Here is a 55,195-nt window from a genome sequence, read left to right as displayed (position 1 = left end):
GTCCGCGTTGTGTGAAGTCTCCTTGGCCCGAGGCGGTCCCGTAGGCCAGGATCAGACCTCATGGACCTGCTGAACACGCTGGTGGACAAGGGGCTTCGGCGCGAGCTGCCGACCCGCGAGGAAGCGCTCGCCGTGCTGGCCACCGCCGATGACGACCTGCTCGACGTGGTGGCCGCGGCCGGAAGGGTGCGCAGGCACTGGTTCGGCCGCCGGGTCAAACTCAACTACCTGGTCAACCTCAAGTCCGGTCTGTGCCCCGAGGACTGCTCCTACTGCTCCCAGCGGCTCGGCTCCAAGGCCGACATCCTGAAGTACACCTGGCTCAAGCCGGAGGAGGCGTCCGAGGCCGCCGCCGCGGGCCTCGCGGGCGGCGCCAAGCGGGTCTGCCTGGTGGCCAGCGGACGCGGTCCGACGGACCGGGACGTGGACCGGGTCTCGCAGACCATCAAGGCGATCAAGGACCAGAACGAGGGCGTCGAGGTGTGCGCCTGCCTCGGCCTGCTCTCCGACGGCCAGGCCGAGCGGCTGCGCGCGGCCGGGGCCGACGCCTACAACCACAACCTCAACACCTCCGAGTCCACCTACGGGGACATCACCACCACCCACACGTACGCCGACCGGGTGGACACGGTGCACAAGGCGCACGCGGCGGGCCTGTCCGCCTGCTCGGGTCTCATCGCGGGCATGGGCGAGACCGACGAGGACCTCGTCGACGTGGTGTTCTCGCTGCGCGAGCTGGACCCCGACTCGGTGCCGGTGAACTTCCTCATCCCGTTCGAGGGCACCCCGCTGGCCAAGGAGTGGAACCTCTCCCCGCAGCGCTGCCTGCGGATCCTGGCGATGGTCCGGTTCGTCTGCCCGGACGTGGAGGTCCGCATCGCGGGCGGCCGCGAGGTCCATCTGCGCTCGATGCAGCCGCTGGCGCTGCACCTGGCCAACTCCATCTTCCTCGGCGACTACCTGACCAGTGAGGGCCAGGCGGGCCGGGCCGACCTGGAGATGATCGCCGACGCGGGCTTCGAGGTGGAGGGCACGGAGCAGGTCACGCTGCCGGAGCACCGGGCGGCCGGGGGCGGCTGCGGCTCGCACGCGGAGGCGGGCTGCGGCTCACAGGCGGAGGCGGGCTGCGGCTCGCACGCCGGGACCGGGTGCGGCTCGCACGAGGGCGGCGGAGTCCGTGGTACGGCGGACGTGCCCGCCGCGGCCGGTGAGCCGCGCACCGACCTGGTCGCCGTACGCCGCCGGGGCGCCGGAACGGATCTCGCGCCCAATGCCTGATCTCGGGGTGCCTGAGCTGCTGGAACTGGACCGGCGGCACGTGTGGCACCCGTACGGCCCGATGCCCGGGCGCGCGGAACCGCTCGTCGTGGAGGCGGCGAGCGGGGTCCGGCTGCGGCTGGCCGACGGCTCCGGGGAACTCGTCGACGGCATGTCGTCGTGGTGGTCGGCCATCCACGGCTACAACCACCCGGTCCTGAACGAGGCCGCGCGCGGGCAACTGGGCCGGATGAGCCACGTGATGTTCGGCGGCCTCACGCACGAGCCCGCCGTCCGGCTCGCGAAGCTGCTCGCGGACATCTCACCGGAGGGTCTGGAGCACGTCTTCCTGGCCGACTCCGGGTCGGTGTCCGTCGAGGTCGCGGTGAAGATGTGCCTCCAGTACTGGCGCTCGCTCGGCCGGCCGGACAAGCGGCGGCTGCTGACCTGGCGCGGCGGCTACCACGGGGACACCTGGCAGCCGATGTCGGTGTGCGACCCCGAGGGCGGGATGCACGAACTGTGGTCCGGCGTACTGCCGCGCCAGGTGTTCGCGAAGGCCCCGCCCGCCGGGTACGAGGAGTCGTACGCGGAGCACCTGCGCGAGCTGGTCGGGCGGCACGCGGACGAACTGGCCGCGGTGATCGTGGAGCCGGTGGTGCAGGGAGCCGGCGGGATGCGCTTCCACTCCCCCGCCTACCTGCGGGTGCTGCGCGAGGCGTGCGACGCGCACGACGTGCTGCTGGTGTTCGACGAGATCGCCACCGGGTTCGGCCGCACCGGCGAGCTGTTCGCGGCCGGCCACGCGGGTGTCACCCCGGACGTCATGTGCGTGGGCAAGGCGCTGACCGGCGGCTACCTCACGATGGCGGCCACCTTGTGCACCGCCCGGATCGCCGACGGCATCTCGCGGGGCGAGGTGCCGGTGCTCGCGCACGGCCCGACGTTCATGGGCAACCCGCTGGCGGCGGCCGTGGCCTGCGCCTCCGTCGAACTGCTGCTGGGCCAGGACTGGCGGTCCGAGGTCCGCCGGATCGAGACGGGTCTGCGCGAGGGCCTGGCCGCGGCGTCCGGCGTCCCCGGGGTGCGGGACGTGCGGGTGCTCGGGGCCATCGGCGTCGTCCAGCTCGACCACCCGGTCGACATGCGGGCGGCCACCGACGCCGCCGTGCGGGCGGGCGTGTGGCTGCGCCCGTTCCGCGACCTGATCTACACGATGCCGCCGTACGTCACCTCGGACGAGGACGTGGCACTGATCGCGCGCGCGGTGTGCGCCGCGGCACGGGAGGGATGAGATGCCGGTACTGGTGATCACGGGGACGGGCACGGAGGTCGGCAAGACGGTGGCCACCGCCGCCGTCGCCGCCGCGGCGCTCGCCGCCGGGCGTTCGGTGGCCGTGCTCAAGGCCGCCCAGACGGGCGTGCTGCCGGACGAGCGCGGGGACGCGGACGAGGTCGCGTGGCTCGCGGGCCCCGTCACGACCGACGAGGTCGCGCGCTACCCCGAGCCGCTGGCCCCGGGTACGGCGGCCCGCCGGGCCGCTCTGGCCCCGGTACGCCCGCGGGAGGTGGCCGAGCGGACCGCCAAGCTCGCCACCGAGCACGATCTGGTGCTGGTCGAGGGGGCGGGCGGGCTGCTCGTCCGGTTCGACGCGGACGGCGGGACCCTGGCCGACGCGGCCGGGCTGCTGGACGCGCCGGTGCTGATCGTCGCCCAGGCCGGGCTCGGCACCCTCAACACCACAGAGCTGACGGCCCGCGAGCTGCGGCGCCGGGGGCTGGAGCCGGCCGGTGTGGTGATCGGCAGCTGGCCCGGCGAACCCGATCTGGCCGCCCGCTGCAACGTGGCGGACCTGCCCGAGGTCGCCGGCGCCCCGCTGCTCGGCGCCCTGCCCGCCGGGGCCGGGGCCCTGCCGCCGGCCGTCTTCCGCACGGCGGCACCGGGCTGGCTCGCCCCGCGGCTGGACGGCACCTGGGACGCGGAGGCGTTCCGGCTGCGCGAGGCCCCGTGACCCCGTCCGCGTGACCCCGCCCGCGCGGGGGACGCACCCGGGGCGGGGCCGACGCGACCCCGCCCCGCCCGGCGCTCCGGACGCACGGAACGCCGTGACACCGCCCGCACGGCCCGTACTCCCGGACGGCCGGCCACACCCGGATGGGGTGCGGCGGCCGCACGGCCCCGCCCCGGACGCACGGAACGCCATGACACCGCCCGCACGTGCCCCCGGACGGCCGGACACGCCCGGGCGAGGGCGACGGTGTACGACGCTCCGGACGCGGCGGCCTCGCGCCCCTGGCGGGCGGGCACGCCCGCGCAGGGGCGGCGGCAGCGCGGCCCCACCCCTCACAGTGCGCCGGACGCACGGAACGCCGTACCACCGCCCGCACGGCCCCCGCTCCCCCGCCCGGCCGGGTACGCCCGCGTGAGGGCTGTGGACGCGCCCGGCCGGGCACGCCCGCGTCCGGCGGACTCGGGGGTGATGGGCGGGCCGGGGTGGGGCGGGGGACACTCTTGCCAGGTCCGTCCTGTCCAGGGAGGTCGCCGTGCGGCTGCCGTCCACGCGTACCGGCCGGGTGGCGCGGGGTCCCGTCCACCATCCGCTGTTCGCCCGCTCCTACGCCCGGATCAGCGTCACCGCCGAGTCCCGGCTCGGCCTGGGCCGGGTACGGGACCGGCTGCTCGCCGGGCTGTCCGGGCGGGTGATCGAGGTCGGCGCCGGCAACGGGCTGAACTTCGCGCACTACCCCGGTGCCGTCACGGAGGTCGTCGCGGTCGAGCCGGAGGCGGTGCTCCGGCGGCTGGCCCTGGCGAACGCGGCGCGCGCCCGGGTGCCGGTGTACGTGGTGCCGGGCACGGCGGAGGCGCTGCCGGCCGGGGGCGAGGCGTTCGACGCGGCCGTGCTGTCCCTGGTGCTGTGCAGCGTGCCGGACGTGGCGCGGGCACTCGGCGAGGTGCGGCGGGTGCTCCGGCCGGGCGGCGAGGTCCGCTTCTTCGAGCACGGGCGGGGCGGGGGCCGGATGATGACGCTGACCCAGCACGCCCTGGACCGGACGCTGTGGCCGGTGCTCAACGGCGGCTGCCACCTGTCCCGGGAGCCGGTCGCCGCACTGCGCGGGGCCGGGTTCCGCCTCGGACCGCTCCGGCAGGTGCTCCTGCCGGAACGGGGGCCGGTGCTGCCGACCTCCTACTGCGCGCTCGGCGTGGCGTGGCGGCCGACGGAGCCGGGCGGGCGCTGATCAGCCGCTCCAGCCCCGCAGCTCGCGCGCGATGGCGTCGACGTCCGCCGTGCCGTCCTTGACCAGCCGCGCCAGGTCCCGTACCTGCTCGGGCGTGGTGGCCACCTTCTCGCCGCTGGCCACCAGATAGGCGTAGGCGACCGCCGAGGCGAACAGCGCGTTGGAGCGTTCCAGCGCCGGTACGTGGATCAGCAGCTGGAGCAGGGAGGCGGCGCGGGCGTGCGGGGTGCCGTAGACGGGCACGCCGAATATCTCCGCGCGGTGCCGGGCGACGGCGGCGACCAGGGCGCCCCAGTCGGTGACCTGCGGGTCCCCCGGGGTGCGCTGTTCGGCGAGCATGAGCAGCCAGGGGAGGTCGATGCCGATTCCGTCCAAGGTCAGCGGCGGCCCGCGGCCGTGTCGGTGCCCTGCGGGTCGGCGAACTCCTCGGCGAACACCGACTCGTACCGCTTCATGAAGTCGGCGGCGGCCTCGACGAAGGTGCGGCCCGGTTCCCCGGTGTCCTGTCTGACCAGTTCCTCGATATAGCGGTTGACGCTCATCCCGCGGGCCAGGGCGCGTTCGCGGGCCGCGCGGGCGGTGCCCTCGTCCACACGCACGTTCAGCTGGGTCTTGGCCATGTCTCGACGCTAGCGCCGAGGCGCTAGCAGCGGCAAGGGCGCACGGGCCCGGAGCGCCGGTCCGCATCGCGGAATTCCCGGTGGGCCGCGCCGGGTCCCGGCGACGCTGGCCGCATGAGCGAACCGCGTGTACGAGCAGCCCTCCCCGACGACCTCGACGCCGTCCTCGCCTTCTGGCGGACGGCCGCGGAGGGGGTGAGCATCAGCGACGACCGCGCCGGGGTGGAGCAACTGCTCGCCCGCGACCCCGGGGCGCTGCTGCTGGCCGAGACCGAGGACGGGCTGGTGGGGACGGTGATCGCCGGTTTCGACGGCTGGCGGTGCCACCTGTACCGGCTCGCGGTGCACCCGGAGCGGCGGCGGCAGGGCGTCGGCTCGGCCCTGCTGGCCGCCGCCGAGGGGCGGTTCGCCCGGCTCGGCGGGCGGCGGTCGGACGCGATGGTGCTGGTGCGCAACGAGAGCGCGCACCACGCCTGGCGCGCGGCCGGATACGGGCCGCAGGAGCGGTGGCGGCGCTGGGTGAAGCCGCTCACCGACTGACGTCGAGACCTCCTGGGAGGGCCCCTTACAGCGATTTTTGCCCATCCTTTACTCTTGAGGGAGCACTCGGCCCTCTATGAAAGGTTGTGAGCGTCCGCCCATGGGCGAGCCTCCCAGTTCGCGACACCGCGCGTTCTCCCCTGCCCTGTCCGATCCTGGGACGGGGGTGACCCGATGACCGAAGTGCTCCTCCTCCTGCTGGCGATCCTGCTCTCGCTCGCCTGCGGCGCCTTCGTGGCGGCGGAGTTCTCGCTGACCACGGTGGACCGCGGCGAGCTGGAGCGGGCCGCGGAGCGCGGTGAGCGCGGCGCCCCGGGCGCCCTGAAAGCCGTACGGAACCTGACCTTCCAGCTCTCCGGCGCCCAGCTCGGCATCACCGTCACCAACCTGGTGGTCGGCATGCTCGCCGAGCCGTCGATCGCCAAGCTGCTCGCCGGGCCGTTCCAGGCGGCGGGCCTGTCCCGGTCCGCGGCGCAGTCCGCGGCGCTGGTCCTGGGCACGGCCCTGTCCACCGTCTTCCTGATGGTGGTCGGCGAGCTGGTGCCCAAGAACTGGGCGATCTCCTCGCCGCTGGCCGTGGCCCGGCGGGTGGGCAACGCGCAGCGCTGGTTCAGCGCGGCCTTCCGGCCCTTCATCACCCACCTGAACAACACGGCCAACCGCTTCGTGCGCCGGCTCGGCATCGAACCGGCCGAGGAACTGGCCTCCGCCCGCGGTCCGCAGGAGCTGGCCGCCCTCGCCCGGCACTCCGCCAAGGCGGGCGCGCTGGAGGCGGACACCGCGGAGCTGTTCGTGCGGACCCTGAACCTGGCCGACCTCACGGCCGAGAACGTGATGACCCCGCGCGTCCAGGTGATCGCCCTGGACGCGCAGGCGACCTGCGAGGACGTCGCCAACGCCACCCGGGCCACGGGACTGTCCCGGTTCCCGGTCTACCGGGGCAGCCTGGACTCCGTCGTCGGGACCGCCCACATCAAGGACGTGCTGGCCGTCCCCGCCGACGAGCGGCCCCACCGCACGGTCGCGCAGCTCATGCGCGAGCCGCTCCTGGTGCCGGAGTCCCTGACCGTGGACCGGCTGCTGGACCGGCTCTCCGGCCGCCGCACCATGGCCGTCGTCATCGACGAGTACGGCGGCACGGCCGGCGTGGCCACCCTGGAGGACATCGTCGAGGAGGTCGTGGGCGAGGTGCGGGACGAGCACGACCCGCACGAGACGCCCGACCTGGCCGCCGCCGGAGCGGACGAGGACGGCCGGGCCCTGTACTCGGCGGACGGCGCCGCCCGCACCGACCAGCTCGCCCGCGTGGGCCTGCGCGCCCCCGAGGGCCCGTACGAGACGCTGGCCGGCCTGGTCGCCGCCGAGCTGGGCCGGATACCGGCCGTCGGGGACAGCGTCGAGGTGGCCGGCTGGCGGCTGGACGTCGTCGACGCCTCGGGCCGCCGCGCCGCCCGCGTGCTGCTGCACGCATCACTGGACGACGAACGGACCGGCGGGGCGCACGGCCCCCGTGGGACACGGGAGGGCACGCGATGACCGCCGTACAGCTGCTGATCGGTCTGTCGACCCTCGTCGTGAACGCCTTCTTCGTGGGCGCGGAGTTCGCGCTGATCTCGGTGCGCCGCTCGCAGGTCGAACCGCTGGCCCAGGAGGGCGACCGCCGGGCGCGCAGCGTGCTGTGGGGCCTGGAGCACGTGTCCGCCCTGCTGGCCGCGGCCCAGCTCGGCATCACCCTGTGCACGCTGGTGCTGGGCGTGGTCGCGGAACCGGCGATCGCGCACCTGCTGGAGCCGGTGTTCCACGCGGTGGGCGTGCCCGTGGCCGCGGGGCACGCGGTGTCCTTCGTGATCGCGCTGGTCCTCGCCACCTATCTGCACATGCTGCTCGGCGAGATGGTGCCCAAGAACATCGCGCTCGCCGAACCGGTGCGCAGCGCGCTGCTGCTCGGTCCGCCGCTGGTCGCGCTCTCCCGGGCGCTGCGCCCGGTGATCTTCGCGATCAACGCCTTCGCCAACGCGCTGCTGAAACTGCTGCGGGTGGAGGCGAAGAACGAGGTGTCGGCCACCTTCACGGACATCCAGCTCGCCGAGATCGTCAAGGACGCCAGCGAGGCGGGCCTGATCGACGACCGGGCCCAGGAACGGCTGCACGACGCCCTGGAGCTGGGCAGCCGGCCGGTGCGGGACGTCGTCGTCCCGCTGGAGCGGGTGGTCTACGCGCGCATCGGCGTCACCCCCGAGCAACTGGAGGGGCTGTCGGCCGAGTCGGGCTTCTCCCGGTTCCCGGTGGTCGACAACGGCCGCCGCATCGTGGGCTACCTGCACGTCAAGGACGCCCTGGACGCCTCGCCGCGGGACATGCCGTTCGGGCTGCGGGACATGCGCTCCATCGCGCGCGTGCGGGCGGGCACCCCGCTGGACGACGTGCTCACGGCGATGCGGGCCAGCCGGACCCACCTCGCGGCCGTGCTCGGCGACGACGGACGGCTCGCGGGCCTGGTGACCATGGAGGACGTGCTGCGGGAGCTGTTCGGCCAGCCGGCCGCGAGCTGAGCCGGCGCCCGGTCCCGGTGCCGCGTCTCCGGGACCGGGCGGTACGGCGGCCCCGGGACCGGGCGGTACGGGGCCCGGGGCGACCGACCGGCGGGTATGGCGCCGGGATACCATCGCTGTCGCCATGCAGACGAATCCCACACCTCCCCCGTACACCAGCCTGGTCGCGGTCGGCGACTCCTTCACCGAGGGCATGTCGGACCTGCTGCCCGACGGCTCCTACCGGGGCTGGGCGGATGTACTGGCCACGCGGATGGCCGCCCGCACGCCGGGGTTCCGGTACGCCAACCTCGCCGTGCGCGGGAAGCTGATCGGGCAGATCGTCGACGAGCAGGTGCCGGTGGCCGCGGCGATGAACGCCGACGTCGTCACCCTGGTCGGCGGCCTCAACGACACCCTGCGCCCCAAGTGCGACATGGGCCGGGTCCGGGACCTGCTCACCGAGGCCGTGGAGCGGCTGGCCCCCTCCTGCCGGCGGCTGGTGCTGATGCGCAGCCCCGGCCGCCAGGGCCCGGTACTGGAGCGGTTCCGGCCGCGCATGGAGGAGCTGTTCGCCTGCGTGGACGGGCTGGCTGAGAAGCACGGCGCCGTGGTCGTCGACCTGTACGGGGCGGCCTCGCTGGGCGACCCGCGGCTGTGGGACGTGGACCGGCTGCACCTGACGGCGGAGGGCCACCGCCGGGTCGCCGAGGCCGTCTGGCAGCGGCTCGGGTACGAGGCCGAGGACACCGAGTGGCACGTGCCGATGCCGGCCGCGCTCCCGCCGGGGTGGACGAGCCGGCGGCTCGCGGACGCGCGGTTCGCCCGGCAGCACCTGCTGCCCTGGATAGGCCGGCGCCTGACGGGCCGCTCCTCCGGCGACGGCCTCCCGCCCAAGCGCCCCGACCTGCTGCCCTACGAGGGCCCGGCGTGACCCGGGGGGTTTCGTCCGGATCGGCCCGGGTCCGCGGCGCCCGGCACCGCACCGCGGCCGGGGTGACCGGCGTCTCGTAGCTTCCGCCGAACCACCCCATGGCGCTGGCCTGCACGAATCGCCAGTAAACTCTGGACACGTGACTTCTGCGCCCGTCAAGCCCCGCATCCCCAACGTCCTCGCCGGACGTTACGCCTCCACCGAGCTCGCCACGCTCTGGTCCCCCGAGCAGAAGGTGAAGCTGGAGCGGCAGCTCTGGCTCGCCGTGCTGCGGGCCCAGAAGGACCTCGGCATCGAGGTGCCGGACGAGGCGATCGCCGACTACGAGCGCGTCCTCGACACCGTCGACCTGGCCTCGATCGCCGAGCGCGAGAAGGTCACCCGGCACGACGTGAAGGCGCGGATCGAGGAGTTCAACGACCTCGCCGGGCACGAGCACGTCCACAAGGGCATGACCTCCCGCGACCTCACCGAGAACGTGGAGCAGTTGCAGATCCGGCTCTCGCTGGAGCTGGTGCGCGACCGCACGGTGGCCGTCCTCGCCCGCCTCGGCAGGCTCGCCGGCGAGTACGCGGAGCTGGTCGTGGCCGGCCGCTCGCACAACGTCGCCGCGCAGGCCACCACCCTGGGCAAGCGGTTCGCGACCGCCGCGGACGAGCTGCTCGTGGCGTACGGCCGGGTCGAGGAGCTGCTGGGCCGCTACCCGCTGCGCGGCATCAAGGGCCCCGTCGGCACCGCGCAGGACATGCTGGACCTGCTCGGCGGCGACGCGGCGAAGCTCACCGAGCTGGAGGACCGGATCGCCCGGCACCTCGGCTTCTCGCAGGCGTTCACCTCGGTCGGCCAGGTCTACCCGCGCTCCCTGGACTACGAGGTCGTCACCGCGCTGGTGCAGCTGGCGGCGGCCCCGTCCTCGCTGGCCAAGACGATCCGGCTGATGGCCGGGCACGAGCTGGTCACCGAGGGCTTCAAGCCCGGCCAGGTCGGCTCCTCGGCGATGCCGCACAAGATGAACACCCGCTCCTGCGAGCGCGTCAACGGTCTCATGGTGGTCCTGCGCGGCTACGCGTCGATGACCGGCGAGCTGGCGGGCGACCAGTGGAACGAGGGCGACGTGTCCTGCTCGGTGGTGCGCCGGGTCGCGCTGCCGGACGCGTTCTTCGCGCTGGACGGCCTGCTGGAGACCTTCCTGACGGTCCTCGACGAGTTCGGCGCCTTCCCGGCCGTCGTCGCCCGCGAGCTGGACCGCTACCTGCCGTTCCTCGCCACCACCAAGGTGCTGATGAGCGCCGTACGGGCCGGGGTCGGCCGCGAGGTCGCGCACGAGGCGATCAAGGAGAACGCGGTCGCCACCGCGCTGGCGATGCGCGAGCAGGGCGCCGAGCGCAACGACCTGCTGGACAAGCTCGCCGCCGACGAGCGCCTGCCGCTGGACCGTGCGCAGCTCGCCGCGCTGATGGCCGACAAGCTCTCCTTCACCGGGGCCGCCGCCGCCCAGGTCGGCGTGGTCGCCGGCCGCGTCGAGGAGATCGTCGGACGGCACCCGCAGGCCGCCGGTTACACCCCGGGAGCGATCCTCTGACCCGCGCCCGCTCCCCCCGCCTCACCAGGGCGGACCTGGAGGCCGCCCGCGACCGCCTCGTCCCCGACGTGGCCGCGGACGGCCTCCGGGTGCTCTTCTGCGGGATCAACCCGGGGCTGATGACGGCGGCGACGGGCCACCACTTCGCCCGCCCGGGCAACCGGTTCTGGCCGGCGCTGCACCTGTCCGGGTTCACCCCGCGGCTCCTCGCGCCCGCCGAGCAGGACGAGCTGCTGTCGTACGGTCTCGGCATCACCAACGTGGTGGCCCGGGCGACCGCGCGGGCGGACGAGCTGACCGCCGAGGAGTACGTCGAGGGCGGCCGGCTGCTGACCGGGAAGGTGACCATGCTGCGGCCGAGGTGGCTGGCCGTGGTCGGCGTGACCGCCTACCGGGCCGCCTTCCGGGACCGCACGGCCCGGGTCGGCCCGCAGGAGATGGTGATCGGGGACACCCGGGTGTGGGTGCTGCCCAACCCCAGCGGGCTGAACGCGCACTACACGGTGGCGACGATGGCGGAGGAGTTCGCCCGGCTGCAGACGGCGGCCGACAACGGCTGACGGCCGGTGAAGGCCGCTGACGGCGGCCTGCCGGAGCGTGCGGCCCGGCCGGGCGGGCCCGTCAGGCGTCCCTGCGCCGCAGGCTCCAACCGCCCGCGAGCAGGGCCGCGCCCGCCCACAGCGCGGTCACCGCGAGTCCGGTCCACGGGCCCGGCGTGCCGTCCGTCCCGCTGTGCAGGACCGCCTGGCCCGCCCGGTCCGGGAGGTACCCGGCGACACCGCCGGACACGTCGCCGACGACGAAGGACACGATCAGCAGGAACGGGATCAGCAGGGACAGGGTGGCGACCCCGCTGCGCAGCACGGCCGCGAGTCCGGCGGCGAACAGGGCCATCAGCGTCAGGTGCAGGCCGCAGCCCACGGCGCCGCGCAGCCCCTCGCGCCAGCCCGGCGCGGACGCGCCGAGGACCGCGCGGCCCACCAGGAGCGTGGTGAACCCGGTGAGGAGCCCGACGGCGAGCGCCGGCAGGGCGACGGCGGCCGCCTTCGCGGCGAACCAGCGCCGCCGGCCGGGCACCGCCGACAGCGTCAGCCGCAGTGCGCCGCCCCGGAACTCGGAGGCCACGGCGGTCGTGCCGAACGCGACCGCGGCGACCTGCCCGAAGGAGACCCCGAAGAACGCCGAGAACAGCGGGTCGGAGCCGGCCGCGTCGGCCGCGCCGAGGGCCGAGAACGCGGCCGTGGCGACGGGGATCGCGGCGAGGGCGCCCAGCAGGGAGGGCAGGGTGCGGATCTTGATCCACTCGGCGTGCAGCACGGGTGCGAAGGACATGGTCAGACCTCCCGGGCCGGTGCGGTGAACTCGGCCTCGGCGGCCGTCAGATCGAGGTAGGCCGCTTCCAGGGTGGCCTCCCCCGCCGCGAGTTCCAGGACGGGCAGGCCCGCCTCGGACATCAGCCGGCCGAGGTCGTCCGGCCGGGCGTGCCGCACGGTCCACGCGCCGTCCTCCTCCCGGGAGCCGTCGAAGCCGTGCCGGGCGAGGAGTCCGGCGAGGGCGGCGGGGTCGGTGGTGCGGACGCGGACGTGGGGCCGTACGCGCGCGTCGATGAACTCGCGCACCGGTGCGTCGGCGAGCAGCCGTCCCCGGCCGAGGATCAGCAGGTGGTCGGCGAACGCGGCGGTCTCGCCCATGAGATGGCTGGAGACCAGGACCGTGCGGCCCTCCGCGGCCAGCCGGCGCAGCAGCGCGCGGATCCAGACGATGCCTTCGGGGTCGAGGCCGTTGGCGGGTTCGTCCAGCAGGACGGTCCCGGGGTCGCCCAGCAGGGCGGCGGCGATGCCGAGCCGCTGGCGCATGCCGAGGGAGTACGTCCGCACCCGGCGCCGCGCCACGGCGGCCAGGCCGGTCTCCTCCAGCACGGTGTCGACCCGGGCGGCCGGGAGCCGGTTGCTCACCGCGAGGGCCAGCAGGTGGTCGCGGGCGGTGCGGGAGCCGTGCGCGGCGCGGGCGTCGAGCAGGGCGCCCACCCGGCGCAGGGGCTCGCGCAGCCGCCGGTGCTCCCGGCCGCCGATGGTGGCGGTGCCGGAGGTGGGCCGGTCCAGGCCGAGGAGGAGCCGGAAGGTGGTGGACTTGCCGGCTCCGTTGGGGCCGAGGAAGCCGGTGACCCGGCCGGGGCGGACGCTGAACGTGAGGCCGTCCACGGCCCGCCGGCCGCCGTACTCCTTGGTGAGGTCCCGTACGTCGATGCTGGTCATGCCGGACAGCCTGGCCGGACCGGGGGCGGCGGCGCCTCCCCCGGCGGTGGGCACCGCCTCCCCCGTGCGGGGGAGGTCCGCCACCGGCGCCGGCTGCGACGATGGCGCCATGATCCGCCCTCTGCGCCCGCTGCTGCGCGGGACGACGTACGCGCGCCTGCTGCACCTGTGGGTGCCGGCGCTGGTCGTCAGCGTCTGGCTGTTCATCGACCCCTCGACCCCCTGGATGCCGGCGCTGTTCCTGGTCCCGCTGGGGCTCGTCCCCGCGGTGCGCAGGGGCGAGGGCGTGCAGGCGCGGCTGCTGCTGACCCCGGGCGAGGCGGAGCCGGGCATCTCCGAGGCGCCGTCGGCGACCTGGCGGGACCGGCTGCGCACGGTGCTGTGGCTGGAGCTGAGGATGCTCCTCGGCGGGGTGGCGGTCTTCGCGTCGGTGTGGCTGCCGGTCACCTGCGTCGAACTGGCGCGGTACGCCGGGGGCGGCACGCCGTCCGGGGTGCCGCTGCTGGACCGGCTGCCCCCGCACCCGGCGTGGGCCCTGCTGGCGCCGCTCCCGCTGCTCGCGCTGTACGGCGTGGTGGTGGGGCTCGGCGCGCTGGTGACCGCCGGTGCGCGCGCCCTGCTGGGCCCGGACGCGGCCGAGCGGCTGGCCGCGCTGGAGGAGCGCACCGAGCAGTTGCTGGAACGCACCCGGATCGCGCGGGAGTTGCACGACTCGATCGGGCACGCCCTGACCGTGGCGGTGGTGCAGGCCGGGGCGGCGCGGGCGGCGGCCGATCCGGAGTTCACCGACCGGGCGCTGGGCGCCATCGAGGAGACCGGCCGGGCCGCCCTGGCGGACCTTGAGCGGGTGCTGGGCGTGCTGCGGGAGGCCGAGCGGCCGGCGAGCGCGCGGCCGACGCTGGCCGACGCCGGCCGGCTGCTGGAGTCCGCGCGGGCCTCCGGCGCGACGGTCGACGCCGAGGTGACGGGCCCGGTCGAGGCCGTGCCGGGCCCGGTGTCCCGCGAGGGCTACCGCATCCTCCAGGAGGCGCTCACCAACGTGCTGCGGCACGCCGGGGCCGTGCCGGTGCGGGTCCGGGTCGCGGTCGCCGGCGGGGTGCTCGCGCTGGAGGTGCGCAATCCGCTGCCGGGACCGGTCCCGGGGACCGGGCGGGGCAGCGGCCTGCGCGGCATCCGCGAGCGGGCCGCGCTGCTCGGCGGCACCGCCCGCACCGGCCCGGACGAGGGCGACTGGCGGGTGCACGCGGAACTGCCGGCCGGCTGACCCGCGGGGCCCCGGCGCGGCGGGGACCGGTGGGCGCGGACGGACGGCCGACGGCATGATCTTGGGGCCGTTAGGCTGGCCGGATGCCGGTCACCGTGCTCCTCGTCGACGATGAACCCCTGGTCCGTGCGGGCCTGCGGGCCGTGCTCGCGGCGCAGCCCGACATCGAGGTGGTGGGCGAGGCCGCCGACGGCGCCGCGGTCATCCCGCTGGTACGGGGGCTGCGGCCGGACGTGGTCGCGATGGACGTGCGGATGCCGCTGATGGACGGCATCGAGGCCACGCGCGCGGTGCTGCGCACGGTCGCCGACCCCCCGAAGATCCTGGTGGTCACCACCTTCGAGGACGACGAGCACGTCTACGAGGCGCTGCGCGCGGGCGCCGCCGGGTTCCTGCTGAAGCGGGCCCGCCCGGCCGAGATCGTGCACGCGGTACGGCTGGTCGCGGAGGGCGGGTCGCTGCTGTTCCCGGCCTCCGTGCGGCGCCTCGCGGCCCGGTACGCGGACGGCGGCCGGCCGGCGCGGGCCGCGCTGGAGCGGGCCCGGCTGACGGAGCGGGAGGCGGAGGTGCTCCGCCTGATGGCGCGGGGGCTGTCGAACGCGGAGATCGCCGCCCGGCTCGTCGTGGGCACCGAGACGGTGAAGTCGCATGTGAGCGCCGTCCTGGCCAAGCTGGGCGCCCGCGACCGCACCCAGGCGGTGATCGCCGCCTACGAGTCCGGATTCGTGGAACCGGGGTGAGCGGACGGTGTGCCGCCCACGGGCGGAACCCGGCACTCGCCGGGCTGGTCCGGTCCGAGTACGATCCGGCCAACACGCCTGCGAGCTGGGAGGACGGACGGTGGGGCAGCTGACGGGCGGCGATCCCTCGCTGCTGCGCAAAATCAATTCCGCTGTGGTCCTGCACGCGCTGCGTGCCACGGACAGCGCGACGCTCACCGAGGTCACCCGGGCCACCGGGCTGTCCCGGCCCACGGTCGAGGGAGTCGTGGAGGGACTCATCGAGGGCGGTCTCGTGGTGGAGGCGGCGGCCGACGAGGGCGGCGCCCGCCGGCAGGGGCGGCCCGCGCGGAGGTTCCGGTTCCGGGCCGAGGCGGGTTACCTGCTGGGCCTGGAGATCGGGCCGCACCGGGTCGCCGCGCTCCTGGCCGACCTCGACGGGCGCGTGATGGGCGCGCAGGCCAAGGAGGTCGACGTGGCGGCCCCGGCGGACGAACGGCTGGACCGGCTGCGCGGTGTGGTCGCCGAGCTGCTGCGCCGGGCCGGGGTGGCGCGCGGTTCGCTGCGGGCGGTGGGCGTGGGCACGCCGGGCATCGTGGAGGCGGACGGCACGGTACGGCTGAGCACGGCCCTGCCGGAGTGGACGGGGCTGCGGCTCGGCGAGCGGCTGAGCCGTTCCTTCAGGTGCCCGGTGCTGGTGGAGAACGACGCGAACGTGGCGGCGGTGGCGGAGCACTGGAAGGGCGTGGCGACCGAGACGGACGACGTGGTGTTCGTGCTGGCCGGGCTGAGCCCCGGGGCCGGTTCGCTGATCGGCGGGAAGCTGCACCGGGGGTTCGGCGGGGCGGCCGGGGAGACCGGCGCGCTGCACCTGCTGGGCCGCGAGGCGACGCCGGAGCGGCTGCTGTCCACCACGGACGAGCCGCTCCACCCGCTGGACGAGCAGGCGGTCGCCGAGGTGTTCGCGCTGGCGCGCAAGGGCGACCAGCGGGCGCAGGCGGCGGTCGAGCGGTTCACCCAGCGGCTGGTGCACGACGTGGCCGCGATGGTGCTGGCGCTCGATCCGGAACTGGTCGTGATCGGGGGCTGGGCGGCCGGCCTGGACGACGTGCTGGAGCCGCTGCGCCGCGAGCTGGCCCGCTACTGCCTGCGTCCGCCCCGGGTGGCGCTGTCGCTGCTGGGCGAGGCGGCCGTGGCCGCGGGGGCGCTGCGGCTGGCCCTGGACCACGTCGAGGAGCAGCTCTTCACGGTCGACGGCTCGGTGACGCGGCGCTGAGCGCGCCGGGCCGGGGTGGGGGCGGCCGGCCCGCCCGGCTCGGCGGGACCGCGTCCGTGTGCGGTCCCACCCGTGAGGGCGGTCAGGAGGCCCGGCGCTCCGGGTCGTGGTGTATCTCCACGCCCGCCGACTCGCCGAAGGTCAGCCGGCAGGTGTCGGCCCGGTAGGTGGCCACCGACAGTGCCGCGGTGCGGCCGTCGGCGAAGAAGCGGGTGGTGACCACGAGGACGGGTGAGCCGGGGAGCCGGTCGAGTTCCCGGGCGTCGTCCGCGCGGGCGGAGCCCAGCTCGACCGCTCGGTCCTCCCCCTCCAGGGGGAGGTGCTGGAGTTCCCGCAGCACCGCACGCGCGCGTGCCGCGCCGGACGGGGCGTCGATCGCGGTGAGGCCGGGCACCGAGGCCGCCGGGATGTAGAGCAGTTCGGTGGCGACCTGCTGGCCGTGGGACGTGCGGGCGCGGCGGACGACGTGGACGCGGTCGTCCGCGCCGGTCTCCAGGGCGGCCGCTACGGCGGCGGGCGGCTCCGTCTGGACGGCGTCCAGGGGCTGCCAGGCGTCACCGGCCGCGCCGGGCCAGGTGTGCTGCCGCGTGCCGACGGCCACGCCCACGCGCGGGGGCGCGACGGTCGTGCCGACCCCGCGGCGGCGCTGGAGCCGGCCTTCCAGCTCCAGTTGTTCGAGGGCCTGGCGCAGCGTGGCCCGGGCCACGCCGAAGCGGGCGGCCAGCTCCCGCTCGTTGGGCAGGATCTCGCCGACCGAGAACTCCGAGTCCAGTGCCTCGCTCAGTACTGTTTTGAGATGCCAGTACTTCGGTTCCGGTACCGATTCCAGCTGCGTGGTCCCCACCCTGTCCTCCGCAAGAGCCGTGGTCCGGCAGTTTTTGGCGCCCTTGTTTATTAAAGGTTGTTGCACTTCTCTGCGACGATAGGGCGGCCGGCACCCTTGGTCAAGACCAATCCTCGCCGCATGGGGGGCGTCCGGGTGATCCGGCGCGCAGCGTTCACGGGGCGTTCTTGCGCGCGAGTGTGTGTGACATCGCGGCAAAGCCCCCGTCGCACGACGGGGGCTTGCGCGGCGGGGCGCCCGGCCCGGCGACCGGCGAGGAGCCTCAGTGACCGGCGAGGAGCCGGAGCTTGTCGGGGTTGCGGGTGATGTACACGGCGGTGACCCGGTCGTCGGCGACATCGAGCTGGAACAGGCTGTCGGGTGTGCCGCCGACCAGCATCAGCACGGCGGGGCCGCCGTTGACCTCGATCGTGCGCACGGACAGGTCCGCCGGGACCGAGCGGGTGACGGCGACGAGGAAGCGGCCGACCTTGTCGGCGGTGTGCAGGGTGCGCACCGGCGCCTTGGCCTTGCCGCCGCTGTCGCCGACCAGCCGGACGTCGGGGGCGAGCATGGACATCAGCCCCGCCAGGTCACCTTCGGCCGCGGCGGCGAGGAAGCGTTCGGTGAGCTCCCGGCGCCGGGCGGGGTCCACCGCGTACCGGGGGCGGCGTTCCGCGACGTGCCGGCGGGCGCGTCCGGCGAGCTGCCGTACCGCCGGCTCGCCCCGGTCGAGCAGCGCGGCGATCTCGGCGTACGGGTAGCCGAACGCCTCCCTGAGCACGAACACCGCCCGCTCCAGCGGGGACAGGGACTCCAGGACGACGAGGACGGCCAGGGAGACCGTGTCGGCGAGCACGGCGCGCTCGGCGGAGTCCGGGGCGGTGCCGGCGAACTCGGTGAGGTACGGCTCCGGCAGCCACGGGCCGACGTACGCCTCGCCGCGCGCCTGCACCTGGCGGAGCCGGTCGATGGCCAGCCGGGTGGTGATGCGCACCAGGTAGGCGCGCGGTTCGCGGACCTCCGAGCGGTCGGCGCGGTACCAGCGCAACCAGGCCTCCTGCACCACGTCCTCGGCGTCGGCGACCCGGCCGAGCATGCGGTACGCGACCCCCGTGAGCAGGGACCGGTGTTCTTCGAAGACGTCGGTGGCGAGGTCGGCGGTCACGGGTCCATCCCAGCCGACCGGGCCGCCGGTGTCCAGCCGTATTCCGGGCCCCGGAGCGGTCCCGGGCCACCAGGGCCGAGGGCCGGATCCGTCGGGGGGCCGGGGAGGCGCGGCGCCGGGGGCTACCGACCGGTAGCAATTGCTGACAAGCTGTCTACGACGCCCGCCGGCAGCCCAGACGAGGAGCACCCCATGTCCGCCACCGTCTCCTTCCCGGTCACCACCGCGCACGGCACGCGCGACGTGCGCGTGTCGTACGCGCGCGTGGGCCGCGGCGCACCGCTCGTCCTGCTGCACGGCATCGGCCACCACCGGCAGGCGTGGGACCCGGTCGTGGACATCCTGGCCACCGAGCGCGACGTGATCGCCGTCGACCTGCCGGGCTTCGGCGCCTCCCCCGCGCTGCCGGACGGCCTCCCCCACGACCTGCCCACCACGAACTCCGTACTCGCCGCCCTGTTCGGGGCACTGGACCTGGAGCGCCCGCACGTCGCCGGCAACTCGCTGGGCGGTCTGCTCGCGCTGGAACTGGGCCGGCACGGGCTCGCACGGTCCGTCACCGCCTTCTCGCCCGCCGGTTTCTGGACGGAGGCCGAGCGGCGGTACGCCTTCGGGGTGCTGCTCGCGATGCGGGGCGCCGCCCGGGGGCTCCCCGAGCCGCTGGTCCGGCGGCTCTCCCGCTCCGCGGCCGGGCGCACCGCGCTGACCAGCACCATCTACGCCCGGCCCGCGCGCCGTTCACCGGACGCGGTGGTCGCCGAGACGCTCGCGCTCGCGGCGGCCACCGGCTTCGGGGCGACCCTGCGGGCGGGCACCACCGTCCGGTTCACCGACGACATGGCGGGCCTGCCGGTCACGGTGGCCTGGGGCACCCGGGACCGCATCCTGGTGCGCCGCCAGGGCGTCCGCGCCAAGCGGCTCATCCCGCACGCCCGGCTGGTGCGGCTGCCCGGCTGCGGCCACGTCCCGATGAACGACGACCCGGCGCTGGTCGCCCGGGTCGTACTGGACGGCAGCCGCTGAACGGCCCGGCCGGCGTGCCGTCACCGGTGCCCACGGGGCGGTTGTTCACCCGCGGTTCGCGTGCGCGCCGCAACGCCCCAGTAGGTGTGGCTCCGCACACCGGCCGGATCCCGCCCCTGGAGGCACAGCCATGTCACACCGCCCGTTCCCCGGCCGCCGCGGCGTCCTGCGCGGCTCCCTCGCCGCGTCGGCGGCCCTGGCCCTGCCCGCCGGCCTCGCCGCGGCCCCCGCGTTCGCCCGCTCGGGCCGCCCGCGGGCAGGCTGGGGCGTGCAGGCCGGTGACGTGACCACCGACTCCGGCCTGGTCTGGGTGCGAGCCGACCGGCCGGCCCGGATGATCGTGGAGAGCGCCGCCACCGAGTCGTTCCGCAACCCGCGCCGGTGGCTCGGACCGCTGCTGGGCGCCGGCACGGACTTCACCGGGACCACCCGGCTGCGCGGCCTGCCGTCCGGCGAGCAGATCCACTACCGCGTCCTCCTCGCCGACCCGGACGACCCGCGCCGCACCGGCGAGCCGGTGACCGGCACCTTCCGCACCGTCTCCCGGCGGCGCCGGGACGGCGTGCGCTTCCTGTGGTCGGGCGACCTGGCCGGCCAGGGCTGGGGCATCAACCCCGACCTCGGCGGCTACCGCATCTACGACGCCATGGCCAGGCTGGACCCGGACTTCTTCCTGTGCAGCGGCGACAACGTCTACGCCGACGGCCCGATCACCGCCACCCAGGCGCTGCCCGACGGCCGCACCTGGCGCAACGTCACCACCGAGGAGAAGGCGAAGGTCGCCGAGACCCTCGCCGAGTACCGGGGCAACTTCCGCTACAACCTGCTCGACGAGAACCTGCGGCGGTTCAACGCCCAGGTGCCCACGATCGTCCAGTGGGACGACCACGAGGTGCGCAACAACTGGTACCCGGGCGAGGTCATCGCCACCTCCGACACCCGCTACACCGAGAAGAGCGTCGACGTCCTCGCCGCGCGCGCACGGCGGGCGTTCAGCGAGTACTTCCCCGTCTCCGGCCTGCGCCCGGGGGCGCGGGACGGCCGCGTGTACCGGGTGCTGCGTCAGGGCCCGCTGCTGGACGTGTTCGTGCTCGACATGCGGACCTACCGCAACGCCAACTCGGCCGACGACCAGACCACCGACCCGCAGGGCATCCTCGGCCGCGAGCAGCTGGAGTGGCTGAAGCGGGAACTGGCCCGGTCCCGCGCGGTGTGGAAGGTGATCGCCGCCGACATGCCGCTCGGTCTCGTGGTCCCGGACACCACGGAGAACAGGCCCCACTTCGAGGCGGTGGCGCAGGGCGACCCCGGCGCGCCGCTCGGCCGTGAGCTGCAGATCGCCGAGCTGCTGCGGTTCGTCAAGCACCGGCGGATCACCGGCACGGTGTGGCTGACGGCGGACGTGCACCACACCTCCGCCCAGCACTACCACCCCTCGCGGGCGGCGTTCACCGACTTCGAGCCGTTCTGGGAGTTCGTCTCCGGACCGCTGAACGCGGGCGCCTTCCCGGCCAGCGCGCTGGACGGCACCTTCGGCCCGGACCGGGTGTTCGTGAAGGCGCCGACCGCGTCCAACGTCTCGCCGGCGGGCGGCTACCAGTTCTTCGGCGAGGTCGACATCGACGGGGACAGCGGTGAGCTGACGGTGCGGCTGCGCGAGCAGGACGGCACGGTGCTCTTCACGCGGACGCTGCGCCCGGGCCGCGTCGGCCAGTAGACGGCGGCGCCGGGCCGTCGGGCCCGGCGCCCGCCAACCGGCCTGCCCCACGCGCCTCTTCGCAGGTCAGAACGATTGTCAGTGGTCGCCTCTACGGTCTTCCCATGACGCGATCTCTACAGGCCGTGGCCTATCGGCGACCCTCCGTGCTCGAAACCTCGGCACAGGGGCACCGGCTCGGACTCGAAACGTCCCGGGGGGCGACCCCGGCGGGGGTGAAGGACCATCCGCGGTTCTTCGCGGGCTTCCTCACCTCGCCGCAGGTGGCGGCCGCGGCACTGCTGGCGGTGGCCGACGTGGCGGCGGCGCGCTACTACCAGCCGCAGTTGCGCGCCTCGCTCGACCCGGTGGTGACGGGCAACGGCGACCGGCTGCGCTTCGAGTCGTTCTCCGGCTGCGGCGGGGTCTACGCGCGGCTGGACGTGCTGACGCCGGGCCTGGACGGCGGCGAGGTGGGGCACGGCACGACCAACGTCGACGTCAACAACCCGCTGCGCGAGGCCCTGTCCCGGCTCGGCACGGACGACCCGCTGCACCTCAGGGTCGGCCCGGACGAACTGGCGGTGACGACGCTGGACGGGCCCGTGGTGGAGAAGAAGGTCCCGCTGCCCGACCGGTGGCTGCGCGGCTTCGCCGAGGCGCAGGTGACGGCGGCCGGCTTCGACCTGCGCGCGGAGCTGCCGGCGGACGAGGCGGTGCGGTTCCTGCGCGGCCTGCCGAAGGCGGGCACCGGCCGCCGGGCGGCGGGCGGGCCGCGCTGGGTGGTGCCGGCGGGCCGGGGACTGCGGCCGACCACGCGGGCGGTGCCGGGCGCGGTCTGCCTGCCCGGCCCGGAACGGCTCGCGGCCCTCCAGCGGGTGCTGCGGCACGCGACGGCCCTGCGCGTCTACGGCCCCCCGGCCGGCGGTACCGGCACGGCCCCGGCGGCCGCCGCCTGGGAGGTCGTCCTGCCCGGCATGCGGCTCACGCTCACGCTCTCCCCCGACGCCGCGCGCGGCTTCTCCGGCGAGGGCGGTGTGCTGGACGCGCTCGCCACGGAGGAGTCCGCCGCGGACGCCGAGCTGATCGCCGTGCTGCTGGCCTGGGAGCCGCGCGTCGAACCGGCCGCCCTGGCGGCGGCCTCGGGCCTGCCGCCCGAGCGGGTGCGGGCGGCCCTGGTCCGGCTGGGCACCTCGGGCCGGGTGGGGTACGACACCGCGGAGGCGGCCTACTTCCACCGGGAGCTGCCCTACGACGCCGACCGCGTCGAGCGGCACAACCCGCGGCTGCGCTCGGCCCGGGACCTGGTCGCGGCGGGCGCGGTGGCCCTGGACGGCGCGCTGGCGACGGTGACCGCCGAGGACGGGCACGCGCACCGGGTGCGGGAGGAGTCGGGGGTGCTCAGTTGCAGCTGCCTGTGGTGGGCGAAGTACCGGGGCGGGCGCGGACCGTGCAAGCACGCGCTGGCGGTGCGCATGGTGCGGCGGGGCGCCGCGGCGGGTCAGGGCACGACGGTCGACGGGGGTGTGCGGTGAACACGCTGATGGACGCGGTGCGCGACGGGCGCGCGACGGACACGCTGCGGCTGGTGCGCGGGATGACGCCGGCGGAACGACGGGCGTGCCTCGACGGGTTGAAGGAGCTGCGCAAGGAGCTGCGGCGGGTTCCGGCCTGGGGCGGCGGCTCGGAGCGCACCCGCCGGGCGCTGCACCTGGCGGGGGCCGCCTGCCACACGGGGGCGGCGGCGGCCGCCTCCTGGATCGCGGCGAGCGACCTGCGCTGGAGCCGGGCGTCCGCCGGCACGCTCCTGCGCGCCCTGGAGTCCCGGGACGCGGACTGGCTGGCCGACGTGGCGCACCGGCTGGCGCAGCGCCCCCTCTCGTCGGACGTGCCGTACGAGCTGATGGCCGCACTGGTCAGCCGGTCAGGATGCGAGGTGCCGGTGACGGACGCCTACGTGACCGGCTGGGTGCGGCACGTCGCCCTCGCGGACCCGGGCCCGGACGGCAGGACCGGTCTGCTGCGCCGGGAGCCGCACCTCGCCCCGCTGGTCGGCGCGCTGTTCACCCTGTCGGACGCCGGCGAGGTCCGCTGGCTGCTCGACGAGGGGACGGACTGGTGGCCGAGCGCGCTGGCCGCACTGGACGCCGAGGGCCTGCTGGACCGGCCGTCCCTGGTCGACGCCTGCGTCGCCCGGCTGCTGCGCGGCGGCGGGCCCCAGGACCACCGGGCCTACCTGCCCTGCCTGACGGAACTCGCGCTCACCCAGGAGGAGGAGCGGGCGCGCGTCCCGGACTGGACGGCGCTGGCCCGCGATGCCGTCTCCCCCGTCGCCTCCCACGCCCAGGCGGTGCTGGCCTCCCTCGCCCTGGCCGGCGAGCTGTCCGCGCGGCAGCTCGCCGAGGCGTCCGAGGGGCTGCTGTTCCGCACGGAGAAGAAGCTCGTGCGGGCCCAGCTGATCCTGCTCGGCAAGGTGCTCACCCGCGATCCCGGCACCGCCGCCGAACTGCTGCCGGCCGTGGCCCAGGCGTTCGGGCACGAGGACATCCAGGTCCAGGAGCGGGCGCTGAAGCTCCTGGAGCGGCACGTGTCCGGGCTCGGTCCCGGACCGGTGCGCGACGGGCTCGCCGCCGAGGCCGACCGGCTGGCCCCCGCGTTGCGCCTCCGGGCCGCCGCCGCGCTGGGCATCGCGGTCGGCTCGCGGGAGGTGTACGAGGAGGTGCTGCCGCCCGCCCCGGAGCCGGTGCGGCTGGCGCCCGCGCCCACGACGGCGGAGGAGGTCGCCGAGGAGGTCGGGGCGCTGCTGGCCTCGGACGGTGACGTGGCCGCGTTCGAGCGGGCCCTCGACGGCCTGGTGCGGCACGCGTACCGGGACGCGGACGCGCTGCGCGAGGCGCTCGGGCCGGTGATCGCGCAGCGCTGGTGGGCCGGGGAGGAGTTCCGCCGGTGGCCGCGCGCGGACGACGTGTTCGGCCTCGGCCGGCACGGCGCCGTCGACACCCCGCAGGAGGGCCTCGACCTGCTCCTCGCGACGCTGGACGGCAAGGTGGGCACGGCCGCCCTGGACACGGCGGTGCGGCGGGGGCCGCGGGATCAGGAGTGCGCGCACAGCGGAGTCGCCCGGGTGTTCGGCTCCCGGCTGCGGGAGGTGGCCCACCGGCTGCGGACGGACCCGATGCCGCTGCTCCTGGCCACCCCCAGCTGGGGCACGGGCCTGCTGGAGCCGGGCGAACTGGTGGCGCGCCTGGCCGAGTACCGGCGCCTGGACGCCCGGGTCGGCGCCGCCGACTTCGGCCAGGCGCTGCTGCGGGTCCGCCGGGACGACCCGGCCGCGGCCCGGGAGGCGGCGGAGCGCGCGAGGGCGCTCGGCACCCGTGAGGGCGTCCGGCTCGCCCGCTGGCTGACCGCCGACGGCCCCGCCCCGGGCGGCCGGCTCACCCGGTGGCTGCGGACCGGAGGCGCCCCGGAGCCGGCGCGGCGCCGGACGGAGGGCGTGCGGATCCTCGTGGAGCCGGGCGAGGTACCGGAGTTGCGGTCGGGCTTCCCGCCGGAGTTCCGCTCGCTGGGCCGCCCGCTGTCCTCGGCGACCGGCCGCTGGCACTGCGGCCACTGGAGCGAGACGATACGTCCGCACTGGCTCGCCGTCCTCCCCGAGTGGCGGGAGCTGGTCGCGGCGCGGCTGCTGCCCGACCTGGCCGGGACTGCGATCGACGGCGACCGCGGTGCCGCCGTGCTCCCCCTGCTCGCCGAGTCGGGCGGCGAGGCGGGCGAGGCCGTCCACCTCTGCGTGGCGTACGGGCTCGGTGCCCGGCACCAGGAGGACCGGCTGGCCGCGGTGGACGCCCTGCTGGTGCTGGCCGCCCGGGGGCAGCTCGACGCGGTGCGGCTGGGCACGGATCTGGGCGAACTGGTCGAGCGGGGCGCGGTGAAGCCGCGGCGGCTGGCCGAGTCGGCCCGTACGGCGGCGGCCACGGGCGCCGACGCGACGGTGTGGGAGATACTCGGGCACGCCCTGCCGCGGCCGCTGGCCGCTCTGGCCGCCGCCCGCCCGGCCACGGCGTCCGGGACGGCCCGGGGGCTCGGGGACCTGCTGACGGTCGCGGCCGAGTGCGCGGAGCGGTCCGGGGCGCGGGGGGACGTGGCGCATCTCGCCGAGACCGCGGCACGGGGCGGCTCGTCCCGCCTGGTCGTCCAGGCGCGGCGGCTGCGTGAGGCGCTGGAGGTGCGGGCGGCCGCCTGAGCCGCGGCCCGGGCGGCCCCCGCCCCCGCGGGAGAGGGGCGGAGGCGGGGCCTGCGCGGGAAAACGCAACAAAGGCGGCCTAAGCACGCTTTACCCATCGGTCACAAACAGTTCGCGATCACGCAACACCATTCCTCCACAGTGTCCGTATGACTCCGAACATCCCTGATGTGACCCGGGCGCGGCACGGCCGGCCCGTGCACCACTGGCGCCGGTGCGTCGTCGAACTGGCCGCGCTCCTCTCTGCCGTGGCCGTCGCGGACGCGGTGGCCGCGCTGACCGGGCACGGCCCGGACGGCCCGGCCCTGCTGGCGGCCTCGGCACTGGCGCCGGCGGCGGTGGCCGCCCTGCACGTGCGGCGCTCACGCCGCCCCGGACACGCGCCGCCAGCCGGTGATACCGGCGCCCGGGCGGCCGCCGGCGCGCGGCCGTCCGGGCAGCCCGGGCCTGCCGGACCGTCCGGTGCCGACGAGGCCCCCGCGCTGTGGCGGATGCGGACGACGGTGCGGGACGAACCGGGTTCCCTGGCCGTCCTGTGCACGGCGCTCGCCGAGCGGCGCGTGGACATCCTGAGCCTCCAGACGCACCCGCTGGCCGACGGCACGGTGGACGAGTTCCTGCTGCGGGCGCCCGGTGCGCTGACGGCGGCCGGGATCGACCGGGCGGTCACGCTGGCCGGGGGCAGGTCCACCTGGATCGAGCGGGCCGACGCCCACGACCTGGTCGACGCGCCCACCCGGGTGCTCGGCCTGGCGGCCCGCACCGCCCTGGACGCCGCCGAGCTGCCGCTCGCGCTGCGCCAGTTGCTGGGCCGGTGCACGATCCGGTCACTGCCCGGGACACCCGCCGGAGGCGGCCCGGGCCCGCGGGCCGTACCGCCCGAGGGCGTGCTGGAGGACACCGTGATGCGGCTGCCGGCGCCCGGGGGCGGTGTGCTCAGCGTGGAGCGGCCGTACCTGCCGTTCACCCCGGCCGAGTTCGCGCGGGCCCGGGCGCTGGTGGAGCTGGACAACCGGCTCGGGCCGCGCCTGCCCGGCGGCCATGACGTCCTGACCCTGCCCGAGGGCGACGACATCACGGTGCGCCGGGTCGACACCAGGGACCTCGTCGCGGCCCGGGCGATGCACGAGCGGTGCTCGCCGCACACCCTCGGCCTGCGCTACCACGGCCCGGTCGCCGACGCGGACCGCTATCTGAACCACCTGCTCAGCCCCCGGTTCGGCCGGACGCTGGCCGCGCAGACCGCGTCGGGCCGGATCGTCGGCCTCGGGCACCTGCTGTGGGACGGCGACGAGACGGAGGTCGCGCTGCTCGTGGAGGACGACTGGCAGCGGCGCGGTGTCGGCGGCGAACTGCTCGGCCGGCTGGTGGCGATGGCGGTGGAGGCCGGCTGCGGGAGCGTGTACGCGGTGACGAAGGCGTCCAACACCGGCATGGTCGCCGCGATGCGCGGCCTGGGGCTGCCGCTGGACTACCAGATCGAGGAGGGCACGCTGGTCATCACGGCCCGGCTGGCCGACGCGCGGACGGCCTCCCGGCCGGCCCGCACCCCCGGCGGGTGGCACCTCGCCGACCCGGCGCCCCGCGACTGACCCGCCACCCACCGGGCCGGCCCGCCCACCCGGCCCGGTGGCACGGTGGCACGGTGGCCCGGGGCGGCCCGGCGCGGCCCGGCGCGGCCCGTCTACGGTGCGGAACACGACACGGCGGCCGCCCGGTTGCGTGCCGGCCGTACGCAAGACCCGCGTCGGCCGGGGGCGGGCCCGCCGGGGCCCCCCCCCCCCCCCCCCCCCGCGGGCGGCCCCCCCCCCCCCCCCCCCCCCCCCCCCCCCCCCGCGGTGCCCCGCCCGCCGTCCCGTCCGGGCGGGGCCCCGCGCGTGGTGGTCGTCAGCGCACCGCCTCCCGCAGCGGTACCGGGGTGCGGACCGGGGTGCCCAGGGCCTGGTCCAGGTCGGCCCACAGGTCGTCCACGTCCTCCAGGCCCACCGACAGCCGCAGCAGCCGGTCGCTGACCCCCGCTCCCCGCCGGTCCTCGGCGTCCACGATGCGGTGGCTGATGGACGCGGGGTGCTGGATGAGCGTGTCGACGCTGCCCAGGCTCACCGCGGGGGTGACCAGCCGGACCCGGGATATCAGCTCGTGCGGGTCGCCGTGCACCTCGAAGGCGATCATCGCGCCGCCGAGCCGCGGGTAGTGCACCCGGGCCACCCGCGGGTCGGCGGCGAGCCGGCGGACCAGTTCGGCGGCGTTCGCGGAGGCGGCCCGCACCCGCACCGGGAGCGTGGCGAGGCCGCGCAGCAGCAGGTAGCCCGCCAGCGGATGCAGCACCCCGCCGGTGGCGAACCGGATCTTGCGCAGCCGCCCGGCGAACTCCTCGTCGCAGGCGACCACCCCGGCCAGCACGTCGCCGTGCCCGCCGAGGTACTTGGTGGCGCTGTGCAGCACCAGCCGGGCGCCGTGTTCGGCCGGCCGTTGCAGCACGGGGGTGGCGAAGGTGTTGTCCGCCAGCAGCGGGACCGGACCGCAGGCGTCCGCGACGGCCCGCAGGTCCAGTTCGGCGAGGGTCGGGTTGGCCGGGGTCTCGACCATCACCAGTCCGGTGTCCGGACGCAGCGCGTCGCGGATGCCGGCCGGGTCGGTCCAGGTGACCTCGGTGCCGAGCAGCCCGGCGGTCAGCAGGTGGTCGCTGCAGCCGTACAGCGGCCGTACCGCGACGACGTGCCGCATCGCCAGGAGCGCAGTGGCCGGAAGCGCGAGGAGGACGGCGCTGAGCGCGGCCATGCCACTGGCGAAGGCGACCGCGGACTCGGTGCCCTCCAGCCGGGCCAGGGCCGTCTCGAAGCGGGCCACGGTCGGGTTGCCCAGGCGGCCGTAGACCGGCGGCCCGACCGGGTCGGCGCCGTCCGCGGCGAAGGCGTCGATGCGGGCGGCCTCGCCGCGGCTGTCGTAGGAGGGGTAGGTGGTGGACAGGTCGATCGGCGGGGCGTGCAGTCCCTGGCGGGCGAGGTCGTCGCGGCCGGCGTGCACGGCCTCGGTGGCCAGGGCTCTGGGTGCGGTGCGTACGTCGCCGTAGGCACCGGTGCTCGCTGTGTCCATGGCCGGAAGGGTGAACAACGGACGGCTCCTGGCCGTCGGATGCCGTGCTACGTTCGGCCCATGCCCGAATCCGTCGTACTGGATCCGGTGGACCTGCATCTCCTGCGGCTGTTGCAGAACGACGCCCGGGCCACCTACCGCGATCTCGCCGCGCAGGTGGGCGTGGCCCCGTCGACCTGTCTGGACCGGGTGACCCGGCTGCGCCGCTCCGGCGTGATCCTCGGCCACCGCCTGCGACTCGACCCGGCGCGGCTCGGACGCGGGCTCCAGGCGCTGCTGTCGGTGCAGGTCCGGCCGCACCGGCGGGAGCTGGTCGGCCCGTTCGTGGAACGGATCCGGGCACTTCCGGAGGCACGGACGGTGTTCCACCTGACCGGCCCCGACGACTACCTGGTGCACGTGGCCGTCGCGGACATGGCCGATCTCCAGCGGCTGGTGCTCGACGAGTTCACGGCGCGGCGCGAGGTGGCCCGGGTGGAGACCCGGCTGATCTTCCAGCAGTGGGAGTGCGGGCCGCTGCTGCCGCCCGGCAACGCCCAGAGCTGAATCCGCCGATACCCGGGTGACGGGAAGATCGGCCGCGTACGAGGATGGGGCGCATGTCCGAGAACCAGACCCCGTTGCCCCGGCAGGTCGCCGACGCCTACGTCGACGACCTCATCGCCCTCGACCCCGTCACCGGTACCTACCTCGGAGTGCAGGAGAGTTCGGCCCGGCTGCCCGACTACTCGCCGGCCGGTCACGAAGCCCGCGCGGAACTGGCGCGGGCCACCCTGGCGAAGCTGGACGAGGCGGAGCGCCGGCCCGGCGCGGAGAGCGACGTGGAGCGCCGCTGCGGGCGGCTGCTGCGGGAGCGGCTGACCGCCGAACTCGCCGTCCACGACGCCCAAGAGCACCTGCGCCACGTCGGCAACATGGACACGCCCGGCCACTCGGTGCGTGACGTCTTCACGGTGATGCCGGCGGAGACGGAGGAGGACTGGGCGGCGATCGCCCAGCGGCTGCGCGCGGTGCCGGAGGCCCTCGCGGGTTACCGCGCCTCGCTCGCACTGGGGCTGGAGCGGGGCCTGTTCGCGGCGCCCCGGCCCACGGCGACGTACATCGGCCAGCTCACCGAGTGGACGGACGGGGGCGGCACGGGCCGCGGCTGGTACGAGGACTTCGCCGCCGCGGGGCCGCAGGCGCTGCGCGCGGAGCTGGACGAGGCGGCGCGGGCGGCGACCGGCGCCCTGGTGGAGCTGCGGGACTGGCTGCGGGACGTGTACGCGCCGGCGATCGAGGGCGCCTCGAACGTGATCGGCCGGGAGCGGTACGCGCGCTGGGCCCGGTACTTCAACGGCACCGACCTGGACCTGGACGAGGCGTACGCCTACGGCTGGGCCGAGTTCCACCGCCTGCTCGGCGAGATGCGGCAGGAGGCGGAGAAGATCCTGCCCGGCGCCGGCACACCGTGGGTGGCGCTGGCGCACCTGGACGAGCACGGCCGGCACATCGAGGGCGTGGACGAGGTCCGCGACTGGCTCCAGGGCCTGATGGACCGGGCCGTCGAGGAGCTGGACGGCACGCACTTCGAACTCGCGGAGCGGGTGCGGAGGGTGGAGTCGTGCATCGCGCCGCCCGGCGGCGCGGCGGCCCCGTACTACACCGCCCCGTCGGAGGACTTCTCCCGGCCCGGGCGCACCTGGCTGCCCACGATGGGCCTGACCCGCTTCCCCGTCTACGACCTGGTGTCGACCTGGTACCACGAGGGTGTGCCCGGCCACCACCTGCAGCTCGCCCAGTGGGCGCACGTGGCCGAGGACCTCTCCCGCTACCAGGCGACGATCGGCGGGGTCAGCGCCAACGCCGAGGGCTGGGCGCTGTACGCGGAGCGGCTGATGGACGAGCTGGGCTACCTCAAGGACGCGGAGGAGCGGCTCGGCTACCTGGACGCGCAGATGATGCGGGCGGCCCGGGTGATCGTGGACATCGGCATGCACCTGGAGCTGGAGATCCCCGCGGACTCGCCGTTCCACCCCGGTGAGCGGTGGACGCCCGAGCTGGCGGAGGAGTTCTTCGGCGCGCACAGCAGCCGGCCGGCGGACTTCGTGGAGAGCGAGCTGACCCGGTACCTGACGATCCCGGGCCAGGCGATCGGCTACAAGCTGGGCGAGCGGGCCTGGCTGCTGGGCCGGGAGAGGGCCCGCGAGCGGCACGGCGACGCGTTCGACCTGAAGTCCTGGCACATGGCGGCGCTGTCGCAGGGTTCGCTGGGCCTGGACGACCTGGCCGACGAGCTGGCCCGGCTCTGATCCCGGTCCGGTCGCCGGCCTCGACGGGGCCGGCGACCGGCACCGCGCACCCCGCAGACCGGTCCGTGCACGGCCGCATCGCACTCCCTGCCCCCGCGCCCCCGTACCGCTCGGCCGTACGGACGTTCCCGGGTGGCGCGGATGGCGCCCGGGCGGCTAGCTGGTGCCCGGGGCCGATGCGGAGAGGCGGGCCGGCATGCAGGAGAAGGGGCCGGGGCAGGAGGCGCTGCGGGCACCGGCCGCCGCGGGGCTCGCCGGGGTCGTCTTCGCGCTGCTGCTGGCGGCGGCGATCGTACTGGTCAGGCTGGGCATCCCGGAGGGGCACGCGGCGGCTGCCGGGGCCGGGGCGGCGGACTCCGCGCAGCGCGGCCTCCTGCGGGCGGCGCTGGCGCTGGTGCCGTTCGCGGGCATCTTCTTCCTCTGGTTCATCGGGGCGGTGCGGGCCCACGTCGGCGCGGTCGAGGACAAGTTCCTCGCCACCGTCCTCCTGGGCAGCGGACTGGTCTTCACCGCCACGCTGTTCGGTGCCGCGGCCGCGGCGGGTGCCGTGCTCCCGGCGGGTCACCGGGCCGGCTCGCCGCCGGACACCTGGGACTTCGGCCGCCGCCTCGCGCTCACGCTGCTGACGGAGTACGCCATGCGGATGGCGGCGGTCTTCGTCTCCTCGATGTCGGTCATCGGCCACCGCCTCGGCGTCCTGCCGCGCCGGCTGACGGTCACGGGCTTCGTCACCGCGCTGGTCCTGCTCGTCCTGTCCTCGAACGTCCCGTGGGCCGAGCTGGTCTTCCCGGCGTGGTCGCTGCTGCTCAGCGTGCACATCCTCGCGGTGAGCCGCCGTGACCGGCTCCGGACGGCGGCGGCCGGATGACACCCGCCCCCGCGCGCCGATCACTCGATCGGCGTGCCCGGCGCGCGGTCCCCCGTACCGCGCTCGCATGCTGGCGGGCGGGGGTAGACCGCCGTCCGGGGCCGCCCGCGCGAGCCGCGGCGCGCACCGGACCTGGCCACCGGAAGGGCGGAGCGTCGATGAGGCTGGTCGTCGATCTCAACAAGTGTCAGGGATACGCGCAGTGCGCGTTCCTCGCGCCCGACGTCTTCGCGATGCACGGCGAGGAGTCGCTGATCTACAACCCGCGCGCCGACGAGGAGCAGCGGGAGCGGCTGGCGCGGGCCGTCGCCGCCTGCCCGGTGCAGGCGATCACCGCCGACGGTCTGGACGGTGCCCAGGACGCGGCTTCCGGTGCCGCGCGGGAGGCGTCCGATGGCCGCTGACCACGTCGAACGGCTCAGGCGCGAGGGCCGGATCGTGATCGTGGGCGCCTCGCTGGCAGGCCTGCGGGCGGCCGAGACCCTGCGCGCCGAGGGCTTCGCCGGTGAGCTGACCCTGATCGGCGACGAGCCCCACGAGCCGTACGACCGGCCGCCGCTGTCGAAGTCGGCGCTGCTGGGGCTGGCCTCCCCGCACCACACCGAACTGCCGCACCGCCGGGAGATCGACGCCAAGTGGCGTCTGGGGGTCCCGGCGGCGGGTCTGGACCTGGCGGCCGGGCGGGTCCGGCTGGCCGACGGCGACGAGGTCGAGTACGACCGGCTGCTCATCGCCACCGGCGTCCGGGCCCGGCCCTGGCCGAAGGAGGAGGAGGCCCGGCTGGACGGCGTCTGCCTGCTGCGGACCCGGGAGGACGCGGCCGACCTCGTCCGGCGGCTGGAGGCGGGGCCGCGCCGGGTGTTCGTCATCGGCGCCGGGTTCGCCGGTACGGAGGTCGCCTCCGCGTGCCGGGAGAGGGGCATCCCCGTCACCGTCGCGGAACGGGCGGGCGCGCCGCTGGTGGGTGCGCTCGGCGGGGTCGTCGGCGCGGTCGCCGCCGACCTCGCGACCGAGAACGGCGTGGACCTGCGCACCCGTGTCACGGTGACGTCGCTGGAGGGCGACGCGGTCGGCAGGGTGCGGGCCGTCCACCTGTCCGACGAGAGCGTCGTCGAGGCGGACGTGGTCGTGGTGTCGCTGGGGTCGCTGCGCAACACCGAGTGGCTGACCGGGTCCGGGCTGGGCGCCGGGCCCCGGGGCGTCGCCTGCGACGCGGGCTGCCGGGCCTTCGACTTCCGGGGGATCGTCACGGACGACGTGTTCGTGGCGGGTGACGTGGCCCGCTCCCCGCACGCGCTGTTCGGCTACCAGTTCCTGTCGCTGGAGCACTGGGGCAATGCCGTCGCGCAGGCGGAGACGGCCGCGCACAACATGATCTGCGACGGTGCCGACCGGCGGCCGCACCTGTGGATGCCGGCGTTCTGGTCCTCGATGTTCAGGGTGAACATCAAGTCGGTCGGGGTGCCGCCGATGGGCGACCAGCTCATGATCACGCAGGGTTCCCTGGCCGAGCGCCGGTTCGTCGGCGTCTACGGGTACAAGGGGCGGATCGTGGCCGCGGTGAGCTTCGACAACACGCGGTGGCTGGAGTTCTACCAGCGGCAGATCGAGCAGGGCGCGCCGTTCCCGGTGGAGTTCCCGACGATGGACCGGCGTCCCGAGGGACGGCAGCCGGTGCCGGCCGACTTCCCGGACCCGTCCCTGCCGACCCACCCCCCGATGGTGACGCTCACCGGCTACTCGCCGGCCGACCAGCAGCTGGTCTTCCACCCCTCCCGCCACTGACCGCCGCCCGGCCCGACGCCCCAAGGAACCGCCATGCCGCACACCTCGATGATGCGCCAGATCACCGACTTCGAGAACCGCGCCGACCCGTATCCGGTGTACGAGGAGCTCCGCAGGACACCGGTGCTCCACGAGGAGGAGGGCGGCCCGTACATCATCAGCTCGTACTACGACATCAAGGCTCTTCTGCACGATCCGCGGATCAGTTCCGACGCGGCGAACCTGGCCGCGGCCGGCGACGACGTACTGGCCGGGTCCGAGGAGACGGGGGGACTGCCGCCGTCGTTCCTGCGGCTGGACCCGCCCGAGCACGACCGGCTGCGGCGCATCGCCAACGGCGCCTTCGGGCCGCCGCACCGGCCGCGGCGGATCGAGGGCATGCGGGGCGACATGCGGGAGATCGTCACCGGCTTGATCGACGGCTTCGGGGACGCCCGCGAGGTCGACCTGGTCGACCAGTTCGCCTACCCCTTCCCGGTCGCGGTGATCTGCCGCCTGCTGGGGGTGCCCCGTGAGGACGAACCGAAGTTCCGCACCTGGGTCGACCCGCTGGTGGCGAGCCTGGACCCGGACACCGGCGGTGACGGGGACGGCGAGGCCGGGAAGACGGCGCAGGAGGCCCGGATGCAGCTCGGCATGTACCTGGCCGGGCTGGTGGAGCAGCGCGCCCGGGAGCCGCGCGACGACCTGCTGTCCGACCTGGTCGCCGGCCAGGGCCCGGACGGCGCCATGACGATGATGGAGGTGCTGAGCACCTCGGTGCTGCTGCTGATCGCCGGGCACGAGACGACGGTCAACCTGATCACCAACGGCATGCTCACCCTGCTGCGCCACCCGGAGGTCCTGCACCGGCTCCGCGAGGACGCGGGCCTGTCGGTCAGGATCGTGGAGGAGCTGCTGCGGTACGAGCCGCCGGTGCAGCTCGTGCCGCAGCGCACCTGCATCGGCGACATCGAGGTGCGCGGGGTGACGATCCCGAAGGGCTCGCGCATCTGGCTGGTCCTCGCCGCGGGCAACCGGGACCCGGAGCGGTTCGAGAACCCCGGGCGGTTCGACCCGGACCGGGAGGACATCCAGCACCTCGGCTTCGGCAGCGGCATCCACAGCTGCTTCGGTGCCCCGCTGGCCCGGCTGGAGGCGCAGATCGCCCTGGCCGAGCTGGCCCGGCGGCTGGAGAACCCGCGGCTGGTCGAGGACCCGCCGCCCTACCGCCGGAACGCCGTGCTGCGCGGCCCCCGGCACCTGCCCGTCGCCTTCGACGGACTGCGCTGACGGCCCCGGCCCGGCCGCGGGCCCCTTTTTCGCCGGGCCGCGTCTCCAGGCCCGCAGATCCTTGAGGAGGCCGTCGAGGGCCCGGCCGAGGGCCGCGGAGTCGGCCGGCGAGAACCAGGTGGTGCGGATGCGTTCGTTGTTCCCGTTCGGCGTCTCGTGGTCGGCCGCGAGCCGGTGCAGGGGGCGGCTCTCGTCGCCCAGGGCGCGGCCGGTGGCCTGGAAGAGCCCGCGCACGTAGCGCTCGGCCGCGTCGGGGGCGATCCCCTGGTCGGCGGCCACGAGGTGAGTGCGGCGAGGTGGGCGTAGTGGGTGGTGAGCGTCCCGGTCAGGGCGGAGAAGACGTCGAAGGCCGCCTCGTCGGCGACCGGGAGCGCCCCGCCCAGCCGGTCGAAGACCGCGTCCACCACCGGATGCGAGGGGTACGTCACGGTGACGGAGCGGCGCTCGCGTACCGCGGGCAGCGGGATGGCCCGCACCGGCGTGGCCCGGGTGCCCAGCCGCCGGCGCAGCTCGTCGCACGGGACGCCGGACATCACGTTGACGACGGTCTTGTCCTCGGCCACGCGGAGCCCGGCGAGCGCCTCGTCCTGGTCCTGGCGGCGTACGGCGATGATCACCACGTCGGAGCGGTCGACCACCGCCTGGTTGTCGGCGCACACCCGCACGCTCGCGTGGCGTTCCGACAGCTCCGCGGCGGTCCGGGCGCCCCGGGGCGACAGGAACACCTCCGGTGCCGTGCCGCCGTGGTCACACAGGCCCGTCACGATGGCCCGGCCGATCTCTCCCACTCCGATGATGCCGATGCGCTGCACTGTGGCCGCCTCCGTGGTGACGCCGGGTGTGCCGGGCTCCGTGCCCAGGGGGTGCGGCGGTCCCTTTCCCTCCTAGTCCAGGCCCCGTTGCCGCAGCGCCGAGCCCGACCGGCCCTTGACGACCTCCAGCTGGGCGTGGATCCGGCGGCGCAGGTCGGCGACGTGGCTGACGATGCCGACGCTGCGGTCGCGTTCGCGCAGGGAGTCGAGGACGTCCAGGACCTCGTCGAGGGTCTGGTCGTCGAGGCTGCCGAAGCCCTCGTCGATGAAGAGGGTGTCCAGGCGGACGCCGCCCGCCTCGTCGGTGACCACGTCGGCCAGGCCGAGGGCGAGCGCGAGGGAGGCGAAGAAGGTCTCACCGCCGGACAGGGTCGCGGTGTCCCGTTCCCGCCCGGTCCAGGCGTCCACCACGTGCAGTCCGAGGCCGCTGCGCCCGCGTCCGGTGCGGTCGTCGGAGTGGACGAGGGTGTAGCGGCCCGAGGACATGCGCTGGAGGCGGACCGTGGCGGCGGCCGCGACCTGTTCGAGCCGGGCCGCCAGGACGTACGACTCCAGGCGCATCCGGCGCTCGTTGTCGGCCGAGGTGCCCGCGGTGAGGGCGGCCAGCCGGGCCACCCGGTCGTACTCCTCGCGCAGCGGGCCGAGCCGGCGTACCGCCTCGGCGGCCCGCGCGGAGAGGCGGTCCAGCTCGGCGCAGCAGCGGTCGGCGGCGTCGCGCGCGGAGCCGGCCTCGCGCAGCCGCCGTTCCGCGTCGGCCGCCGCCCGCTCGGCCGCGGCCGGATCGGCGGGTGGACGGGCGGCCGCCTCCGCGGTCCCGGCCTCGGCGAGCACCGCCCGTACGGCGGCCTCCTCCTGCTGCCAGGCGTCGATGCGGTGCTGCAGCTCGCGGTGGGCGGCGGGGTCCAGCAGGGCCGCCGCGGCGTCCCGCGGGGTGTCGAAGCCGGCCCTGTAGGCGGCGTCGGCGAGGCGGGCGTCGGCCTCCTTCAGGCGCTGGGCGGCGTCCTCCGCGGCCCGCACGGCGTCGGCGGCCTCGGTGAGCCGGGCCGCGCGGAGCTCCAGTTCCGCGGCGCGCGCGGCCACGCTGCCGGCGCTGCCGCGCGCCTGCGCCAGCTCGGACTCCAACTGCGCCCGCTCGCGCTCCAGGGTGTCGCGGCGGGTGAGCCGGGAGGCGGCCCGGACGGCGGTCCGCTGGCGGTCGGCGAGCCGCTGCTCGTGCTCCCGCTCGGCGCGCCGCAGCTCCTCCTGGGCGGGGTGCAGGGCGGAGGCCGCGCGGCGGGCGCGGTCGTACTCCTGCTCCAGTTCGGCGGCGTCGGCGGCGAGCCGGGGGGTGGGCGTGTCGCCGGCCTCGGCGGTGGCGGCGGCCAGCGCCTCGCGGACCACGCCGAGGCGCCCCTGGTCCTCGGTGAGCCGTTCCTCGGCCCGCTGGTACGCGGCGAGGGCGCGGTCCTCGGTCTCCCGGTCGACGTGTCCGGCGACCTTGCGTGCGGGGACGGGGTGTTCGGTGGCGCCGCAGACCGCGCAGGGTTCGCCGTCGGTGAGGTGGGCGGCCAGTTCGGCGGCGATGCCGTCGAGGCGCTGCTCCTTGAGATCCAGCCAGTGGGTGCGGGCGTCGAGGGCCTGCTGGCGGGACTCGCGCGCGCACTGGCCGGCCTGTTCCAGGTCGGCGGCCATGGCGTCGCGGGTGCGGGCCGCGTCGAGCCGGCGCCGCATGGGGGCGCGCTGGACGGCGAGCTGCTCGGCGCGGGTGGCCGCCTCCTGGGCGGCGTCGATGCGGGTCCGCAGGTCCGCGCGGGCGTCCTCCCAGCCGGCGAGCCAGGCGTCGGCCTCGCGCAGGACGTCCTCGTCGGCGCGCTCCTGCCGGTCGAGTCCGGTCCGCTCCTCGGCGAGCGCGCGCAGCCGGGTCTCGGCGCGCCGGGCGGCGTCCAGGCCGCCCAGTTCCTCGGCGGTCCGGCGGGCGGCGGCGGCCAGACCGCTCGCGCCGGCGTCGGCGTGGGAGGCGGGCAGCGGTCCGCGGGCGCGGGACTCGGCGGCGGCGGCCCGGCGGTGCTCCGCCTCGGCGGCCGCACGCAGTTCCAGCGCGGGCGCGACCGCTTCCGCCTTGCGGGACCGCTCCATGCGCTCCCGCGCCTCGCGGTGGTCGCCGGCCCGCTCCCGGAGTCGCTCCGCGCGCTCCTGGGCCTCGGCGAACCGGCTCTGCAGGCGGGCGAGTTCGCGTGCCGTGTCGAGGGCGTGCCGGGCCCGGGTGTGGGCGGACTCGGCGGCGGCCAGCCGGCAGCCGGCGACGGTGAGGCGCTCGCGGGCGGTGGCGCGGGCGACGGCGGCGGCGCCGAGGACGGCCCCGGCCAGGCCCGGGTCCCCGGGGGCCAGCTCGGGCAGCTCCATGGCGTCGCCGGCCGCCTGCTGCATGCGGTGGGCGTCGGCCAGCAGGGCGGTGTCGCCCTCGCGCACGCGTGCCTCGGTGGCGCGGCGGCGCTCGGCCAGGCGCTTCTCGACGTCGGCGAAGCGCCGGGTGTCGAAGAGCCGGCCGAGGAGCTTGCCCCGGGCCTCGGCGTCGGCGCGCAGGAAGCGCGCGAAATCGCCCTGGGGCAACAGTACGACCTGGCAGAACTGCTCGCGGCTCATGCCGAGCAGGTGCTCGATCTCGGCGCCGATCTCCTGGTGGGAACGGCTGAGGTCCTTCCAGGCGGCGGCCTGGGCGTCGTACTCGCGCAGCCAGGTCTGGGCCTTGTCGACCGTCGTGCCCTTGCCGCGCAGCTTGGGCCGTTCCCACGGGGGCTGCCGGGTGATCTCCAGCCGACGCCCGGCGACGGAGAGTTCGAGGCGGACCTCGGTGCGGGTGCCGGGCGGGGCGTGGTCGCTGCGCAGGGCCATGCCCTGGCCGCTCTGCCGGGCCCCGGGGACGGAGCCGTAGAGGGCGTAGCAGACGGAGTCCAGGACGGAGGTCTTGCCCGCACCGGTGGGGCCGTGCAGCAGGAAGAGCCCGGCGGTGGACAGGACGTCGAAGTCGACTCTCTGGGAGCCGCCGAAGGGGCCGTAGGCGGTGACGTCGAGCCGGTGCAGCCTCACCGGGCCACCTCCCGTACGGCGTCGTCGGCGCGGACGGCGTCGAACGTCTCGCGCAGCACGGCCGCCTCGTGCTCGTCGGGTCCGGCGCCGCGCACGTGGGCGACGAAGTCCCGGGCGATCTGCTGGTCGCCGCGGCCCGCGAGGCGGCGGGCGTACGAGACCCGGGGGTCGTCGGGGGCCCGTTCGGGGGCGAAGACCAGGCTGAGGGTGTGCGGGAAGCGCTCGGTGAGCCGGGCCATCGGGTCGGCGGGGCGGACCGGGTCGGTGAGGGTGGCCTCGACCCAGGCGTCCTCGTGGCGGGTCAGCTCCGGGTCGGCGAGGAGGGCGTCCAGGGTGCCGCGGACGCGGGCGAGCGGGCGGGGCACGGGGCAGTCGACGCGCTCGGCACCGACCGCGCCGTCCGCGTCCAGGTCGACCAGCCACATGCTCTTGCGGTGGTCGGCCTCGGAGAAGGAGTAGGCCAGCGGGGAGCCCGAGTAGCGCACGCGCTCGGTGATGGTCTGGCAGCCGTGAAGATGGCCGAGGGCCGCGTAGTCGACGCCGTCGAAGACGGCGGCCGGTACGGCGGCCACACCGCCGACGGTGATGTCCCGCTCGCTGTCGCTGCCCCGGCCGCCGGTGACGAAGGCGTGGGCGAGGACGACGGAGCGGGTGCCCGGCGCGCGCGTCGCGAGGTCGGCGCGGACGCGGTCCATGGCGGCGCCGAGCACGGCCTCATGACCGGCCTTGTCGACGGCGAACTCGTCCTTCACCAGGGCCGGTTCGAGGTAGGGCAGGCCGTAGAAGGCGACGTCGCCGTGGGCGTCGGCGAGCACCACCGGGGTGCCGGCGGCGGACGGTTCGGTGCGCAGGTGGATGCCGGCGCGGTCGATGAGCCGGGCGCCGACGCCGAGGCGGCGGGCCGAGTCGTGGTTGCCGGAGATCATCACCGTGGGCACACCGAGGTCCGCGAGGCGGTGCAGGGCGGTGTCGAACAGCTCGACGGCGGCGAGCGGGGGCACCGCGCGGTCGTACACGTCGCCCGACACGACCACCGCGTCCACCCCGCGCTCACGCACGGTGGCGACGAGGTGACCGATGAACTCGGCCTGGGCCCCGAGCAGGTTCACCCGGTGGAACGCCCTGCCGAGATGCCAGTCGGACGTGTGCAGCAGTCTCATGGCCCCCGAGACTAACGGCCGGGTCGGACAGCACGACCGGTAACTCCGGTACCGGCCGTCACGTCCCGCACCCCGTCGGCCAGCTATGTCCGATTAGCCGCTTTTATCGGGCGTCTCCGTAGGCCTCGCCGCCCAGTTCGAAGCCGGCCGTGCCCGCCGTCACATCGGCGAGCCACCCGCGGAAGGCGTCCACGTCGGCGTCCGGGAGCCCGATCCCGATGGTGACGGCCTCGCCGTAGTGGACGTCCCGCACCTCGCGTCCGGTCGCGCGCAGGTCGTTCTGGAGCCTGCCCGCGCGCTGGTGGTCGACGGTCACCGTGGCCAGCCGGAAACGGCGCCGGGTGAGGGTGCCGAGCGCGTCCAGTGCCTCGCCGACCGAGCCGCCGTAGGCGCGGATCAGCCCGCCGGCGCCGAGCTTGACGCCGCCGTAGTAGCGGGTGACCACGGCCACCACGTACCGCATGTCGCGGCGCAGCAGCATCTGGAGCATGGGCACCCCGGCGGTGCCGCCCGGTTCACCGTCGTCGCTGGCCTTCTGCACGGAGGCGTCGGCGCCGATGACGTACGCCCAGCAGTTGTGGGTGGCGTCGGCGTGCTCCCTGCGCACGGCGGCGACGAACTCCTGCGCCTCCTGCTCGGTGGCGGCCGGGGCGAGGGCGCACAGGAAGCGGGAGCGGTTGATCTCGGTCTCGTGCACGCCCACCCGGGCGACCGTGCGGTACTCGTCCTGCATCCCGCCAGCCTATGTGACCGCCGGGGCGGCCCCGGATCACCGCCTCCGGCCGCCCTCGCCGCCCCGGGGGACCGTGACGGAGGTGAGCAGCGCCGTGCCCGGGGCGAGGTCCGCCCAGCCGGTGCCGTGCCAGGTGAGCACCGCGAACGCGGAGGTCGGGAACTTCTCCCGGATCCGCTCCAGCGTGTCGTCGAGGCCGTCGGCGGCCAGCGCGCGCACCAGTTCCCCGAGCCCGGGCTGGTGCCCGACGAGCAGCAGTGTCCGCACGTCGGGCGGCACCTCGTGGACGACCTCCAGCAGGCCGGCCGCGCCGGCCGCGTAGAGCCGCCGGTCGTGGCGCACCGGCGGCGCGGTGGCCCACTCCGCCGAGACCAGCTCCCAGGTGCGGCGGGCGCGGACGGCGGTGGAGCACAGGGCGAGGTCGGGCAGCGAATCCGCGGCGAGGGCGCGGCCGGCGGCCGGGGCGTCCCGCAGTCCGCGCGGTGCGAGCGGCCTGCCGTGGTCCCCGACGCCCGCGGGCCGGGCGGACTTGGCGTGCCGCAGCACCACCAGCCGGCGCAGCGGGCCGGTGCCGGCCGGCGCGTTCACGCGAGGGTCCCGACGTCACGCGCGAGGTCGACGGCGAGCAGGCGGTCGGCGTAGGCGTAGGTCTCGAAGCGGGCGCCGTCCGGAAGGTCCGGCGCGCTCGCCACGTCGCGCAGCACACCGAGCACCGCGGGCAGGTCCAGGTCGTCCTCCCAGGCGGCGCGCAGCCGCTCGCGCACCTCGCCGGGGACCGGCCGGGACGGGCGCCGCGCCCAGTCGGCGACGGCCCGCCGCCACCGGGTGAGGCTCCGCGCGGCACCGTCCAGCGCGGCCGCGTCCAGCCGTACGGGCTCGCCGCGCGGGACGCCGAGCAGCGCCAGCCGGAGCGCGGCGGGGTCGGCGAGGAGCGCGGGGGGCAGGGCGGCGGCCTCGTCCGGCTCACCGGCCGGCTCCGCCCACCGCGCCGGCGCGACGGCCACCACGGGCCCCGGCCCCGGCGCGTCCCCGGTGTCCCGCTGGGCCACATGGATGGCCTGGGCCTCGCCGAGCCCGGACCCGAGGTCGCGGCCGTCCTCGAAGGGGCGGACGGCGAGCAGGTCGGCGGCCGAGCGGAGCGCGGGCCGGTCGCGGGCGGCCGTGAGCGCCGCCCAGACCGGCGTGCCGTCCATTTCCAGGGCCCGGACCAGCAGGTCGGCGGTGAGCAGCACGCGCAGGGCCGTCGGGTCGAGGCCCGAGGCGTGCGCCTCGATCCGGGTCAGGCCGCGGCGGGCGGGCGCGGCGGGGACGGGCTCACCGGTTCGGGCGTCGAGGATGCGCAGCACGGGGCGAGCGTAGGCGGACCGGCGGCCGGGCGCAGCGGCTCGCGCGGATTCCGGACGGCGTCGCGGGGTACCGCGGGAATCCGTACCCGCCCGGGTGATGTTGCCACGGCAGACGACTTCCCACGGCCGAGGAGGCCCCCGATGTACGGCGACGACGCGACGACCCGCAGGATCCTGACCGAGCTGGGTGACACCTGGGCGGTGGTCGGCCTGTCCTCCAACCCCGGCCGGGCCGCCTACGGGGTGGCTCAGGTGCTCCAGCGGTTCGGCAAGCGGATCGTGCCGGTGCACCCCAAGGCGGAGACGGTGCACGGCGAGCGCGGTTACGCCTCCCTCGCGGACATCCCCTTCGAGGTGGACGTGGTCGACGTGTTCGTCAACGGCGGCCTGGCCGGGGCGGTGGCGGACGAGGCCGTCGCGAAGGGCGCGCGGGCGGTGTGGTTCCAGCTCGGCGTCGTCGACGAGGCGGCCTACGAGCGGACCCGCGCGGCGGGCCTGGAGATGGTGATGGACCGGTGCCCGGCGATCGAGATCCCGCGGCTGCCCGTCTGACACCGCGCGCGGCCCGCCGCCCGCGCCGCACGGGGCGGCGCCGACGGACGGGCCCGCCCGCCGGGGCGGCGCACCGCGGCTCCGGCGCCGGTCCCGCGGCGGCGAGGGGTCAGGCGACGCCCAGGCCCTCCAGGACGAGCGCGCCGGGCAGTTCGGCGAGGGCCTTGCCGGGCACCAGGAGCTTGCCGCGCCGGCGGCCGCTGCCGACCAGGACGTAGGGCAGGTCGACGACGGCCGGGTCCAGCAGGACCGGCCAGCCGGTGGGCAGCCCGAGCGGGGTGATGCCGCCGTACTCCATGCCGGTCTCCCCGGTCGCCGCCTCCATCGAGGCGAACGACGCCTTGCGGGCGCCCAGTTGACGGCGTACGGTGCCGTTGACGTCGACCCGGGTGGTGGACGGGACCACGCAGGCGGCCAGCGTGGTCGCGCCGCCCCGCTTGCCCGCGACGACGACGCAGTTCGCCGACCGCTCCAGCAGGTCGCGGCCGTAGTGCTGCACGAAGACGGCCGTGTCGGCCCACTGCGGCTCGGTGTCGACGTACAGGATCCGGTCGGCGGGCACCGCGCCCTGCCAGCCGCGTACGGCGTCGGCGACCGGCGCGGTCAGCTCGTCCAGGCAGTCCGGGGCGGGGGTGGCGGTGGCGAAGTCTCCGATGGGTGCGCGCATGGCCGCACGCTAACAACAGCCGCCGGGCCGCCGGTCCGGCGTCTCACGGCACGGGCGGCACGGAGACGGCCATCACCAGCTCCGTCGGCACGTCGCCCTCGTTGCCGTACAGGTGCGGGACGTCCGCCTCGAAGGAGGCGCTCGCGCCCGCCGGGATGCGGTACCGCACGTCCTCCACGGTGAGGGTCAGCTCGCCCGCGGTGACGTGGACCAGCTCGACGGTGCCGCCGGGGTGCGGCTCGGAGGGGCTGCTCTCCCCCGGCATCAGCCGCCAGTCCCACATCTCCAGCGGCCCCGGCGCCTCCGTACCGGCGAGCAGGCGGCTGTAGCTGCCCGCCTCCGTGTGCCACAGCCGGACCGCCCGGTCGGCGGGGAGGACCCGGACCCTGGGGCCCTGCTCGTAGTCGAGGAGCGTGGGGACGCTGACCCCCAGCGCGTCGCCGATCTTGACGACCGTGCCGATGCTGGGGTTGGTGCGGGCCTGCTCGATCTGGATGAGCATGCCGCGGCTGACACCGGCCCGGGCGGCCAGCACGTCCAGCGTGAAGCCGCGCACCGAGCGCCAGTGCCTGACGTTGCGCGCCAGGGACCGGGTCAGGAGTTCGAGGTCCGACACGTGGGGTCCAATATCCGGGGGTTCACCATGCTGGCCGACCGGGTTCAGCACACCGGACTACGATGAGCTGCACCTGATCGTTCACCGAACTGTACTGCCAGGGCCGCGCTCGCGACGGCCCCCGTCAGCCCTCGGTCTCCAGTGCGGCGAGCCGCGCCACCGCGTCCTCGTCCAGTCCGGCCAGCGCCCGGAGCTGGCCCGGCGTCGTACCGTCCGGGATCGGCACGGGCGCGGGAGTGCGCAGCGGGGGCTGCCAGCCCGCGTCGGGCGTCCAGCGCCGTACGACCCTGGCGGGCGCCCCCGCCACCACCGCGTGGTCGGGCACGGTGCCCCGGACCACCGCGCCGGCCGCCACGACCACGTTCCGGCCGATCCGCGCCCCCGGCAGGATCACCGCGCCGGTGCCGATCCAGCAGCCCGGCCCGATCTCCACCGGCTCCATCCGCGGCCACTGCCTGCCGATGGGCTGATGCGGGTCGTCGTAGGAGTGGTTGGTCGAGGTGACGTAGACGTACGGCCCGAAGTAGCAGTCGCTGCCGATCGTGACCGTCGTGTCCGCGATGACGTGGCTGCCGCGGCCGAGGACCACGCCGTCGCCGATGCACAGGATCGGGTCCGGGCCGAGGTCCAGGTCGGGCATCAGGCCCGCGGTGAGGGTGACCTGCTCGGCGATGATGCAGTACGAGCCGAGCCGGATCCAGGGCTCGCCGAAGACCGTGCCGAGCGGGAAGGCGAGCCGGGTGGCCTCGCCGATCGAGCCGAACCGGAGGCGGCCGGGATGCTCGGCCGTCACCGAGCCCGCTCGCTGCACCCATGACCAGCCCGTGTGCACGGCACGCTGCACCAGGTGACGTCGCCAGGACGAGAACGTGTTCTTGCGCTTCGGCACGGGGTCACGTTACTCACCGGTCGCCTGTGCGCGGAGGGCGGGCTGCTGTGATCTTTGCCCCACCCCGTGTCGTACCGTGCCGTGCACGGCCGACACGAGGAGACGGTGATGACCCGGAAAGCGCTGATCGTGGGTATCGGGGGCAAGGAGCCGCGGGTGGATCCGGAGGCGTTCGTCGCGCCCACGGCCTCCGTGATCGGGGACGTGACGCTGGGCGCGGGCGCGAGCGTCTGGTACGGGGCCGTCGTCCGCGGTGACGTCGAGCGGATCACCGTCGGCGCGCAGGCCAACGTGCAGGACAACGTCACGCTGCACGCCGACCCCGGGTTCCCGGTCACCGTCGGCGAGCGGGTGTCCATCGGGCACAACGCGGTGGTGCACGGGGCGACCGTGGAGGACGACTGCCTCGTCGGGATGGGAGCGACCGTGCTCAACGGGGCGGTGATCGGCGCGGGCTCCCTGGTCGCGGCCCAGGCCCTGGTGCCGCAGGGGATGGTGGTGCCGCCGGGGTCGCTGGTGGCGGGGGTGCCGGCCGAGGTGCGGCGGAGCCTCGGCGACGAGGAGCGGCAGGGCGTCACGCTCAACGGCACCCTGTACGCCGACCTGGCCAAGGCGCACCGCGAGGTGCACGAGTAGCCCGTGCCGGCGCGGGCTCGCGTGGCGGGCCGCGCCCGCCGCGCCGCTCAGTCCCCGGCGCCGACGGGCTCCGCCTCCCGGGCCTCCGCCCGGGCCTGGGCCTTCTTCGCCTTGCGCTTGATGACCAGCATGGAGGCCAGGCCGATCAGCACGGCCACCGCCAGGCCCACGTACGAGAAGCGCTTCAGCCAGTCCTCGGCGACCACGCCGACGTAGTAGATGACGGCCGTGGTGCCGCCGGCCCAGCAGATGCCGCCGAGGACGTTGGCGATCAGGAACTTCCAGTACGGCATGTGCAGGACGCCGGCGAGCGGGCCGGCGAAGATGCGCAGCAGGGCGACGAAGCGGCCGAAGAACACCGCCCACATGCCCCACTTCTCGAAGGACCGCTCGGCGGTGGCGACATGGCCCTCGCTGAAGTGGCGCGGGAACTTCCCGGCGAGCCAGGCCAGCAGCGGGCGGCCGCCCTTGCGGCCGATGGCGTAGCCGATGGAGTCGCCGATCACCGCGCCGGCCGTCGCGCACGCACCGAGGACGACCGGGTCGACGCCCGTGTGCTGGGAGGACATCAGCGCCGCGGAGACCAGGACGATCTCACCCGGCAACGGGATGCCCAGGCTCTCCAGACCGATCACCGCGGCCACCAAGGCGTAGACGGCGACCGCCGGGATCGAGTCGAGCCACTCCTGGACGTGCACCGCCGGTTCCTCCCCTGTCACTGAACCTGCTCCGGCTCCGCGGGCCGCCGCATGCGAAGGGCGTCCCGAGGGAAGGCTACCTGGTCCGCCGCGGACGGACGCGGGCCCGCACTCGCCCGGCGGCACCGTCCCGCCCCCACGCCTTACCTTTTCGGACATCCCCGTGTCACGCGGGAGGGGAAGGCTCCCCCGCGGTTCGCCCGGTTCGCTTCCCCTCGGCCCCCGCGCGGGGCCCGCCGCGTAAGGACGACGTCCTCGTGTCATCACCGTCCCCGTCCCGCTCGCTGCCCCCGCCCCCGCGGCTGCCGCCCCCGCCGGTCCTTCCGGAGCCGTCCGTCCTGCCGGAGCCGTCCGTCCTCGGGGCGCGCGTCCCGGCCGGGGCCCGCCCCGGGTCCCGCCTGACGGGCCGGCCGGCGCGGCTGGCCCTGTGCCTGACCCCTCTGCTGCTCGCCGCCGGCTGGGCGCTGGCCGACCGGACCGTCCTGGCCGAGGGGGCGCGGCGGCTGCTCACGGCCGATCCGTGGTGGCTGCTGGCCGGGGCGGGCCTCACCTGCCTGGGCTGGGCGGCCGTCTCGTGCGTCCGGCAGGGCGCGCTGCCCGATCCGCTGCCGCCGGGGCCGCTGCTGGCCTCGCAGTTCGCCGCCGGCGCAGCCAACCACCTGCTGCCCGGGGGCCTCGGCGCGCACGCCGTGACGCTGCGCTTCCTGCGCCGCCGGGGTGTGCCGCTGGACCGGGCGACCGCGTCGATCGGGCTGTACTCGCTGGCCAGGTCGCTCGCGAAGACGGTGCTGCTGCTGGTGTTCCTGGCGGTCTCCCCGGCCTGGCAGCGCCTGGCGGACCTGGTGCCGGACGCGCGCCCGCTGCTGCCGCTCGCCGCCGTGGCGGCCGGGGCGCTCGCCGCGGCGGGGGTGCTGCTGGCCACCGTACGGGCGGTGCGCCGGCCGGTGGCCGGGCTGCTGCGCGCCGCCCTCGCCGACGCGCGGGCGGTGCACGCCCGGCCCTGCCGGGTGCTCGCCCTGTGGGGCGGGGCCGTCGCCGTGCCGCTGTTGCAGGCGGGCACGCTGGCCTGCGCCGGCGCCTCGCTCGGCCTCGGGCTGCCGTGGCATCAGGTGGTGCTCGCACACCTGGCGGCGGGGACGGCCGCCGGGGCGGTGCCCGCGCCGGGCGGCCTCGCGGTGGACGCGGCGCTGGTGTGGACCCTGGTCGCCTTCGGCGCCGCACCCGCACCGGCGGCGGCGACCGTGATCGGCTACCGGGCGCTGACCGACTGGCTGCCGTTGGTACCGGGGGCGCTGGTGACGTCGGCACTGATCCGCGCGAAGGCACTGTGACCGGCACACCGCCCGCCCGGCGGTGACCCGCGCGCGGACGCGGCCCCTTGAGCCGCCCCCGCCCGCACGGCAACCGGAAGGGCGGACCCGGGGTGGGAGAGAAGGCGCAGAGCGGGGCGGTGCGAACCGGGCGTCGCGGGGCCGGCACCCGCCCTGGACCAGGGTCTACGACCCGGCCGGGGACCGCCGCGCCGCGCCCACCCTCGGCCGGCACCTCCCCGGGGCGGGCGCGCCCACGAGGCGGGACGGCGCCCGGGCCGCGCGCCAGCGCCACCGTCGCCGTATGCCCGCGGGAGCGACCGCGGGACGCACGCGGGCACGCACCCGGCTGCCGTGGGCCGGGGAGCCGTCGCGGCAGGACGAGGACGTGCGGCCCACCGCCCGGGCCACCGCCGCCACCACCCCGGCCGGCGCCCGCGCAACCGGAACCGCCGGAACCGGAACACCCCTTCGCGGCACACCAGGCCGGCCGGACGGATGGTCACGCGCCCGCTGCCCGGTGATCACAGCCTGTTCCCAGGTGCCACCGGGTGTGCTCTCATCCGCGTGCCCCAGCATGGGCCGCATGATCGTCCCCCAGCCCCCGGTGACACCCGCCGCGCCCAGGACCGTACGCAAGGCGGTCGTCCCGGCCGCCGGTCTCGGCACCCGGTTCCTGCCCGCGACCAAGGCCACGCCCAAGGAGATGCTGCCGGTCGTCGACAAGCCGGCCATCCAGTACGTCGTCGAGGAGGCCGCCGCGGCCGGCCTGGACGACGTCCTGATGGTCACCGGCCGGCACAAGCGGGCCATCGAGGACCACTTCGACCACGCCTTCGAACTGGAACAGGCGCTGGCGGCCAAGGGCGACACCGTGCGCCTGGACGCCGTACGCGATCCGGCGCGGCTCGCCGACATCCACCACGTCCGCCAGGGCGATCCGCTGGGTCTCGGCCACGCCGTGCTGTGCGCCCGCAACCACGTCGGCGACCAGCCGTTCGCGGTCCTGCTCGGCGACGACCTGATCGATCCGCGCGAGAGCCTGCTGCGCCGCATGCCGGCGGTCCGGGAGCAACTCGCGGGCAGCGTCGTCGCCCTGATGGAGGTGGATCCGGCGCGGACGCACCTCTACGGCTGCGCGGCGGTCGAACCGGCGGGCGCGGACGACGTCGTGCGGGTGACCGGCCTGGTGGAGAAGCCGGCCCCGGGCACCGCGCCGAGCCGGTACGCGGTCATCGGGCGCTACGTCCTCGACCCTGCCGTCTTCGGCGTCCTGGAGCGCACCCCGCCGGGCCGCGGCGGCGAGATCCAGCTGATTGACGCCCTGCACGAACTGGCGGCGGGCGGCACGGTGCACGGCGTGGTCTTCTCGGGCCTGCGCCACGACACCGGCGACAAGGCCGACTACCTGCGCACCGTGGTCCGGCTGGGCTGCGCTCGCCCGGACCTCGGCCCCGACTTCACCCGCTGGCTCAGGGAGTTCGTGGCGGAGCTGCCCCCCGGCGGGACCGGCGCCGGGGAACACCGCCGGGCCGTCTGAGGCCGCGGAGCCCCGCCGACATCCGGTCGAACCGTGGCCGACGCACCGTCGCGCCCTTCCTCCCGCCGGGCACGGTGCGTGATGCTCTGCTCACCGTGCGAGAGAACGGTTCCACGGCCCCTCAAAGGAAGGGAAAGACCATGCCTCTCGGAACGATCGCCGTCTACAACGAGGCGGACGGCCTGGGCATCATCACCGGCGAGGACGGCGAGAAGCGGCCCTTCTCCGGCATGGAGACGCAGACCACGCGCGAGGGCCAGCGGGTCGCCTTCGAGGTGGTCGGCGCCAAGGCCACCAACGTCGTCGTCGTGCGGTGAGCCCGTCCCGGCCCGCCGAGCCGGGCGCGGGACTCCCGTACCGCCCGGCTCACTTGCCCCGGTCGGCCGGCCGGAGCGTCCACAGGACGCTCATCTCGCCGGTGACGGCGCCGTCCGCCCGGCGGATCTCGACCGACACCGGGAACTCGGGGCGCTGTCCGGCGTCGAGTTCGGCGACGACCTCCGCGACCGGGCGGCCCAGCGTCGCGGTCGCGGTGACGGCTCCCATCGCCAGCTTCTTGTAGGCGATCTCGGCCCGCACCGCGAGGGGCACGGCGCGCGAGAGCTGGTCGCCGAAGGCGGCCAGCACGATGGCGCCGCTCGCCGACTCGCCGAGCGTGAACATCGCGCCGGCGTGCGGTCCGCCCACGTGGTTGTGGTAGGCGCCCTGGTCCGGCAGGGACACCACGGCCCTGTCGGGGGTGGTCTCCAGGAACTCCAGGTTCAGCGTCCGGGCCATGGGCACGGTGGCGGCGAGCATCTCGCCGATCGACATCTGGTCTGCGCTCATGACCGTCATGTTACTCACGAGTAGCGGACCGTGGCCAGTGAACCGCACTAGGGTTGCTGGCCATGTGGCCAGATCAGCAGCCGCCAGGGGGCGCGCAGAACCCGCAGCACGATCCGCAGCACAACCCGTACCAGCAGCCGGGTCACCCGCAGCAGAACCCGTACCAGCAGCCCGGATACCAGCAGTATCCGCAGGCCGGCCCGTACGGGCAGCAGCCGCAGGGCGGCCCGCAGCAGCCGGGTCCGTACGGTCCGCAGCAGACCGGCCCGTACGGACAGCAGCCGCCGTGGGGGCAGCCCACCGTGCCCGTGCCCCAGTCCCAGCCCCCGCGGGGCGGCGGCGGCCGGACGAAGCTGATCGCGATCATCGCGGCCACGGCCGTCGTGGTCACCGCCGCGGTCACCGGCTACCTGGTGCTGGGCGGCTCGACGGACGACGAGGCCGGCGACGGCAAGGACGGGCGGCCGACGGCGAGCCCGCCGCCCACGGCCGCCTCCCCCGCCGCGTCCCCGTCCGTGACCGACAACCCGCGTTCCGGCGAGACGGCGAAGCCGACCGTCGCGGGCTGGAAGGTCGTGATCAACCCCAAGTACGGCACGGCCTTCGACGTACCGCCCGACTGGGAGGTGGAGAAGCCGGGCGTCTTCACCTTCTTCGAGGACAAGAAGAAGGGCGACGGCTCGGCCTACATCGGCTTCTCCGCCCCCGCGTTCGCGCAGCCGGACCACTGCACCGACGAGCGGAACGGCAGGAAGGAGTCGAGCGCGCTCGCGGGCAGCGGCACGAAGGGCGAGAACGGCGCCAAGGACACCGTGGGCATCGCGCGCGGCGACTCGGCCACCTTCGCGTTCGGCGGCTACACCGACCAGTCGGAGGCCGCCAAGAAGTACCTGCACATCGGCGCCGCGAAGCCCTTCACGACGGCGTCGGGGCTCAAGGGCAGCGTGGCGACGTCGTACGTCTCCGGCGTGCCGAAGAAGAGCAAGTGCGACACCGACGGCAAGGCCGTCACGTTCGCGTTCAAGAACTCCAGCGGCAGCTTCGTGTCGTGGTCGCTCTACGGCGCCAAGGGGGTCGAGGACGAACTGCCCGACGCGACCATCGACAAGATCCTGCGCACGGTACGGCTGCACGGCGACCCGACCGTGGAGTGACCCGGACCGCCGCGAGGGCCGCGCATCCGCTTGGCAGAACCTCGGCCCGGCGGCGATAGTCGGCCGGTGACCCTCGCCACCGGCCGCCCGGCCCGCCCCCGCAGACCCGCCTGGGCGGGACGCAACTACGCCCTGCTCACCACCGCCGCCGTCGCGACCGGCCTCGGCGCGAGCGGCTCGCTGATCGCCGCCGCGTTCGCCGTGCTGGAGGCGGGCGGCGACAGCGGCGACGTGGGACTGGTGGCCGCCTCCCGCACCCTGCCGCTGGTGGTGTTCCTGCTCATCGGCGGCGCGGTCGCGGACCGGCTGCCCCGGCACCGGGTGATGGTCGCCGCCAACATCCTCAACTTCCTCTCCCAGGGCGCCTTCGCCGTGCTCGTGCTGACCGGCGAACCCCGGCTGTGGGAGATGATGCTGCTCACCGCGCTCGGCGGCACCGGGCAGGCGTTCTTCGGCCCGGCCGCCGAGGGGATGCTGCTGTCCTCGGTCGAGGGCGAGCAGGCGGGCCGGGCGTTCGCCGTCTTCCGCATGGCCACCCAGGGCGCGGCCCTCCTCGGCGCGGCGCTCGGCGGCGCCCTGGTCTCCGTCGTCGGCCCCGGCTGGGTGCTGGCCCTCGACGCGGCGGCCTTCGCCCTGGCCGCGGTGCTGCGTTCCTTCCTCGACGTCGGCCACATCCCGCCGCGCGCACCGGGCGGGAGCCTGCTGGCCGATCTGCGCGACGGCTGGCGGGAGTTCACCGGCCGGCCCTGGCTGTGGGGCATCGTCGTGCAGTTCTCGATCGCCAACGCGGTGGTCGGCGCGGCCGACGCGGTCTACGGCCCGCTCGTCGCCCGGGACAGCCTGGGCGGCGCGGGCCCCTGGGGGCTGGCGCTGGCCGCGTTCGGCGCGGGTACGGTGGCCGGCGCCCTGCTGATGACCCGCTGGAAGCCGCGCCGCCTGCTGTTCGCCGGCACACTGTGCGTCTTCCCGCTGGCCCTGCCCTCCGCCGCGCTGGCCGTGCCGGTCCCGCCGGGCGTGCTGTACGCGGTGATGTTCACCGCGGGGGCGACGGTGGAGGTGTTCGGCGTTTCCTGGATGACGGCGCTGCACCAGGAGATACCGGAGGACAAGCTCTCCCGGGTCTCCGCCTACGACTGGTTCGGCTCGGTCGCCTTCATGCCGCTCGCCGCCGCCCTGGCCGGTCCGGCCGAGACCGCCTTCGGCCGGGCGGCCGCCCTGTGGGGCTGCGCCGCCCTGGTGGTCCTGGTCACCGCCCTGGTGCTGCTGGTGCCGGACGTGCGCCGGCTGACTCGGCGCACGCACCGGGTCGCGGGCGCCCCGCCCGCCTCAGCCGATGCCGAAAGCCCCGTCGGGGGGCTCGGGTGACGGCACGGCCTCGCCGTCCCCGACCGGCCGCGCCGGCCCGGTGAACCGCCGTACCGCCGTGCCGTGTTCGACGCGGGCCGGGAAGGCGTCCGCCGCGGTGCGCCGGGCCAGCGCGGCGATGTCCAGGGGCCGGTGCGAGGCGACGGCCACCGCGTTGCCGAACCGCCGCCCGCGCAGCACCGCGGGTTCGGCGATCAGGGCCACCTCCTCGAACACCGCGGCGAGCGTGGCGAGCTGGGACCGCAGGAAGCCGAACGGCGCCGCGTCGGCGAGGTTGGCCAGATAGATCCCGCCCGGCCGCAGCACCCGCTCGGCCGTGCGGACGTAGGAGAGCGTGGTGAGGTGGGCGGGCACCCGGGACCCGCCGAACACGTCGGCGACCAGGACGTCGGCGAGGTCGTCGGGTGCGGCCTCCAGCCAGGCCCGGGCGTCGGCCGCGTGCAGCGTGACGCCCGAGTCCGCGGGCAGCGGCAGGTGCTCGGCGACCAGCTCCAGCAGGCCCCGGTCCGCTTCCACGACGTCCTGCCGGGAGCCGGGGCGGGTGGCGGCCACGTACCGGGGCAGTGTCAGCGCGCCCCCGCCGAGGTGCACCACGTCCAGCGGCCGCCCGGCCCCGGCCGCGGTGTCCAGCGCGTGTCCGAGCCGCCGCGCGTACTCGAACTCCAGGTGGGCGGGCTCGTCCAGGTCCACGTACGACTGCGGCGCCCCGTCGACGGTGAGCAGCCAGGCGCGCTCACGGTCGACGTCGGGCATCAGCTTGGCGGTGCCGTGGTCGACGGTCCTGGTCACGGGTATGGCTTCGGTCACCGGTCCATTGTCGCCGCGGCGGGCGGGCGGACGCGCACGCCGGCCGGGGTCTATTCCACGGCGAGCACGGTCCCGGCCCCGACGGTCCTGCCGTCCTCCCGGACGGCGAACCCGAGCCCCGGCTCCAGGGGGACCGGCCGGCCCAGCTCGACGGTCAGCTCCACCGTCTCGCCGGGCCGGGCGACGGCCGCCGCGCCGAGGTCGACGTCCCCCGCGACGTCGGCGGTGCGGAGGTGGAACCGCGGCCGGCACCCCGGGCCGAGCGGTGCCGTACGCCCCACTCCGCACCCCGGCAGCACGTGTACCCGGGCCGAGAAGCGCCGGGCGGGCAGCACACTGTCCGGCGCCGCGACGACGTGGCCGCGCCGTACGGCGTCCCGCGCCACCCCGCGCAGCAGCAGCGCCACGCTGTCCCCGGCCCGCGCCTCGGCCACCGGCCTGCCGAACGTCTCCAGCCCGGTGACCACGGTCCGGACGTCCGTGCCCGGCACCGCGACCCGGTCCCCGACGCGCAGGGTCCCCCGCTCGACGACGCCCGTGACGGCCGCGCCCCGGCCGTCGGGGAGGAGCACGCCCCCGACGGGCAGCAGGAACGGCGCGTCCGGACGGCGTTCCGGTACCGGCACGTAGGTGTCCACCGCGTCGAGCAGCGCCTCGACGGACGCCGTCCAGCGCGGGTCGCCGTGCAGGGCCCGCAGCCCGGAGACACGGACGACCGGGACGGCGTCCCCCGGGTAGCCGTGGGCCGTGAGCAGGTCCCGGACCTCCCGCTCGACCAGGCCGGCCGGCTCGTCGTCCCCGGCGTCGGCCTTGTTCAGCGCGACGACGATGTGGTCGACGCCCACCTGCCGGGCGAGCAGCACGTGTTCGGCGGTCTGCGGCATGACCCCGTCGAGCGCGGAGACGACGAGGATCGCCCCGTCGAGCTGCGCGGCGCCGGTGATCATGTCCGTGACGTGGTCGGGGCGGCCCGGCAGGTCGACGTGGGCGTAGTGCCGGGTGTCGGTCTCGTACTCGACGTGCGCGATGCCGGCGGCGGTGCCGCGGGCGGCCTCGTAGGGGTCCCGGTCGATCCGGCCGATCCGGCTGGATGGAGCGGACGTGCCGGTGCCGCGTGCGGCGAGGAGCTTGGTGACGGCGGCGGTCAGGGTGGTCTTGCCGTGGTCGGCGTGACCGATGGTGCCGATGTTGAGGTGCGGCTTGGTCTGTACGTCAGCGGTTTCGGCCATGGTCGTGTCTCGGAGCCCTTCCGGTCGTACGGGAACGCGGGACCCCGGGGAACGGGCCGGCCCTCCCCCAGGGGTCCGCCGGACGATCCGGGCGTACCGGAACATGCCGTCCATCATCGCGGACGGTTCGTCCGGAGTCGAACTGTTTTCGCCGGAGCGGGCGTTCAGGCGCCGCCGCCGGGCGGGGCCGTGCGCGGCGCCCGTGCCGCACCTGTGACGGTCACGACACGATCCATACGGCGATCACACACATGTGTCGGTTACTGTCGCGGGATGCTCGATGCCAACCGCTCTGGCACCGCCACGGCCGTTCCCCCGGCCGCCGCCACGGAGCTTCCCGTCCCCTTGCCGGACCTGCGTGCGGGGGTCGCCGCCCGCTGCACGCGCGTGCTGTTCTCCCCGTACACCAGACTGTCGCTGCTGCTCGCGCTGCTCGCGGCGGCCGGCGTGGGCGTGCTGCTGTTCGAGCCGCAGCGGCTGCTGACGCACGGCTGGCCGCCGCAGCTCGGCGGGGCCGCGGCGGCGCTGGTGTTCGCGGTGGCGTACGGGCTGTGCACGGTGGCGTTCGTCCCCCGGCCGCTGCTGAACCTGGCCGCGGGGGCGCTGTTCGGCGCACAGCTCGGTCTGGCGACGGCGCTCGCGGGCACGGTGCTCGGCGCCGGGGTGGCGTTCGGTCTCGGCCGGGTGCTCGGGCAGGAGGCGTTGCGTCCACTGCTGCGGGGCCGCTGGCTGAAGGCGGTGGACGGGCAGCTCAGCCGGCACGGGTTCCGGTCGATGCTGGCGGTCCGGCTCTTCCCCGGGGTGCCGTTCTGCGCGGCGAACTACTGCGCCGCCGTCTCGCGCATGGGCTGGCTGCCCTTCCTGCTGGCCACGGCGCTCGGCTCGATCCCGAACACGGCCGCCTACGCGGTCGCCGGCGCCCGCGCCTCGACGCCGACCTCCCCCGCCTTCCTGATCGCGATGGCCTGCATCGCCGTACCGGCCCTGGCGGGCACGGTGGTGGCCTGGCGCAAGCGGCACCGGCTGCGCGTGCGCTGACCCCCGCCCCGCGGCCGCTCGCGGCGGCGGGGCGGGGGCCGCACGGTCCCTGGGCGGGGCCCGCGAGTCAGACCCCTTCGAGGATCATCGCGTTGGCGAGGCCGCCCGCCTCGCACATCGCCTGCAGGGCCCAGCGGGCGCCGCGCTCGCGCATCGCGTGCACCAGGGTCGTGGTGAGCCGGGTGCCGCTCGCGCCGAGCGGGTGGCCGAGGGCGATGGCGCCCCCGTGCACGTTGACCCTGGCGAGGTCGGCGCCGGTCTCCTGCTGCCAG

At 75.8% G+C, this 55,195-nt stretch carries 53 protein-coding genes (1 of these 53 cut by a window edge); 32 read left to right on the top strand and 21 right to left on the bottom strand.

What is annotated here, in order from left to right; translation table 11 throughout:
- The first annotated feature begins 60 nt into the window (after positions 1 to 60).
- The 4 genes from bioB to ACZ4K2_RS30970 all read left to right on the top strand — a co-directional run bounded on the left by bioB (position 61) and on the right by ACZ4K2_RS30970 (position 4,494).
- The gene (gene bioB, locus ACZ4K2_RS30985) at positions 61 to 1,278 is read left to right on the top strand and encodes a biotin synthase BioB (protein WP_467478639.1); all 1,218 of its coding nucleotides are present in this window, start codon (positions 61 to 63) and stop codon (positions 1,276 to 1,278) included.
- Entirely contained in the window at positions 1,271 to 2,551 is a 1,281-nt protein-coding gene (locus ACZ4K2_RS30980; protein WP_467478640.1) for an adenosylmethionine--8-amino-7-oxononanoate transaminase, read from the top strand. The genes bioB and ACZ4K2_RS30980 overlap by 8 nt, the downstream gene beginning before the upstream one ends.
- Before the next feature lies 1 nt (position 2,552).
- Complete coding sequence (gene bioD, locus ACZ4K2_RS30975; RefSeq protein ID WP_467478642.1) at positions 2,553 to 3,269, top strand: dethiobiotin synthase; 717 nt, start codon at positions 2,553 to 2,555, stop codon at positions 3,267 to 3,269.
- 532 nt (positions 3,270 to 3,801) lie between these two features.
- Positions 3,802 to 4,494, top strand: a complete 693-nt coding sequence (locus ACZ4K2_RS30970) for a class I SAM-dependent methyltransferase (protein ID WP_467478644.1) — start codon at positions 3,802 to 3,804, stop codon at positions 4,492 to 4,494.
- Here ACZ4K2_RS30970 and ACZ4K2_RS30965 read toward each other — a convergent pair whose 3' ends face one another.
- Both ACZ4K2_RS30965 and ACZ4K2_RS30960 read right to left on the bottom strand, forming a co-directional pair.
- A complete protein-coding gene (locus tag ACZ4K2_RS30965) occupies positions 4,495 to 4,869 on the bottom strand; it encodes a fic family toxin-antitoxin system, toxin component (RefSeq protein ID WP_467478646.1) in 375 nt (124 codons plus the stop codon).
- A 2-nt stretch (positions 4,870 to 4,871) separates the two neighbouring features.
- Positions 4,872 to 5,114, bottom strand: coding sequence for a toxin-antitoxin system HicB family antitoxin (locus ACZ4K2_RS30960; protein ID WP_467478648.1), 243 nt, complete (start codon positions 5,112 to 5,114; stop codon positions 4,872 to 4,874).
- 114 nt (positions 5,115 to 5,228) lie between these two features.
- Between ACZ4K2_RS30960 and ACZ4K2_RS30955 the strand changes: the two genes are divergently transcribed.
- The 6 genes from ACZ4K2_RS30955 (at position 5,229) to mug (ending at position 11,261) form a co-directional block, all read left to right on the top strand.
- Positions 5,229 to 5,654 carry a GNAT family N-acetyltransferase gene (locus ACZ4K2_RS30955; protein WP_467478650.1) on the top strand — a complete coding sequence of 142 codons (426 nt, stop codon included), beginning with the start codon at positions 5,229 to 5,231 and terminating at the stop codon, positions 5,652 to 5,654.
- 174 nt (positions 5,655 to 5,828) lie between these two features.
- Positions 5,829 to 7,190, top strand: coding sequence for a hemolysin family protein (locus tag ACZ4K2_RS30950; protein ID WP_467478651.1), 1,362 nt, complete (start codon positions 5,829 to 5,831; stop codon positions 7,188 to 7,190).
- On the top strand, positions 7,187 to 8,206 hold the full coding sequence (locus ACZ4K2_RS30945) for a hemolysin family protein (protein ID WP_467478653.1): 1,020 nt from the start codon (positions 7,187 to 7,189) through the stop codon (positions 8,204 to 8,206). The genes ACZ4K2_RS30950 and ACZ4K2_RS30945 overlap by 4 nt, the downstream gene beginning before the upstream one ends.
- Before the next feature lie 124 nt (positions 8,207 to 8,330).
- The gene (locus ACZ4K2_RS30940; protein ID WP_467478655.1) at positions 8,331 to 9,119 is read left to right on the top strand and encodes an SGNH/GDSL hydrolase family protein; all 789 of its coding nucleotides are present in this window, start codon (positions 8,331 to 8,333) and stop codon (positions 9,117 to 9,119) included.
- 139 nt (positions 9,120 to 9,258) lie between these two features.
- A complete protein-coding gene (gene purB / locus ACZ4K2_RS30935; protein WP_467478657.1) occupies positions 9,259 to 10,701 on the top strand; it encodes an adenylosuccinate lyase in 1,443 nt (480 codons plus the stop codon).
- Between the two features lie 68 nt (positions 10,702 to 10,769).
- The gene (mug, locus tag ACZ4K2_RS30930) at positions 10,770 to 11,261 is read left to right on the top strand and encodes a G/U mismatch-specific DNA glycosylase (RefSeq protein ID WP_467478659.1); all 492 of its coding nucleotides are present in this window, start codon (positions 10,770 to 10,772) and stop codon (positions 11,259 to 11,261) included.
- A gap of 61 nt (positions 11,262 to 11,322) precedes the next feature.
- Here mug and ACZ4K2_RS30925 read toward each other — a convergent pair whose 3' ends face one another.
- A complete protein-coding gene (locus tag ACZ4K2_RS30925; protein ID WP_467478661.1) occupies positions 11,323 to 12,033 on the bottom strand; it encodes an ABC transporter permease in 711 nt (236 codons plus the stop codon).
- Between the two features lie 2 nt (positions 12,034 to 12,035).
- The gene (locus tag ACZ4K2_RS30920; protein ID WP_467478663.1) at positions 12,036 to 12,956 is read right to left on the bottom strand and encodes an ATP-binding cassette domain-containing protein; all 921 of its coding nucleotides are present in this window, start codon (positions 12,954 to 12,956) and stop codon (positions 12,036 to 12,038) included.
- A gap of 109 nt (positions 12,957 to 13,065) precedes the next feature.
- On the opposite strand from ACZ4K2_RS30920, the gene ACZ4K2_RS30915 reads away from it, so the two are divergent.
- The 3 genes from ACZ4K2_RS30915 to ACZ4K2_RS30905 all read left to right on the top strand — a co-directional run bounded on the left by ACZ4K2_RS30915 (position 13,066) and on the right by ACZ4K2_RS30905 (position 16,215).
- Positions 13,066 to 14,220 carry a sensor histidine kinase gene (locus ACZ4K2_RS30915; protein WP_467478665.1) on the top strand — a complete coding sequence of 385 codons (1,155 nt, stop codon included), beginning with the start codon at positions 13,066 to 13,068 and terminating at the stop codon, positions 14,218 to 14,220.
- 83 nt (positions 14,221 to 14,303) lie between these two features.
- On the top strand, positions 14,304 to 14,960 hold the full coding sequence (locus tag ACZ4K2_RS30910; protein WP_467478667.1) for a response regulator transcription factor: 657 nt from the start codon (positions 14,304 to 14,306) through the stop codon (positions 14,958 to 14,960).
- Between the two features lie 100 nt (positions 14,961 to 15,060).
- Positions 15,061 to 16,215: an ROK family transcriptional regulator gene (locus tag ACZ4K2_RS30905; RefSeq protein WP_467478669.1), complete on the top strand. Its 1,155-nt coding sequence runs from the start codon at positions 15,061 to 15,063 to the stop codon at positions 16,213 to 16,215.
- An 82-nt stretch (positions 16,216 to 16,297) separates the two neighbouring features.
- Here ACZ4K2_RS30905 and ACZ4K2_RS30900 read toward each other — a convergent pair whose 3' ends face one another.
- Together ACZ4K2_RS30900 and ACZ4K2_RS30895 are read right to left on the bottom strand one after the other, a co-directional pair.
- Complete coding sequence (locus ACZ4K2_RS30900; protein ID WP_467478671.1) at positions 16,298 to 17,059, bottom strand: GntR family transcriptional regulator; 762 nt, start codon at positions 17,057 to 17,059, stop codon at positions 16,298 to 16,300.
- A 262-nt stretch (positions 17,060 to 17,321) separates the two neighbouring features.
- Positions 17,322 to 18,206, bottom strand: coding sequence for an RNA polymerase sigma-70 factor (locus tag ACZ4K2_RS30895; RefSeq protein WP_467478673.1), 885 nt, complete (start codon positions 18,204 to 18,206; stop codon positions 17,322 to 17,324).
- Positions 18,207 to 18,398: 192 nt separating this feature from the next.
- Here ACZ4K2_RS30895 and ACZ4K2_RS30890 point away from each other — a divergent pair, with 192 nt between their 5' ends.
- The 5 genes from ACZ4K2_RS30890 to ACZ4K2_RS30870 all read left to right on the top strand — a co-directional run bounded on the left by ACZ4K2_RS30890 (position 18,399) and on the right by ACZ4K2_RS30870 (position 26,757).
- A complete protein-coding gene (locus ACZ4K2_RS30890) occupies positions 18,399 to 19,229 on the top strand; it encodes an alpha/beta fold hydrolase (RefSeq protein ID WP_467478675.1) in 831 nt (276 codons plus the stop codon).
- Positions 19,230 to 19,359: 130 nt separating this feature from the next.
- Positions 19,360 to 20,946, top strand: coding sequence for an alkaline phosphatase D family protein (locus tag ACZ4K2_RS30885; protein WP_467478677.1), 1,587 nt, complete (start codon positions 19,360 to 19,362; stop codon positions 20,944 to 20,946).
- Between the two features lie 104 nt (positions 20,947 to 21,050).
- Positions 21,051 to 22,460, top strand: a complete 1,410-nt coding sequence (locus ACZ4K2_RS30880) for an SWIM zinc finger family protein (RefSeq protein WP_467478679.1) — start codon at positions 21,051 to 21,053, stop codon at positions 22,458 to 22,460.
- Positions 22,457 to 25,165 (top strand): DUF7824 domain-containing protein, encoded by a 2,709-nt coding sequence (locus tag ACZ4K2_RS30875; RefSeq protein ID WP_467478681.1) that lies wholly within the window; start codon positions 22,457 to 22,459, stop codon positions 25,163 to 25,165. The genes ACZ4K2_RS30880 and ACZ4K2_RS30875 overlap by 4 nt, the downstream gene beginning before the upstream one ends.
- Positions 25,166 to 25,314: 149 nt before the next feature.
- A complete protein-coding gene (locus ACZ4K2_RS30870; protein ID WP_467478683.1) occupies positions 25,315 to 26,757 on the top strand; it encodes a GNAT family N-acetyltransferase in 1,443 nt (480 codons plus the stop codon).
- A gap of 295 nt (positions 26,758 to 27,052) precedes the next feature.
- Here ACZ4K2_RS30870 and ACZ4K2_RS30865 read toward each other — a convergent pair whose 3' ends face one another.
- Positions 27,053 to 28,261, bottom strand: a complete 1,209-nt coding sequence (locus ACZ4K2_RS30865) for a trans-sulfuration enzyme family protein (RefSeq protein ID WP_467478685.1) — start codon at positions 28,259 to 28,261, stop codon at positions 27,053 to 27,055.
- 60 nt (positions 28,262 to 28,321) lie between these two features.
- Between ACZ4K2_RS30865 and ACZ4K2_RS30860 the strand changes: the two genes are divergently transcribed.
- The 6 genes from ACZ4K2_RS30860 (at position 28,322) to ACZ4K2_RS30835 (ending at position 34,477) form a co-directional block, all read left to right on the top strand.
- Positions 28,322 to 28,807, top strand: a complete 486-nt coding sequence (locus ACZ4K2_RS30860) for an Lrp/AsnC family transcriptional regulator (RefSeq protein ID WP_467478687.1) — start codon at positions 28,322 to 28,324, stop codon at positions 28,805 to 28,807.
- A gap of 53 nt (positions 28,808 to 28,860) precedes the next feature.
- Positions 28,861 to 30,552, top strand: a complete 1,692-nt coding sequence (locus tag ACZ4K2_RS30855) for a DUF885 domain-containing protein (protein WP_467478689.1) — start codon at positions 28,861 to 28,863, stop codon at positions 30,550 to 30,552.
- Between the two features lie 196 nt (positions 30,553 to 30,748).
- Positions 30,749 to 31,420, top strand: a complete 672-nt coding sequence (locus tag ACZ4K2_RS30850) for a hypothetical protein (RefSeq protein ID WP_467478691.1) — start codon at positions 30,749 to 30,751, stop codon at positions 31,418 to 31,420.
- A 158-nt stretch (positions 31,421 to 31,578) separates the two neighbouring features.
- Positions 31,579 to 31,824: a ferredoxin gene (locus ACZ4K2_RS30845; RefSeq protein WP_467478693.1), complete on the top strand. Its 246-nt coding sequence runs from the start codon at positions 31,579 to 31,581 to the stop codon at positions 31,822 to 31,824.
- Positions 31,814 to 33,205 (top strand): NAD(P)/FAD-dependent oxidoreductase, encoded by a 1,392-nt coding sequence (locus ACZ4K2_RS30840; RefSeq protein ID WP_467478695.1) that lies wholly within the window; start codon positions 31,814 to 31,816, stop codon positions 33,203 to 33,205. The genes ACZ4K2_RS30845 and ACZ4K2_RS30840 overlap by 11 nt, the downstream gene beginning before the upstream one ends.
- Before the next feature lie 33 nt (positions 33,206 to 33,238).
- Complete coding sequence (locus ACZ4K2_RS30835; protein WP_467478697.1) at positions 33,239 to 34,477, top strand: cytochrome P450; 1,239 nt, start codon at positions 33,239 to 33,241, stop codon at positions 34,475 to 34,477.
- On the opposite strand, the gene ACZ4K2_RS30830 is transcribed toward ACZ4K2_RS30835, so the two are convergent.
- The 6 genes from ACZ4K2_RS30830 to ACZ4K2_RS30805 form a co-directional block, all read right to left on the bottom strand.
- Positions 34,411 to 35,289, bottom strand: a complete 879-nt coding sequence (locus ACZ4K2_RS30830; protein WP_467478699.1) for an NAD(P)-binding domain-containing protein — start codon at positions 35,287 to 35,289, stop codon at positions 34,411 to 34,413. The genes ACZ4K2_RS30835 and ACZ4K2_RS30830 overlap by 67 nt on opposite strands.
- Positions 35,290 to 35,361: 72 nt before the next feature.
- Positions 35,362 to 38,355: an AAA family ATPase gene (locus ACZ4K2_RS30825; protein WP_467478701.1), complete on the bottom strand. Its 2,994-nt coding sequence runs from the start codon at positions 38,353 to 38,355 to the stop codon at positions 35,362 to 35,364.
- Entirely contained in the window at positions 38,352 to 39,515 is a 1,164-nt protein-coding gene (locus tag ACZ4K2_RS30820; protein WP_467478703.1) for an exonuclease SbcCD subunit D, read from the bottom strand. Before ACZ4K2_RS30820 ends, ACZ4K2_RS30825 begins: the two co-directional genes overlap by 4 nt.
- Positions 39,516 to 39,618: 103 nt before the next feature.
- On the bottom strand, positions 39,619 to 40,248 hold the full coding sequence (locus ACZ4K2_RS30815) for a YigZ family protein (RefSeq protein WP_467478705.1): 630 nt from the start codon (positions 40,246 to 40,248) through the stop codon (positions 39,619 to 39,621).
- Between the two features lie 36 nt (positions 40,249 to 40,284).
- On the bottom strand, positions 40,285 to 40,836 hold the full coding sequence (locus ACZ4K2_RS30810; RefSeq protein ID WP_467478707.1) for a SixA phosphatase family protein: 552 nt from the start codon (positions 40,834 to 40,836) through the stop codon (positions 40,285 to 40,287).
- On the bottom strand, positions 40,833 to 41,594 hold the full coding sequence (locus ACZ4K2_RS30805) for a hypothetical protein (protein WP_467478709.1): 762 nt from the start codon (positions 41,592 to 41,594) through the stop codon (positions 40,833 to 40,835). Before ACZ4K2_RS30805 ends, ACZ4K2_RS30810 begins: the two co-directional genes overlap by 4 nt.
- A gap of 141 nt (positions 41,595 to 41,735) precedes the next feature.
- Between ACZ4K2_RS30805 and ACZ4K2_RS30800 the strand changes: the two genes are divergently transcribed.
- The gene (locus ACZ4K2_RS30800; RefSeq protein WP_467478711.1) at positions 41,736 to 42,146 is read left to right on the top strand and encodes a CoA-binding protein; all 411 of its coding nucleotides are present in this window, start codon (positions 41,736 to 41,738) and stop codon (positions 42,144 to 42,146) included.
- A gap of 109 nt (positions 42,147 to 42,255) precedes the next feature.
- On the opposite strand, the gene ACZ4K2_RS30795 is transcribed toward ACZ4K2_RS30800, so the two are convergent.
- The 3 genes from ACZ4K2_RS30795 to ACZ4K2_RS30785 all read right to left on the bottom strand — a co-directional run bounded on the left by ACZ4K2_RS30795 (position 42,256) and on the right by ACZ4K2_RS30785 (position 44,318).
- Positions 42,256 to 42,813, bottom strand: a complete 558-nt coding sequence (locus ACZ4K2_RS30795; RefSeq protein ID WP_467478714.1) for a YbaK/EbsC family protein — start codon at positions 42,811 to 42,813, stop codon at positions 42,256 to 42,258.
- A gap of 43 nt (positions 42,814 to 42,856) precedes the next feature.
- Positions 42,857 to 43,429 carry a helix-turn-helix domain-containing protein gene (locus ACZ4K2_RS30790; protein ID WP_467478716.1) on the bottom strand — a complete coding sequence of 191 codons (573 nt, stop codon included), beginning with the start codon at positions 43,427 to 43,429 and terminating at the stop codon, positions 42,857 to 42,859.
- A 124-nt stretch (positions 43,430 to 43,553) separates the two neighbouring features.
- Positions 43,554 to 44,318, bottom strand: a complete 765-nt coding sequence (locus ACZ4K2_RS30785) for an acyltransferase (protein WP_467478719.1) — start codon at positions 44,316 to 44,318, stop codon at positions 43,554 to 43,556.
- A gap of 108 nt (positions 44,319 to 44,426) precedes the next feature.
- Here ACZ4K2_RS30785 and ACZ4K2_RS30780 point away from each other — a divergent pair, with 108 nt between their 5' ends.
- Positions 44,427 to 44,954 (top strand): gamma carbonic anhydrase family protein, encoded by a 528-nt coding sequence (locus tag ACZ4K2_RS30780; RefSeq protein WP_467478721.1) that lies wholly within the window; start codon positions 44,427 to 44,429, stop codon positions 44,952 to 44,954.
- Positions 44,955 to 45,001: 47 nt separating this feature from the next.
- Here the strand turns inward: ACZ4K2_RS30780 and ACZ4K2_RS30775 are convergent, their stop codons facing one another.
- Complete coding sequence (locus tag ACZ4K2_RS30775) at positions 45,002 to 45,652, bottom strand: DedA family protein (protein WP_467478724.1); 651 nt, start codon at positions 45,650 to 45,652, stop codon at positions 45,002 to 45,004.
- 257 nt (positions 45,653 to 45,909) lie between these two features.
- On the opposite strand from ACZ4K2_RS30775, the gene ACZ4K2_RS30770 reads away from it, so the two are divergent.
- The 3 genes from ACZ4K2_RS30770 to ACZ4K2_RS30760 all read left to right on the top strand — a co-directional run bounded on the left by ACZ4K2_RS30770 (position 45,910) and on the right by ACZ4K2_RS30760 (position 48,819).
- On the top strand, positions 45,910 to 46,983 hold the full coding sequence (locus ACZ4K2_RS30770) for a lysylphosphatidylglycerol synthase transmembrane domain-containing protein (RefSeq protein ID WP_467478727.1): 1,074 nt from the start codon (positions 45,910 to 45,912) through the stop codon (positions 46,981 to 46,983).
- 565 nt (positions 46,984 to 47,548) lie between these two features.
- Positions 47,549 to 48,502: a UTP--glucose-1-phosphate uridylyltransferase gene (locus tag ACZ4K2_RS30765; RefSeq protein ID WP_467478728.1), complete on the top strand. Its 954-nt coding sequence runs from the start codon at positions 47,549 to 47,551 to the stop codon at positions 48,500 to 48,502.
- A 140-nt stretch (positions 48,503 to 48,642) separates the two neighbouring features.
- Positions 48,643 to 48,819, top strand: coding sequence for a S1 domain-containing protein (locus tag ACZ4K2_RS30760; RefSeq protein ID WP_467478730.1), 177 nt, complete (start codon positions 48,643 to 48,645; stop codon positions 48,817 to 48,819).
- A 49-nt stretch (positions 48,820 to 48,868) separates the two neighbouring features.
- Here ACZ4K2_RS30760 and ACZ4K2_RS30755 read toward each other — a convergent pair whose 3' ends face one another.
- Positions 48,869 to 49,330, bottom strand: a complete 462-nt coding sequence (locus ACZ4K2_RS30755) for a DUF4442 domain-containing protein (RefSeq protein WP_467478734.1) — start codon at positions 49,328 to 49,330, stop codon at positions 48,869 to 48,871.
- 62 nt (positions 49,331 to 49,392) lie between these two features.
- Here ACZ4K2_RS30755 and ACZ4K2_RS30750 point away from each other — a divergent pair, with 62 nt between their 5' ends.
- Both ACZ4K2_RS30750 and ACZ4K2_RS30745 read left to right on the top strand, forming a co-directional pair.
- Positions 49,393 to 50,484, top strand: a complete 1,092-nt coding sequence (locus ACZ4K2_RS30750) for a DUF8017 domain-containing protein (RefSeq protein ID WP_467478735.1) — start codon at positions 49,393 to 49,395, stop codon at positions 50,482 to 50,484.
- A 66-nt stretch (positions 50,485 to 50,550) separates the two neighbouring features.
- Positions 50,551 to 51,849: an MFS transporter gene (locus tag ACZ4K2_RS30745; protein WP_467478737.1), complete on the top strand. Its 1,299-nt coding sequence runs from the start codon at positions 50,551 to 50,553 to the stop codon at positions 51,847 to 51,849.
- Here the strand turns inward: ACZ4K2_RS30745 and ACZ4K2_RS30740 are convergent.
- Positions 51,811 to 52,656: a spermidine synthase gene (locus ACZ4K2_RS30740; RefSeq protein ID WP_467478740.1), complete on the bottom strand. Its 846-nt coding sequence runs from the start codon at positions 52,654 to 52,656 to the stop codon at positions 51,811 to 51,813. The two genes, ACZ4K2_RS30745 and ACZ4K2_RS30740, sit on opposite strands and share 39 nt — an antisense overlap.
- Before the next feature lie 50 nt (positions 52,657 to 52,706).
- Complete coding sequence (locus ACZ4K2_RS30735) at positions 52,707 to 53,885, bottom strand: elongation factor Tu (RefSeq protein WP_467478741.1); 1,179 nt, start codon at positions 53,883 to 53,885, stop codon at positions 52,707 to 52,709.
- Between the two features lie 273 nt (positions 53,886 to 54,158).
- Between ACZ4K2_RS30735 and ACZ4K2_RS30730 the strand changes: the two genes are divergently transcribed.
- Positions 54,159 to 54,923 carry a TVP38/TMEM64 family protein gene (locus tag ACZ4K2_RS30730; protein WP_467478742.1) on the top strand — a complete coding sequence of 255 codons (765 nt, stop codon included), beginning with the start codon at positions 54,159 to 54,161 and terminating at the stop codon, positions 54,921 to 54,923.
- Positions 54,924 to 54,990: 67 nt separating this feature from the next.
- On the opposite strand, the gene ACZ4K2_RS30725 is transcribed toward ACZ4K2_RS30730, so the two are convergent.
- Positions 54,991 to 55,195, bottom strand: partial view of a thiolase family protein gene (locus ACZ4K2_RS30725; protein ID WP_467478743.1) — the 3' end only. The gene runs 965 nt beyond the window's last position; only the last 205 of its 1,170 coding nucleotides appear in the window; the start codon falls outside the window, past its right edge — the gene reads right to left on this strand; the stop codon is at positions 54,991 to 54,993.

Source organism: Streptomyces sp. NPDC025833 (assembly GCF_055558055.1).
The sequence above is the reverse complement of the archived record's forward strand: the minus strand, read 5'-3'. Positions and strand labels throughout refer to the sequence as shown.

Bases quoted from the DNA above. Each gene is read 5' to 3' on its own strand.
- bioB (WP_467478639.1), top strand. From the start codon at position 61: ATGGACCTGCTGAACACGCTGGTGGACAAGGGGCTTCGGCGCGAGCTG.
- ACZ4K2_RS30980 (WP_467478640.1), top strand. From the start codon at position 1,271: ATGCCTGATCTCGGGGTGCCTGAGCTGCTGGAACTGGACCGGCGGCAC.
- bioD (WP_467478642.1), top strand. From the start codon at position 2,553: ATGCCGGTACTGGTGATCACGGGGACGGGCACGGAGGTCGGCAAGACG.
- ACZ4K2_RS30960 (WP_467478648.1), bottom strand. From the start codon at position 5,114: ATGGCCAAGACCCAGCTGAACGTGCGTGTGGACGAGGGCACCGCCCGC.
- ACZ4K2_RS30955 (WP_467478650.1), top strand. From the start codon at position 5,229: ATGAGCGAACCGCGTGTACGAGCAGCCCTCCCCGACGACCTCGACGCC.
- ACZ4K2_RS30950 (WP_467478651.1), top strand. From the start codon at position 5,829: ATGACCGAAGTGCTCCTCCTCCTGCTGGCGATCCTGCTCTCGCTCGCC.
- ACZ4K2_RS30945 (WP_467478653.1), top strand. From the start codon at position 7,187: ATGACCGCCGTACAGCTGCTGATCGGTCTGTCGACCCTCGTCGTGAAC.
- ACZ4K2_RS30940 (WP_467478655.1), top strand. From the start codon at position 8,331: ATGCAGACGAATCCCACACCTCCCCCGTACACCAGCCTGGTCGCGGTC.
- ACZ4K2_RS30925 (WP_467478661.1), bottom strand. From the start codon at position 12,033: ATGTCCTTCGCACCCGTGCTGCACGCCGAGTGGATCAAGATCCGCACC.
- ACZ4K2_RS30920 (WP_467478663.1), bottom strand. From the start codon at position 12,956: ATGACCAGCATCGACGTACGGGACCTCACCAAGGAGTACGGCGGCCGG.
- ACZ4K2_RS30915 (WP_467478665.1), top strand. From the start codon at position 13,066: ATGATCCGCCCTCTGCGCCCGCTGCTGCGCGGGACGACGTACGCGCGC.
- ACZ4K2_RS30910 (WP_467478667.1), top strand. From the start codon at position 14,304: ATGCCGGTCACCGTGCTCCTCGTCGACGATGAACCCCTGGTCCGTGCG.
- ACZ4K2_RS30890 (WP_467478675.1), top strand. From the start codon at position 18,399: ATGTCCGCCACCGTCTCCTTCCCGGTCACCACCGCGCACGGCACGCGC.
- ACZ4K2_RS30885 (WP_467478677.1), top strand. From the start codon at position 19,360: ATGTCACACCGCCCGTTCCCCGGCCGCCGCGGCGTCCTGCGCGGCTCC.
- ACZ4K2_RS30880 (WP_467478679.1), top strand. From the start codon at position 21,051: ATGACGCGATCTCTACAGGCCGTGGCCTATCGGCGACCCTCCGTGCTC.
- ACZ4K2_RS30870 (WP_467478683.1), top strand. From the start codon at position 25,315: ATGACTCCGAACATCCCTGATGTGACCCGGGCGCGGCACGGCCGGCCC.
- ACZ4K2_RS30865 (WP_467478685.1), bottom strand. From the start codon at position 28,261: ATGGACACAGCGAGCACCGGTGCCTACGGCGACGTACGCACCGCACCC.
- ACZ4K2_RS30860 (WP_467478687.1), top strand. From the start codon at position 28,322: ATGCCCGAATCCGTCGTACTGGATCCGGTGGACCTGCATCTCCTGCGG.
- ACZ4K2_RS30855 (WP_467478689.1), top strand. From the start codon at position 28,861: ATGTCCGAGAACCAGACCCCGTTGCCCCGGCAGGTCGCCGACGCCTAC.
- ACZ4K2_RS30850 (WP_467478691.1), top strand. From the start codon at position 30,749: ATGCAGGAGAAGGGGCCGGGGCAGGAGGCGCTGCGGGCACCGGCCGCC.
- ACZ4K2_RS30845 (WP_467478693.1), top strand. From the start codon at position 31,579: ATGAGGCTGGTCGTCGATCTCAACAAGTGTCAGGGATACGCGCAGTGC.
- ACZ4K2_RS30840 (WP_467478695.1), top strand. From the start codon at position 31,814: ATGGCCGCTGACCACGTCGAACGGCTCAGGCGCGAGGGCCGGATCGTG.
- ACZ4K2_RS30835 (WP_467478697.1), top strand. From the start codon at position 33,239: ATGCCGCACACCTCGATGATGCGCCAGATCACCGACTTCGAGAACCGC.
- ACZ4K2_RS30820 (WP_467478703.1), bottom strand. From the start codon at position 39,515: ATGAGACTGCTGCACACGTCCGACTGGCATCTCGGCAGGGCGTTCCAC.
- ACZ4K2_RS30815 (WP_467478705.1), bottom strand. From the start codon at position 40,248: ATGCAGGACGAGTACCGCACGGTCGCCCGGGTGGGCGTGCACGAGACC.
- ACZ4K2_RS30800 (WP_467478711.1), top strand. From the start codon at position 41,736: ATGTACGGCGACGACGCGACGACCCGCAGGATCCTGACCGAGCTGGGT.
- ACZ4K2_RS30795 (WP_467478714.1), bottom strand. From the start codon at position 42,813: ATGCGCGCACCCATCGGAGACTTCGCCACCGCCACCCCCGCCCCGGAC.
- ACZ4K2_RS30780 (WP_467478721.1), top strand. From the start codon at position 44,427: ATGACCCGGAAAGCGCTGATCGTGGGTATCGGGGGCAAGGAGCCGCGG.
- ACZ4K2_RS30765 (WP_467478728.1), top strand. From the start codon at position 47,549: ATGATCGTCCCCCAGCCCCCGGTGACACCCGCCGCGCCCAGGACCGTA.
- ACZ4K2_RS30760 (WP_467478730.1), top strand. From the start codon at position 48,643: ATGCCTCTCGGAACGATCGCCGTCTACAACGAGGCGGACGGCCTGGGC.
- ACZ4K2_RS30755 (WP_467478734.1), bottom strand. From the start codon at position 49,330: ATGAGCGCAGACCAGATGTCGATCGGCGAGATGCTCGCCGCCACCGTG.
- ACZ4K2_RS30750 (WP_467478735.1), top strand. From the start codon at position 49,393: ATGTGGCCAGATCAGCAGCCGCCAGGGGGCGCGCAGAACCCGCAGCAC.
- ACZ4K2_RS30735 (WP_467478741.1), bottom strand. From the start codon at position 53,885: ATGGCCGAAACCGCTGACGTACAGACCAAGCCGCACCTCAACATCGGC.
- ACZ4K2_RS30730 (WP_467478742.1), top strand. From the start codon at position 54,159: ATGCTCGATGCCAACCGCTCTGGCACCGCCACGGCCGTTCCCCCGGCC.